52 protein-coding genes and 1 tRNA gene (1 of these 53 running past the window's edge) are annotated in these 57479 nt (G+C 59.7%); 32 read left to right on the top strand and 21 right to left on the bottom strand.

Features of this window, described 5'->3' with window-relative positions; all coding sequences use genetic code 11:
* Positions 1 to 226 precede the first annotated feature (226 nt).
* The 6 genes from MHN28_RS14950 (at position 227) to arcC (ending at position 7611) form a co-directional block, all read left to right on the top strand.
* Positions 227 to 1234, top strand: coding sequence for a helix-turn-helix domain-containing protein (locus MHN28_RS14950; protein WP_239343097.1), 1008 nt, complete (start codon positions 227 to 229; stop codon positions 1232 to 1234).
* Positions 1235 to 1515: 281 nt separating this feature from the next.
* Positions 1516 to 3003, top strand: a complete 1488-nt coding sequence (locus MHN28_RS14955) for a YfcC family protein (RefSeq protein WP_239343099.1) — start codon at positions 1516 to 1518, stop codon at positions 3001 to 3003.
* Positions 3004 to 3012: 9 nt separating this feature from the next.
* Positions 3013 to 4383: an amino acid permease gene (locus MHN28_RS14960; RefSeq protein WP_239343101.1), complete on the top strand. Its 1371-nt coding sequence runs from the start codon at positions 3013 to 3015 to the stop codon at positions 4381 to 4383.
* Positions 4380 to 5606 carry an arginine deiminase gene (locus MHN28_RS14965; protein ID WP_239343103.1) on the top strand — a complete coding sequence of 409 codons (1227 nt, stop codon included), beginning with the start codon at positions 4380 to 4382 and terminating at the stop codon, positions 5604 to 5606. Before MHN28_RS14960 ends, MHN28_RS14965 begins: the two co-directional genes overlap by 4 nt.
* A 55-nt stretch (positions 5607 to 5661) precedes the next feature.
* Entirely contained in the window at positions 5662 to 6660 is a 999-nt protein-coding gene (argF, locus tag MHN28_RS14970) for an ornithine carbamoyltransferase (protein ID WP_239343105.1), read from the top strand.
* Positions 6661 to 6663: 3 nt separating this feature from the next.
* Complete coding sequence (arcC, locus tag MHN28_RS14975) at positions 6664 to 7611, top strand: carbamate kinase (RefSeq protein WP_239343107.1); 948 nt, start codon at positions 6664 to 6666, stop codon at positions 7609 to 7611.
* Between the two features lie 92 nt (positions 7612 to 7703).
* Here arcC and MHN28_RS14980 read toward each other — a convergent pair whose 3' ends face one another.
* Both MHN28_RS14980 and MHN28_RS14985 read right to left on the bottom strand, forming a co-directional pair.
* Complete coding sequence (locus MHN28_RS14980; RefSeq protein WP_239343116.1) at positions 7704 to 9323, bottom strand: adenylate/guanylate cyclase domain-containing protein; 1620 nt, start codon at positions 9321 to 9323, stop codon at positions 7704 to 7706.
* 134 nt (positions 9324 to 9457) lie between these two features.
* A complete protein-coding gene (locus MHN28_RS14985) occupies positions 9458 to 10150 on the bottom strand; it encodes a Crp/Fnr family transcriptional regulator (RefSeq protein ID WP_239343138.1) in 693 nt (230 codons plus the stop codon).
* A gap of 181 nt (positions 10151 to 10331) precedes the next feature.
* Here MHN28_RS14985 and hemA point away from each other — a divergent pair, with 181 nt between their 5' ends.
* The gene (hemA, locus tag MHN28_RS14990) at positions 10332 to 11555 is read left to right on the top strand and encodes a 5-aminolevulinate synthase (RefSeq protein ID WP_239343140.1); all 1224 of its coding nucleotides are present in this window, start codon (positions 10332 to 10334) and stop codon (positions 11553 to 11555) included.
* Positions 11556 to 11612: 57 nt separating this feature from the next.
* On the opposite strand, the gene MHN28_RS14995 is transcribed toward hemA, so the two are convergent.
* From MHN28_RS14995 to MHN28_RS15025, 7 genes are all read right to left on the bottom strand, one after another.
* Positions 11613 to 11900, bottom strand: coding sequence for a cytochrome C oxidase subunit IV family protein (locus MHN28_RS14995; protein WP_239343142.1), 288 nt, complete (start codon positions 11898 to 11900; stop codon positions 11613 to 11615).
* 5 nt (positions 11901 to 11905) lie between these two features.
* On the bottom strand, positions 11906 to 12454 hold the full coding sequence (locus tag MHN28_RS15000; protein ID WP_239343144.1) for a cytochrome c oxidase subunit 3: 549 nt from the start codon (positions 12452 to 12454) through the stop codon (positions 11906 to 11908).
* Positions 12451 to 14373, bottom strand: a complete 1923-nt coding sequence (locus MHN28_RS15005) for a nitric oxide reductase activation protein NorD (protein WP_239343146.1) — start codon at positions 14371 to 14373, stop codon at positions 12451 to 12453. Before MHN28_RS15005 ends, MHN28_RS15000 begins: the two co-directional genes overlap by 4 nt.
* 9 nt (positions 14374 to 14382) lie before the next feature.
* Positions 14383 to 15192 carry a CbbQ/NirQ/NorQ/GpvN family protein gene (locus MHN28_RS15010; RefSeq protein ID WP_239343148.1) on the bottom strand — a complete coding sequence of 270 codons (810 nt, stop codon included), beginning with the start codon at positions 15190 to 15192 and terminating at the stop codon, positions 14383 to 14385.
* A 5-nt stretch (positions 15193 to 15197) separates the two neighbouring features.
* Positions 15198 to 16565 (bottom strand): cbb3-type cytochrome c oxidase subunit I, encoded by a 1368-nt coding sequence (locus MHN28_RS15015; protein ID WP_239343150.1) that lies wholly within the window; start codon positions 16563 to 16565, stop codon positions 15198 to 15200.
* Between the two features lie 15 nt (positions 16566 to 16580).
* Positions 16581 to 17030, bottom strand: coding sequence for a cytochrome c (locus tag MHN28_RS15020; protein WP_239343152.1), 450 nt, complete (start codon positions 17028 to 17030; stop codon positions 16581 to 16583).
* 99 nt (positions 17031 to 17129) lie between these two features.
* Positions 17130 to 18311 (bottom strand): NnrS family protein, encoded by a 1182-nt coding sequence (locus MHN28_RS15025; RefSeq protein WP_239343154.1) that lies wholly within the window; start codon positions 18309 to 18311, stop codon positions 17130 to 17132.
* Positions 18312 to 18546: 235 nt separating this feature from the next.
* Between MHN28_RS15025 and MHN28_RS15030 the strand changes: the two genes are divergently transcribed.
* From MHN28_RS15030 to MHN28_RS15120, 19 genes are all read left to right on the top strand, one after another.
* The gene (locus tag MHN28_RS15030; protein ID WP_239343156.1) at positions 18547 to 20223 is read left to right on the top strand and encodes a cytochrome D1 domain-containing protein; all 1677 of its coding nucleotides are present in this window, start codon (positions 18547 to 18549) and stop codon (positions 20221 to 20223) included.
* A 124-nt stretch (positions 20224 to 20347) separates the two neighbouring features.
* The gene (locus MHN28_RS15035; RefSeq protein WP_239343158.1) at positions 20348 to 22135 is read left to right on the top strand and encodes a NapC/NirT family cytochrome c; all 1788 of its coding nucleotides are present in this window, start codon (positions 20348 to 20350) and stop codon (positions 22133 to 22135) included.
* Positions 22136 to 22189: 54 nt separating this feature from the next.
* Entirely contained in the window at positions 22190 to 22591 is a 402-nt protein-coding gene (locus tag MHN28_RS15040) for a plastocyanin/azurin family copper-binding protein (RefSeq protein ID WP_239343160.1), read from the top strand.
* Positions 22592 to 22796: 205 nt separating this feature from the next.
* Positions 22797 to 23558, top strand: a complete 762-nt coding sequence (cobA, locus tag MHN28_RS15045; protein ID WP_239343162.1) for a uroporphyrinogen-III C-methyltransferase — start codon at positions 22797 to 22799, stop codon at positions 23556 to 23558.
* The gene (locus tag MHN28_RS15050; RefSeq protein WP_239343164.1) at positions 23551 to 23901 is read left to right on the top strand and encodes a cytochrome c; all 351 of its coding nucleotides are present in this window, start codon (positions 23551 to 23553) and stop codon (positions 23899 to 23901) included. The genes cobA and MHN28_RS15050 overlap by 8 nt, the downstream gene beginning before the upstream one ends.
* A complete protein-coding gene (locus MHN28_RS15055) occupies positions 23898 to 25043 on the top strand; it encodes a cytochrome D1 domain-containing protein (RefSeq protein WP_239343166.1) in 1146 nt (381 codons plus the stop codon). Before MHN28_RS15050 ends, MHN28_RS15055 begins: the two co-directional genes overlap by 4 nt.
* A gap of 3 nt (positions 25044 to 25046) precedes the next feature.
* Positions 25047 to 26036: an AsnC family transcriptional regulator gene (locus MHN28_RS15060; RefSeq protein WP_239343168.1), complete on the top strand. Its 990-nt coding sequence runs from the start codon at positions 25047 to 25049 to the stop codon at positions 26034 to 26036.
* Entirely contained in the window at positions 26033 to 26482 is a 450-nt protein-coding gene (locus MHN28_RS15065) for an Lrp/AsnC family transcriptional regulator (RefSeq protein ID WP_239343170.1), read from the top strand. The genes MHN28_RS15060 and MHN28_RS15065 overlap by 4 nt, the downstream gene beginning before the upstream one ends.
* Positions 26479 to 26973 carry an AsnC family transcriptional regulator gene (locus tag MHN28_RS15070; RefSeq protein WP_239343172.1) on the top strand — a complete coding sequence of 165 codons (495 nt, stop codon included), beginning with the start codon at positions 26479 to 26481 and terminating at the stop codon, positions 26971 to 26973. The genes MHN28_RS15065 and MHN28_RS15070 overlap by 4 nt, the downstream gene beginning before the upstream one ends.
* A 3-nt stretch (positions 26974 to 26976) precedes the next feature.
* On the top strand, positions 26977 to 28191 hold the full coding sequence (nirJ, locus tag MHN28_RS15075) for a heme d1 biosynthesis radical SAM protein NirJ (protein WP_239343174.1): 1215 nt from the start codon (positions 26977 to 26979) through the stop codon (positions 28189 to 28191).
* A 76-nt stretch (positions 28192 to 28267) separates the two neighbouring features.
* A complete protein-coding gene (locus MHN28_RS15080) occupies positions 28268 to 29791 on the top strand; it encodes a nitrite reductase (protein WP_239343176.1) in 1524 nt (507 codons plus the stop codon).
* Complete coding sequence (locus MHN28_RS15085) at positions 29748 to 30011, top strand: hypothetical protein (RefSeq protein WP_239343178.1); 264 nt, start codon at positions 29748 to 29750, stop codon at positions 30009 to 30011. Before MHN28_RS15080 ends, MHN28_RS15085 begins: the two co-directional genes overlap by 44 nt.
* A 598-nt stretch (positions 30012 to 30609) precedes the next feature.
* The gene (locus MHN28_RS15090; protein WP_239343504.1) at positions 30610 to 32733 is read left to right on the top strand and encodes a NosR/NirI family protein; all 2124 of its coding nucleotides are present in this window, start codon (positions 30610 to 30612) and stop codon (positions 32731 to 32733) included.
* A 16-nt stretch (positions 32734 to 32749) separates the two neighbouring features.
* Positions 32750 to 34657, top strand: a complete 1908-nt coding sequence (gene nosZ / locus MHN28_RS15095) for a TAT-dependent nitrous-oxide reductase (RefSeq protein WP_239343180.1) — start codon at positions 32750 to 32752, stop codon at positions 34655 to 34657.
* Between the two features lie 3 nt (positions 34658 to 34660).
* Entirely contained in the window at positions 34661 to 35917 is a 1257-nt protein-coding gene (locus MHN28_RS15100) for a nitrous oxide reductase family maturation protein NosD (RefSeq protein WP_239343182.1), read from the top strand.
* Complete coding sequence (locus tag MHN28_RS15105; RefSeq protein WP_239343184.1) at positions 35907 to 36800, top strand: ABC transporter ATP-binding protein; 894 nt, start codon at positions 35907 to 35909, stop codon at positions 36798 to 36800. Before MHN28_RS15100 ends, MHN28_RS15105 begins: the two co-directional genes overlap by 11 nt.
* Complete coding sequence (locus MHN28_RS15110) at positions 36797 to 37618, top strand: ABC transporter permease (protein WP_239343186.1); 822 nt, start codon at positions 36797 to 36799, stop codon at positions 37616 to 37618. Before MHN28_RS15105 ends, MHN28_RS15110 begins: the two co-directional genes overlap by 4 nt.
* Complete coding sequence (locus MHN28_RS15115; protein ID WP_239343188.1) at positions 37615 to 38130, top strand: nitrous oxide reductase accessory protein NosL; 516 nt, start codon at positions 37615 to 37617, stop codon at positions 38128 to 38130. The genes MHN28_RS15110 and MHN28_RS15115 overlap by 4 nt, the downstream gene beginning before the upstream one ends.
* Complete coding sequence (locus MHN28_RS15120) at positions 38127 to 39029, top strand: FAD:protein FMN transferase (protein WP_239343190.1); 903 nt, start codon at positions 38127 to 38129, stop codon at positions 39027 to 39029. Before MHN28_RS15115 ends, MHN28_RS15120 begins: the two co-directional genes overlap by 4 nt.
* Positions 39030 to 39299: 270 nt before the next feature.
* Here the strand turns inward: MHN28_RS15120 and MHN28_RS15125 are convergent.
* The 4 genes from MHN28_RS15125 to MHN28_RS15140 form a co-directional block, all read right to left on the bottom strand.
* A tRNA-Ser gene (locus tag MHN28_RS15125) sits at positions 39300 to 39389 on the bottom strand.
* Positions 39390 to 39592: 203 nt separating this feature from the next.
* On the bottom strand, positions 39593 to 40672 hold the full coding sequence (locus tag MHN28_RS15130; protein ID WP_239343192.1) for a hypothetical protein: 1080 nt from the start codon (positions 40670 to 40672) through the stop codon (positions 39593 to 39595).
* Between the two features lie 152 nt (positions 40673 to 40824).
* Positions 40825 to 41142, bottom strand: coding sequence for a DUF3775 domain-containing protein (locus MHN28_RS15135; RefSeq protein ID WP_239343194.1), 318 nt, complete (start codon positions 41140 to 41142; stop codon positions 40825 to 40827).
* 87 nt (positions 41143 to 41229) lie between these two features.
* On the bottom strand, positions 41230 to 42003 hold the full coding sequence (locus tag MHN28_RS15140; protein WP_239343196.1) for a DUF1365 domain-containing protein: 774 nt from the start codon (positions 42001 to 42003) through the stop codon (positions 41230 to 41232).
* Positions 42004 to 42152: 149 nt separating this feature from the next.
* Here MHN28_RS15140 and MHN28_RS15145 point away from each other — a divergent pair, with 149 nt between their 5' ends.
* The 3 genes from MHN28_RS15145 to MHN28_RS15155 are packed head-to-tail and all read left to right on the top strand — an operon-like array spanning position 42153 to position 43934.
* Positions 42153 to 42809: a sigma-70 family RNA polymerase sigma factor gene (locus tag MHN28_RS15145; protein WP_239343198.1), complete on the top strand. Its 657-nt coding sequence runs from the start codon at positions 42153 to 42155 to the stop codon at positions 42807 to 42809.
* Positions 42810 to 42819: 10 nt separating this feature from the next.
* Positions 42820 to 43470, top strand: a complete 651-nt coding sequence (locus MHN28_RS15150) for a ChrR family anti-sigma-E factor (RefSeq protein WP_239343200.1) — start codon at positions 42820 to 42822, stop codon at positions 43468 to 43470.
* A 59-nt stretch (positions 43471 to 43529) separates the two neighbouring features.
* Positions 43530 to 43934 carry a hypothetical protein gene (locus MHN28_RS15155; RefSeq protein WP_239343202.1) on the top strand — a complete coding sequence of 135 codons (405 nt, stop codon included), beginning with the start codon at positions 43530 to 43532 and terminating at the stop codon, positions 43932 to 43934.
* 3 nt (positions 43935 to 43937) lie between these two features.
* Here the strand turns inward: MHN28_RS15155 and MHN28_RS15160 are convergent, their stop codons facing one another.
* The 6 genes from MHN28_RS15160 to MHN28_RS15185 all read right to left on the bottom strand — a co-directional run bounded on the left by MHN28_RS15160 (position 43938) and on the right by MHN28_RS15185 (position 51248).
* On the bottom strand, positions 43938 to 45167 hold the full coding sequence (locus tag MHN28_RS15160) for a DNA recombination protein RmuC (protein WP_239343204.1): 1230 nt from the start codon (positions 45165 to 45167) through the stop codon (positions 43938 to 43940).
* Positions 45168 to 45219: 52 nt separating this feature from the next.
* Positions 45220 to 47070, bottom strand: coding sequence for a DNA mismatch repair endonuclease MutL (gene mutL / locus MHN28_RS15165; protein WP_239343206.1), 1851 nt, complete (start codon positions 47068 to 47070; stop codon positions 45220 to 45222).
* A 282-nt stretch (positions 47071 to 47352) separates the two neighbouring features.
* Positions 47353 to 48282, bottom strand: coding sequence for a metal ABC transporter permease (locus MHN28_RS15170; RefSeq protein WP_239343208.1), 930 nt, complete (start codon positions 48280 to 48282; stop codon positions 47353 to 47355).
* Positions 48279 to 49484, bottom strand: a complete 1206-nt coding sequence (locus tag MHN28_RS15175; RefSeq protein WP_239343210.1) for a metal ABC transporter permease — start codon at positions 49482 to 49484, stop codon at positions 48279 to 48281. Before MHN28_RS15175 ends, MHN28_RS15170 begins: the two co-directional genes overlap by 4 nt.
* A 3-nt stretch (positions 49485 to 49487) precedes the next feature.
* Entirely contained in the window at positions 49488 to 50291 is an 804-nt protein-coding gene (locus MHN28_RS15180; protein WP_239343506.1) for a metal ABC transporter ATP-binding protein, read from the bottom strand.
* Positions 50292 to 50294: 3 nt separating this feature from the next.
* On the bottom strand, positions 50295 to 51248 hold the full coding sequence (locus MHN28_RS15185; protein ID WP_239343508.1) for a metal ABC transporter solute-binding protein, Zn/Mn family: 954 nt from the start codon (positions 51246 to 51248) through the stop codon (positions 50295 to 50297).
* 198 nt (positions 51249 to 51446) lie between these two features.
* Here MHN28_RS15185 and deoC point away from each other — a divergent pair, with 198 nt between their 5' ends.
* Genes deoC through MHN28_RS15200 form a run of 3 tightly spaced genes read left to right on the top strand, consistent with a single transcriptional unit; the run spans position 51447 to position 55624 of the window.
* Positions 51447 to 52445 carry a deoxyribose-phosphate aldolase gene (gene deoC / locus MHN28_RS15190; RefSeq protein ID WP_239343212.1) on the top strand — a complete coding sequence of 333 codons (999 nt, stop codon included), beginning with the start codon at positions 51447 to 51449 and terminating at the stop codon, positions 52443 to 52445.
* A gap of 11 nt (positions 52446 to 52456) precedes the next feature.
* Complete coding sequence (locus MHN28_RS15195) at positions 52457 to 54790, top strand: aldehyde dehydrogenase family protein (protein WP_239343214.1); 2334 nt, start codon at positions 52457 to 52459, stop codon at positions 54788 to 54790.
* Positions 54791 to 54814: 24 nt separating this feature from the next.
* Positions 54815 to 55624 (top strand): SDR family oxidoreductase, encoded by an 810-nt coding sequence (locus MHN28_RS15200; RefSeq protein ID WP_239343216.1) that lies wholly within the window; start codon positions 54815 to 54817, stop codon positions 55622 to 55624.
* 20 nt (positions 55625 to 55644) lie between these two features.
* Here MHN28_RS15200 and MHN28_RS15205 read toward each other — a convergent pair whose 3' ends face one another.
* Both MHN28_RS15205 and MHN28_RS15210 read right to left on the bottom strand, forming a co-directional pair.
* Entirely contained in the window at positions 55645 to 56955 is a 1311-nt protein-coding gene (locus MHN28_RS15205; RefSeq protein WP_239343217.1) for a pitrilysin family protein, read from the bottom strand.
* A protein-coding gene (locus tag MHN28_RS15210; protein WP_239343219.1) for a pitrilysin family protein crosses the window boundary here: on the bottom strand, positions 56952 to 57479 show its end. Its footprint extends 813 nt past the window's final position; the window shows 528 of its 1341 coding nt (coding positions 814-1341); its start codon lies off the right edge, out of view; the stop codon is at positions 56952 to 56954. Before MHN28_RS15210 ends, MHN28_RS15205 begins: the two co-directional genes overlap by 4 nt.

Here is a 57479-nt window from a genome sequence, read left to right on the forward strand (position 1 = left end):
CCCCCCGGGCTCCATGGGCGTCGACAAATACTGGTCCCCCGTCAACCGCGTCGACAACGCATACGGCGACAGAAACCTAATCTGCACATGCCCGCCAATGGACGCGTATGAGGAAGCCGCCGAGTAAATCGGGAACACAAGAATAGTCCGCCCCAAGCAAGGGGCGGACCCCAGAAATCGACATTGCCCTAATGGGCAACGTCCACATCACTCAGGCGGAGGAACAATGAAACACTACGTCCTCAAGAACGGCCGGGCACGCTGGACCTGCGCGGCCTCACCGTCACCTGAAAGAAAACACTACATCGATGTCATTCTTGCTGGCGCAGACACCGAGGCGTCCGCACAAATTGTCATCGAATTCTTCGACGCCCTGAACAGGCTGGTCGAAAACCATTCTTACATTGTCAATGTCCGTCGATTGGCCGACGAACCGGCCGGAGGGCCGTTGTATTGGTCAAGTCGAACAGCCCTGTTTTGGGGGGATATCAACAAGAACTGGTTGCTGGGTGATTCCGAAAAAGCCTGGATATCTCAGGTCGTGAATCTGGCATCGCGCGCCATTCTTGTGGGCGGAGCGGTTTTGCTGCTGGGCCAAATCGGGCGAGCGGAAAGAGCCGTCGCGGCGGTGCATCCCAACTTTATGGCCGCAGCGCAGGAAGCCGGGCTGATCGACGATGGCAGCGGCATCCACATGTCATTCGACAGTCGATTGCACAGCGCCTCGACCCGGCTAAGCGCGCTTCGCCTTTTGTCCGACTTTGTATCTGTTGATCACGGCGAGCATCTGGCTGACACACTACGCAGCTATATTGGCCTGTCTGAGCCAAAACGAACCGCCAAAAGCCATCTTGCCATCCACCTGATCCAACGCTCCGAAGCCGACCCACAAGTCCGCAAAACCGTCGAAACGATGCTTGAAAACCTGGAAGATCCCCTGCGGATTTCCGATCTGGCGCAAACATTGGGAACGTCCACGCGCCAATTGCAACGCAGGTTTCTCAATAAGACCGGCACAAAACTGCTGGCCACTTACAGAGCGCTGCGTCTTGAACGTGCCGACATCCTGCTTCGCACGACAGATCTTTCCCAGCGCGAAATCTCGGCGGCCACCGGGTTTTCATCTGCGGTTGCATTGGGTCGTGCATTTCGTTCCCATTACAGGACGACGCCCGACGACATTCGCAATCAGCGTTTTGCCGGGCAACTTTCAGCCGTAAACACCGCCGTCTAGGCCGCGGCCCAAGTGCTTTGATTTTGATTTCGGTCCGGATGATCGGACTGAAAACGGTGCCGTTGGCTCGTCCGACGGCCAGGCTTCTATTTTGTCACCCGCCTTCCATTGAGCCGCCAAAACCGGGTGTTGTGAAGCTGCCAACGGGCGGGGGCTTGCCACGTGCGCTCCAACCAGCAAAACTTTGATGACAGAGTGTCATCTTAGTATTAGTTTGCGATTATTAAATTCAAATGTTTGATTGATTGCCCGCTCTGCTAACCCCCAAGCGCGAGTATACTATGTCGAAATTCAAGTTCCCGACTGCCTTTACAATCCTGTTTGTCCTGATCGCCATTGTAGCCGTACTGACCTGGGTCATCCCGGCTGGTGAGTATGAGCGGCAGATGAACGAAGCGCTTGGCGGCGAAGCCCCCGTACCCGGCACTTATCACGAGGTCGAGCCAAACCCGCAGGGGATTACGTCCGTCATCCTTGCCCCGATTGCCGGGATGTACGACCCGGGACTTCTGGGAAGTTCGTCCAGCGCCGCGATCGACGTGGCGTTTTTTGTTCTGATCATCGGCGGGTTCCTGATGGTGGTTACGAAAACCGGCGCGATTGATGCGGGGATCGGGTGGTTGTTGCACAGGCTGGCCGGGCGGGAAATCCTGATGATTCCCATTCTGATGATCGCCTTTGCCTTTGGCGGAACCAGCTATGGCATGGCCGAGGAGTCGCTGGCGTTCTACGCGCTGATCATTCCGGTCTTCATACGGGCTGGATATGACTCTCTGACCGGCGTCGCCGTCATCATGCTGGGCGCGGGGATCGGAACGTTGGGTTCGACCTTCAATGCATTTGCGACGGTCGTTGCATCTCAGGGAGCCGGAATTCCCTTCACCAACGGAATCGTCCTGCGGTTCATCATTCTCGCCTTGTGTCTGGCCGCGGGTATCGCCTTTGTCATGCGATATGCACGACGCGTGAAGGCCGATCCATCCGCGTCTGTGGTCGCGGATCAGGCCGAAGAAAACAGGACGCATTTCCTGAAAGGATCGGACAGCGACGACGCGTTCCCCGAGTTGACCCGAACGCGGTCGATCATCCTGATCCTGTTCGGCCTGACATTTGCCGTGATGATCTATGGCGTAGTCGCGCTGGATTGGTGGATGGCCAGAATGTCGGGCCTGTTTCTTGTCATGTCGATCATCGTCTGGTGGGTCGGGAAACTGGATGAAACGTCCCGGATGGACGAGGCGACCTTTGTCGAAACCTTTGTCGATGGCGCGCGCGACCTGTTGGGAGTCGCACTGATCATCGGTGTGGCGCGCGGCGTGGTTGTCATCATGGATGCGGGCAAGATCACCGACACGATTCTTGCAGGAGCCGAGGGCTTTGTGTCTGGCCTCAGCGAGTTTGCCTTTATCAACGCCATGTTCGGCATCCAGATTCTGATGTCCTTCCTGGTGCCGTCCTCATCGGGTCTGGCGACACTGTCGATGCCGATCATGGCACCGCTGGCGGATTTTGCCGGCGTCGGACGCGATCTGGTGGTGACTGCGTATCAGTCCGCAAATGGGTGGGTGAACCTGTTTAATCCGACCTTTGCGGTGGTCATGGGCGGGTTAGCCATTGGTCGGGTGTCCTATGACCGGTGGCTGCGGTTTGTCTTCCCGCTGTTGGTCATCCTTGCGGTCATTATCTGCGCCGCGCTCACGGTCGGAGCCATCACGGATCCGGGGATCGACGGCCCTGCAGCCGAGACTTCAGACACGACGTCGAACTGAGCCTTCGAAATGGCTGATCGATCCGCTTCAGAAACAACGGGTGCCCTAGGGCTGACAGCCTGTATCGCTTTGGTCGTGGGAAACATGATTGGGTCGGGGGTGTTTCTGTTGCCCGCCTCGCTGGCGCCGTTCGGCCCCATCGCGATAGGCGGATGGATCCTGACATCCGCCGGCGCTCTGGTTCTGGCGATCATCTTCGGACGGTTGTCACGGGTCGTCTCAAAACCCGGTGGCCCTTACGCTTACTCACAAGAGGCGTTCGGTGATTTCGCCGGGTTTATCATTGCCTGGGGGTATTGGATTGCCCTGTGGACTGGGAACGCCGCTGTTGCCGTGGCCTTGGTGGGGTATCTGGGTTTCCTGTTCCCGGTCATTATCGAAGTCCCCATGTACGGCCTTGCGACCGCTCTGGTCGCGATCTGGTCGCTGACGCTGATCAATATTCGCGGTGTGGAAGGGGCCGGTTTGGTTCAGATCGTCACCACCGTGCTCAAACTCGCACCGCTGATTTTGATCGGAACGTTGGGTATCTTCTGGATCAACACGGAAAACTACGTTCCAGTCAACCAAAGCGGCACAACGGCTTTCACGGCGATTTCGGCTGCGGCGGCCCTGACCCTCTGGGCATATCTGGGCCTTGAATCCGCAACGGTTCCGTCCGGCGATGTCATTGAGCCGGAAAAGACCATCCCACGCGCCACCGTGATCGGCGTGATTATCGCCGCAAGCGTCTATATCTCGGTGACTGCCGTTTCGATGGGCGTCATTCCGGCTGAACTTCTTGCTGTATCCGCCGCACCGCTTGCCGCCGTCGGCGACGTCATGTTCGGTCCCATCGGCGGTATCCTCGTGGCCGTGGGGGCTGTGATCTCGACATTCGGCACGCTGAACGGATTTACCTTGCTCAGCGGCCAAGTCCCCTATGGGGCAGCATTGGATCGCGTGTTCCCGGCGGCCCTGGCGCGGAAATCCAAGTTTGGAACACCGGCAAACGCGCTGATCTTGTCGAACGCGCTGGCCTCAGGGCTGATCATCATGAACTACGCCCAAGGCCTGGTCGCTGCGTTCAACTTCGTCATTCTGCTCGCCGTTGTCGCCAGCCTTCTGCCCTATGCCATCTGTTCCGTGGCCGAAATCATGATCCGGTTGAAAGGCGGGCAAGTCCTGCATGGCCCGGAATTGGCCAAGGTCGTCGTGCTGGGCGCACTTGGGTTCATCTATTCCGTCTGGGCTTTCATCGGCTCGGGCGCCGAAACCGTTTTGGTCGGCTCGGTCCTGCTGCTGGCAGGCGTACCGATCCATGTCTGGGTCCGCTGGAATCAGGCCAATGACGTTGAAGACATTAAGAAAACGGATAGTTCGAAAGGAGAGTTGCAATGAAGCTCGGCGTTCATTCCGAGATCGGAAAGCTCAACAAGGTGATCGTCTCGCGCCCGTCGCTGGCGCATGATCGCCTGACACCGCGAAACTGCGAAGAGCTTCTGTTCGATGACGTGATCTGGGTCGAACAGGCCCGCAAGGATCACGCCGAATTCTGCTCGCTCATGCGCGAACGCGGGGTTGAGGTTTATGACATTCAGGATTTGCTGGCCGACGCGATTGCCACGGATCCGGCGGCCCGGACCTTCCTACTGGATCGCCTGATCACGCCGAACATGGTCGGGCTTGGATTTTCCGTCGAAATGCGCGCATGGCTGGATGAGATGGATGCCAAGCTGCTCGCCCGCCACATGCTGGGTGGCATCATCTTCGCGGACCTGCCCAAGGGCATGATTGATGAGCAGTTTGGCGATCTGGTGTCGCTGGGCGATTTCATCCTTCCGGCCATCCCGAATGCTCAATTCCAGCGTGACCCCTCCTGCTGGATATTCAACGGCGTGACGACGAACCCGATGTACTGGCCCGCGCGCAAGCCGGAAACCCTGATCATGCGCACGGTCTATCGGCATCATAAGATGTTCAAGGACGCCGAGTTCGAGTTCTGGTGGGGCGACAGTGACGACGATTTCGGCCTCGCCTCGGTCGAGGGCGGGGACGTCCAGCCAGTAGGTAACGGCACGGTCTTCATAGGTATGGGCGAACGCACCACGCGGCAGGCGGTTGCGCAGGTTGCTGAAGCGCTGTTCAGGAAAGGCGGTGCCGAACGGGTTGTCGCCTGTGCGATGCCAAAAAGCCGCGCGGCCATGCATCTGGACACGGTCTTCACCTGCCTCGACCACGACAAAGTCACTGCGTTCTCGGAAGTCGCAGACCAGATCACCTGTATCTCGATCCGCCCCGGTGATCGTGGAGATTTGGATATCCATGTGGAAAAAGGGCACCTGTTCGACGTCTACAAAGAAGCACTTGGACTGAACTCACTCGAAGTCATCTCGACCGGTGGCAACGAGTTCCAGGCCGAGCGAGAACAATGGGATGATGGGAATAACGTCGTCGCCCTCTCGCCCGGTGTGGTCGTTGGCTACGCACGCAACACGTTTACGAACGGCAAGATGCGCGCCGCAGGCGTCGAGGTGATCGAAATCTCGGGCCAGGAACTTGGGCGCGGTCGCGGTGGTGGTCACTGCATGACCTGCCCGATCGACCGCGACCCCGCCTATTGAATTTACCATGGGCGCACCCCCCTGCGCCTTCCGATTTTTGTTAGGGAGAGACAAAATGGCATTCAATCTCAAAGGCCGCAGCTATCTGAAAATCGCCGATTTCAGCCAGCGCGAAATGTTGTACCTGCTGGATCTGGCCCGCGACCTGAAACGCGCGAAGTATGCCCGCGCCGAGCAACCGTCGCTGACTGGCAAGAACATCTGCCTGATCTTTGAAAAGACTTCCACGCGCACCCGCTGTGCGTTTGAAGTTGCTGCATACGATCAGGGTGCGAATATCACCTATCTCGATCCGTCGGGTTCACAGATCGGGCACAAGGAATCCATGAAAGATACGGCCCGCGTATTAGGTCGCATGTTTGACGGGATCGAATTTCGTGGTGCCGGTCAGGACATGGTGGAAACCCTGTCCGAATACGCGGGCGTCCCGGTCTATAATGGCCTGACGGATGACTGGCACCCGACCCAGATGCTCGCCGATATGCAAACCATGATCGAGCATGCCGGCAAACCCCGCAAGGACATCGTCTATGCCTACTCGGGCGATTGCCGGTCGAACATGGGCAACTCTCTGTTGATGTTGGGCGCAATCATGGGCTGCGATGTGCGGATGATTTCGCCGAAAGATACCCAGCCCCATGACGATGTGCGCGAATTGGCGATGCAGCGGGCTGAAAAGACCGGCGCACGTGTGACCATCACGGACGATACCGCGGCCGTTGAGGGCGCGGACTTTATTCATACAGACGTCTGGGTTTCGATGGGTGAACCAAAAGAGGTTTGGGCCGAGCGTATCAAGTTGCTGAGCCCCTATCAGGTCAACATGGATTTGATGAAAAAAACCGGCAATCCAGCCGTCAAGTTCATGCATTGCCTGCCCGCCTTCCACAATCTGGAAACCAAGGTCGGTCAGGACATTCACGAACAGTTCGGCATCACCGAGATGGAAGTGACCGAGGAAGTATTCGAAAGCGATATGAACATCGCGTTCGAGCAGGCCGAAAACCGGATGCACACCATCAAGGCGATCCTCGTCGCCACACTGGGGTCCTGAACCATGGGACGCGTTGTTGTAGCACTCGGCGGCAACGCGCTTCTCAAACGGGGTGAGGAAATGACGGCGGACAATCAACGCAAGAATGCAAAGATTGCCGCCCAAGCCCTCGCCCCGCTCTGCGAAGCGCACGAAACCGTCATCACTCATGGCAATGGTCCGCAGGTCGGGATGCTGGCCCTGCAAGAGATTATGTATACGGATGTCGAGGAGTACCCGCTGGACGTTTTGGTCGGTGAAACGATGGGCATGATCGGCTACATGATCGAGCAGGAGCTTGGGAACATCCTTCCCTTCGAGCATCACATCGCCACCCTGTTGACCATGATCGAGGTCGACCCGAGCGACCCGGCGTTTGACAACCCGACCAAGTTCATCGGTCAGGTCTATTCCGAAGCGGACGCAAAGAAAGAGGCGGCTGACAAGGGCTGGACAGTGAAACCGGATGGCGAGTACTGGCGACGCGTGGTGCCCTCGCCCCGCCCGAAACGTATCTTTCAGGTCGAACCGATCCGTTGGATTCTGGAAAAAGGCGCCACAGTGATCGCCGCTGGCGGAGGTGGCATCCCGACGATGTACGAGTCAGGCGCCGAACGGAAACTGGTGGGGGTCGAAGCCGTAATCGACAAGGACTTCGCCTCGTGCCTGCTGGCGCAGAACCTTGGCGCGGATTTCTTTGTCATCGCCACGGATACTGAGGCCGTGTTTCTGAATTGGGGAACGCCTGATCAAAAGGGTATTCGGTCGATCACGCCTGATGCGTTGGACGCGTATGACTTCCCGGCCGGATCAATGGGTCCCAAGGTGCAGGCCGCGCAGGACTTTGTGCGATCCTCCGGTGGCCGCGCGATCATCTGCGCGCTCGCAGATGTTCCGGCCGCCGTTCGTGGCGAAAAAGGCACCACAGTTTCGCTGGAGGCCGGTGCGACGCAGTATCACGTGGCGGATTAAATACGTATCGGTTCCTGAAAGCGGCCATCGTTGCCCTGAGCAGCTAATGGCCGCCCCGACAGCACGGCGCGCCGCGTAAAGCTTACTTCCGGTCACATCGGCAACGCACCCTGAGGTTCCGGCGTGTTTGCAAGTTCGAACGCCCCGACACTGGCTCCGATGCCTTTCAGGTCAAACGGGCCTGCCGGAACCATATCGCTCTGTACCTGCCAGGCGGTCGCGCTGGAGACAAGCACCTGACCGTCCTTCGCGATTTCGCACAGACGCGCCGCCAGATTTGGCGCAGGCCCAATGGCCGAATAATCCTGACGCCCTTCAAACCCGATCCGTCCCAGGGTTGCCGCGCCCGTGGCGACCCCGATTCCAAGACCCAGGCCGTGCTCTGCAGAACCTGCCTTGAATAGGGACATTGCCTGCCGGACGTCCACCTGCATTTTTTGAGCCAAATCGACGGCCCGCTGCGCTGCGTCATCCAATGGCACCGGTGCACCGAACAAAACCATCAGACCATCCCCGAGAAACCGCTCCAATGTCCCACCACACGCCTCGACAAGCGGCCCGCAGGTGCCGTGAAAAGAGTTCAGCGCCGCGACGACCTGATCGGGGTTGGCCGCCGCCGCAAAGGCGGTAAACCCACGCAGATCCGCAAACAGAACCGTGATATCCGCCTTGCGAGTCCTCAGGACGTCAGCCTCATCGGTTGCGCCGACAATCATTGCCGCCACCTGTGGCGGAAGGAAACGTTTCAGGCGGTTGGTGCGCTCGATCTCTTCAATCTGTTTGGCCACGCGGGTTTCCAATGCCGCGTTCCAATCAGACAGTTGTGCCTTCTGCAGCTCGACCTGCTCATAAAGCGCACCGAGTTTTTCGCTGGTTTGGTTCACATGACTGGCCAGTTCCCCAAGTTCATCCCGGTTGGGCACAGTGATTCTGGTGTCGAACGTTCCGCGAGATAACTTGCTGAGCGCCGCATGGATACGTTCAATAGGCCACAGTAGTGCGGTTGAAATCGAGTAGCCCAGCAACAGGGCAACCCCGATCGCCACAAATGCTGCGGCAATGATGTTCTGGCGCGAGGTCAGATAAGCCTGCGTTGTTGTTGTTGCGAGGTCGCGCATTTCTTTTTCGATACCTTGCGCGATTGTATAGGCTTCACGTTGCATCGCCTGTAGCGGTTCAAATACCTGGATACCGTAATTCGCGGCCGCCGCCAGTTCACCCGCCCCGCTCAGTCGGCGTAATTCCAAAAGCGCAGGCTCAAGGGCCCGAAGATCAGACCGAAGCCTTGCTATCGCCTTCTCGTCTGGCATACCGGGCTGCCCAAACTTGCGGGCTCCGATGGCCAGGTTGCGCTCCAGTTCCGTCGCAACGTGAAAGATCGACGCCGTTGGTGTTCCGAAAAATCCGCCGCGCTGAGCTAAGTCCAACGAGTTTTGCGGAACGAAAAGCGCCAGAACGTGCCCGTTCAGGTTGGAAATCGTCCCATAAGTGTCGCTAAAGAATGCAATGCGCTCCTGATCGCGCGCCATTACCTCGGTTCTCTGGTTTGCCTGGTGCAGGGCGAAAAGACCAAAAAGCGCCAGACCAACAAGCAGGCAGGTTATTCCCAGAAAGGCGGCAAGCAACTTGACCCGAACCGAAAGAGCGATCCTGGCGACGCTGAGCGCAACAATGGGTGGCCTCTCAAGGCCAATGCTGCGGTCGTGTGTCATGTTCGCAACCCCGCCGAAATGTGCGGTAGTACGGGATTAAGTATACACAAATTCGCATGAAATTGCCAGAAACCGACGCAATTTCATGGCTCGGCAGGCACATATGCAACCCCCGATTGAGGCTTTTGTTTAGACTATTTCTCGGAAGAGTCGCTTTCAGCGTAATCCCGCAATGTTTCGATGTCCGCGATTTCCGCGTGGTTGCGGTTGATTTTCACGCCCACGGCCTTGAGACGGGAAAACGCCCGGCTCAGGCTTTCGGGCTTCATGCCCAGACGCCCGGCAATCAGCATCTTGTCATATGGCAGGTCAACTTCGCATCCGCCAGTTTCTTTATCAGACAGGTTCAGCAGGAACTCGGCCACCCTTTGCGCGCCGGTTTGGGCTTTCAGCTGCTCAAGCTGGGAAACCAGCGAATGCAGATGGGTAAACGTGGACGCCAGGATCGACACGCCGATCTCGGGGTCTTCGCGCATCAATGACAGCAAAATCGGGCTGGGAATATGCATCACTTCGCAGGCCGACACCGCCTCGGCGGAAACAGGGTATGGCACGTTTCGCAGCGCAACCGCCTCGCCGAAACTCTCACCGCGGGTAAAGACGCTGACCACGGCCTCGGCCCCGGTGGGTGCCATGCGAAACAGCTTGACCCAACCGGCCAGAACAACGTGAACCGCCTTGGCTTCTTCCTCTTGAAGAAAGATCGTCTCACCCCGATCATAGCGCCGCCAAATCGCGTGGCTGAGCAGTTTGTCGATATGGTGTTCCGGTAAGCTTTTCAGCAACAGCGACTGTCTGGCGATTGCTTTTTGTGCTTCATGCGCCACGAAGCGTCCCCTTTTTCCCTGGCCGATAGTCCAGCCGGTACATTTGTCACTTTATGCCTATGCCAAACATGATTCCGCTGCACCAGTCTTTTCATGCGCCTCAACTTGACAATTGTCATGTCCCGGACGGGCTCACAGACCTAATCTCGGCCCAAAGCCAGTATTCCCGGGAGTGTTCGAGATGGACTACGAGCGATTTTTCACCCAGAGCCTTGATGATCTGCGGGACGAAGGAAACTATCGCGTTTTCATAGATCTGCAACGGCGCTGCGGAGCGTTCCCGAACGCACGCCAGACCGACGGCGCGCTGCAGCGCGATGTGCGGATCTGGTGTTCCAATGACTATCTGGGCATGGGCCAGCATCCGGACGTGATCGGTGCCATGCATGACGCGTTGGACCGCTGCGGCGCGGGTGCGGGGGGCACGCGCAACATCTCGGGCACGACCCATGATCACGTTTTGCTGGAAAACGAGCTGGCCGATCTGCATGGGAAAGAAGCCGCACTGCTGTTTACCTCGGGTTATGTGTCGAACTGGGCCGCGTTGGGTACGCTGGCATCGAAGATTCCCGGTTTGATCGTTTTCTCTGACGCACTGAACCATGCCTCGATGATCGAAGGCATCCGCCACTCACGGGCTCAGAAGGTCATCTGGAAACACAACGACCTAGAGGACCTCGAGACTAAACTGGCCGCTGCCGATTCCGACGCGCCCAAGATGATCGCGTTTGAATCTGTCTATTCCATGGACGGCGACATCGCTCCAATCAAAGAGATCTGTGATCTGGCCGACAAGTACGGTGCGATGACCTATCTGGACGAGGTCCATGCCGTCGGCCTTTATGGCCCGCGCGGCGGCGGTATCGCCGAACGCGAAGGCCTGATGGACCGGCTCACTGTCATCGAAGGCACGCTGGGCAAGGCATTTGGCGTGGTTGGCGGGTACATCGCCGCCTCAGCCGCGCTGTGCGATTTTGTACGCAGCTTTGCCAGCGGGTTCATCTTTACCACCGCTCTGCCACCCGCGATTGCGGCGGGCGCTGCGGCGTCGATCCGACACCTGAAACAGTCCAACGCCGAACGGGACATGCAAAAAGCCCGCGTGGAGCAGGTTCGCGCCAGATTGGACGCCGAAGGCATTCCGCACCTGCCCAACCCCAGCCACATCATTCCCGTAATGGTGGGCGATCCGGTCAAATGCAAATTCATCTCGGACACGCTGCTGGAAGAGTTCGGCATTTACATCCAGCCGATCAACTACCCCACTGTGCCGAAAGGCACCGAGCGTTTGCGGATCACCCCCTCGCCCGTTCATACCGACGAAGATATCGACCATCTGGTCGGCGCGTTGTCGGCCCTGTGGCAGCGGTGCCAGATCGCCCGGATGCCGATCGCCGCACAGTAACCAAAGCGCCCCTCGCTTGAAAAACTGCCGCCTCACTGAGGCGGCCTTTTTCTTTGGTCAGATCAGATAGAGGGCGAAGATCACCACCGAAAACCCGGTCAGCACCATGGTAAAGCCGCACAGCCATGCGGGGCTTTCGGCAAGGTCGAGATAACGCGCAAGGATCACCCGGGCCTTGATTAGCGCAAGGATCAGAATACCCGCGCCAACAAGCTCCGGAGGTGCGGACAGCAAGGTCAGCAAAGCGGTTGCCAGACTCAGCGCCAACAGGCTCAACCAGGTGCTGGTCAGTGCGTTCGGGAACCTTCGGTTAGAGTATTTGGGAAAAGGTGAAGCGGTGGGCATGGCCATCATCCCAGCAGGTAGATCACAGGGAACAGCATGATCCAGACCAGATCGACCATGTGCCAGAATTGAGCGCCCGCCTCAATGTTTCGAGGGTCGTCCCGCCAGGACACCAACAACAGAATGCCGACACCTGCCAACACATGCGCGGCATGAAAGCCGGTCAGCAGGTAGTAGAACAGGAAAAACGGATGGGTCTCGAAGGTGATCCCTTGCGCGGCTTTGCCCGCATATTCTGCACCTTTGATGATCAGGAATACGACCCCCAGCAGGGCCGCGCCAATCAGTGCCAGCCGCGCCACGCCACGCCGCGCCGCCCTGCGCCAGTGCAGGGCCTGCGCGGCAAGGTAACCCGAGGTGACCAGCACCGCTGTATTGAACGCCGCGCCCGTTCGGTAGAGGTGCGATTGCGCTTCGGCAAAGCCAACCGGGTCGGTCAGGCGAACTGCCATGAAAGCGATCAGGCCGACCCCAAAGACCAGCAGCTCTGAAATGATCAGCACCCACATCAGCAACTCGCCGGGCAGTTCGTCGATAAGGGACGCGTCGCTCATGCCCCGACCAGTTGGCGGTAGATTTGCGGCAGCGCCATGGTCAGGCGGTGCGGGTCAGGAATGACGGCAAAGCCACCCTGACCAAACATGCGCGGGAACCAGCTTTTGCCGGTCTTGTCGATGGTGACGCCAAACACCGACTGCCCGGCCCGACGAGCCTCGCGAACCGCCATGCAGGTATCTTCGATACCGTGACGGCCCTCATAGTGGTCCAGATCGTTCGGTTTGCCATCGGTGATGACCAGCAGCAGGCGACGTTTGCGAGATTGCGCTGCGAGATCGGCCGAGCAATGGCGGATCGCTGCGCCCAGGCGGGTATAATGCCCCGGCCGCAACGAGGCGATACGCTGTTCGACCGTTCCGCCCATCGGCTCATCGAACCGTTTGCAGCGCTGAACATAGACACGCTGGCGTTTCAGCGAACTGAAGGCGTGGATCGCGAAGTCGTCCCCGCAGGCATTCAGACCCCAGGCGAGTGCGGCCAGCGCTTCGCGTTCGATGTCGATCACGGCGCGGCCCGTGACAGCGCTTTCGGTCGAACGGCTGACGTCGAGCAGGATTGAAACCGCAAGGTCGCGCGCTTCGGGACGCGATTGCAGCCAGACGCGTTCGGTGCCTTCGCCATTGGCGCACCGATCGGCCTGAGAACGCACGGCCGCTTCGATATCCAACTGGTCGCCGTCCAGATGGCCGCGGGTCATGACCCGACCGGGGCGCAGCGCCTCGAACTGGCGTTTCACGGCACGAATGCGACGGGCGGTGGCGGCGTCTTTGCCAAACTCGGCGGCGTCTTCGCGAATATCCGCGTCTGACAACAGAACGTTGACGTGATCGGGCAGGTACTTACCGGTGCGCACGTCCCATTCGGGGTACAGGATTCGACCTGAAAGGCGTTCGCGGTTCACGTCCTCGGGTGCGAGGTCCAGATGCAGCTTCAACCGGGTCGGGGGTGCCTTGGAGATTTGTCCAAGCCCGATCTCTTCCTGATCGTCGGCAGCCTTCTTGGCGTTGTCCGGATCATCGTCATCGATACGACGGTTGATGTTCAGGAACTCTGCCCAGCTGAGGATCGCCTCAAACTTGTGCAATATGAAACTGTCGCTGCGCGACGCCTGATCCGATTTGCGGCGACGGGCGCGGTGGGTTTTCTCGCCCGATTCCTCGGGTGGACCTTCGGTGTCGGGGTTTTCGACCTCGTTATGTTCGGAAAAGCCAACGGCGCGCAACTCCGGCCACAGGGGGATCGGGCGAAAACGTTGATACCCGCGCGGGGCGATCAGTTCATCGTCCAGCGCCAACAGGTCTTCGGCTTGCGGTGACAGCGGTGCAGAATCGCCCAGCATGTGGCGGGCCAGTTCCTCGACCGCAGCCTCGATGGGCGGCAGATCGGGCACGTCGCGCTGATGCAGCACCCCTTTGCAAAGCTCTGTGTAGAGCGGTCGCAAACCCGGTGCGTCTTCCAATGTCGACTCGACCATGTCCTGCGCGGCGGTCAGGGCGCGCAGGTCAGCGCGCAGCGGGTCATCTTCGTCAATTCGTGTGCCGGCATGGGCCGCAGCAGCGGCAAGCCAGACATAGAGCGCGCCGTTTGCCTCACGTGCGGGAAACACAGCCAGCCGATCCGGCAGGCGCAAAACCTCGCCGTCGAACGACGCACGCGGCATTAGTTCTACCTCGGTCGCCAAACGACGACGCCAACCTAGTCGGTGGCGCGAAACCTCGGGTGAGACCGGGCGCAATTCAACGCCCGGACTACCCCCAAGCCCTCGAAAGAGGACTGCCAGCCGCCCCGCGACCTCAGAGAGGTCGACCGCGGCTCCAACATGCACCTCAGGTGCATCGAGGCGGCTGGCAAGGGTGTGCCACAGTTTCCCGATCGTTTCTTCGGGTTCCCATGGCTCAAAATCGATCTTGACCATCGGCCGGCCTCACCCAAAGACAGCCGTGACAAGATCGAGGAGCCCGCGTTTGATATCCTCGTCATCAGTCAGAGGTTCGATCATTGCGGCAAGGATGGCGCGGTCGGTCGACATGCCCTGTGCGATCAGCGTCGCGGCATAGACAACCAGACGGGTGGAAACGCCTTCCTCTAGATCCTGACCCTTGAGCCCGCGCAGCTTGCCCGCAAGGCGCACCAGCGGTTTGCAGCGTTCCAGCGGCAGACCGCTTTCCTGCGAGACGACTTCGGCCTCCATCTCGGGCGATGGGAAGTCGAATTCCAGCGAGATGAAACGCTGTCGGGTCGAGGGTTTCAGGGTTTTCAGAATGTTCTGGTAACCGGGGTTGTAAGAGGCCACCAGCATGAAACCGGGTGCGGCCTCAAGCTCTTCGCCGGTGCGGTCGATGGGCAGGATGCGCCGGTCGTCGGTCAGCGGGTGCAACACGACGGTCACGTCCTTGCGGGCTTCGACCACCTCATCAAGGTAGCAGATCGCGCCTTCGCGCACTGCGCGGGTCAGGGGGCCATCGACCCAGACGGTTTCGCCGCCTTTCAGCAGGTAGCGCCCGATCAGGTCAGCGGCGGCCAGGTCGTCGTGGCAGGCCACGGTGTAAAGCGGGCGGCCAAGGCTGGCGGCCATATGGGCCACAAAGCGGGTCTTGCCGCATCCGGTCGGTCCTTTCAGCAGGACCGGAAGGTTGTTGGTATAGGCGGCGGCGAACACATCGCATTCGTCGCCCTGGGGCAGGTAGAAGGGGGCGTCAGCCGCCCCCGTTCCCATTTGTATGGAGCCGTCCATATCCATTACTCCGCAGGTGTTTCAGCTACGCCGGGTTCAATGATCTCTTTCCGGGGAACCCAGATCGAGTAGATGAACAGCAGCGCACCAAGGACCACGACCAGACCAGAACCAAGACGCATCCAGTAGAAGATCGCGATCTGATCCTGCACATCCATGAAGTAGTCACCGACCACCCGCTGCATGTGAGTCTGAACAGTACCGGCAAAGGTCAGCACGAAGGTCATGAAGACCATGCCGCTGGTCATCAGCCAGAAGGACGCCATGTTGAGTACCTGATTGTAGGGATCACGGTTCTTAAGGATCGGCATGGCATAGCTGAAGATCGCCAGGTTGAGGCAGACATAGGCACCGTAGAAGGCCAGGTGTCCGTGAGCCGCAGTGATCTGAGTGCCGTGAGTGTAGTAGTTCACCCCGTGCAACGTGTGCAGGAAGCCCCAGACACCGGCACCGAAAAACGCCAGCGTGGCACAGCCCAGCGACCACAGCAGCGCGGCCTTGTTGGGGTGGTCACGACGGCCCTTCCAGACCATGACAAAGGCAAAGGCCATCATCGCGAAGAACGGGATCACCTCGAGGCTCGAGAAGATCGAACCGATCCACTGCCAGTACGCAGGCGTACCGATCCAGTAATAGTGGTGGCCGGTGCCGAGAATGCCCGAGAACAGGGCGGCGGCAACGATGACATAGAGCCATTTCTCGACGATCTCACGGTCAACGCCGGTCAGCTTAAGCATCAGATAGGCCAGAATCGAGGCCATGATCAGTTCCCACACACCTTCGACCCACAGGTGTACAACGTACCACCAGTATTGTTTGTCCAGGGACAGGTTGCCCGGGTTGTAGAAGGCAAACAGGAACAGCAGCGCCAGACCCCAGAGGCCCAGAAGCAGGATGTTCGAAATTGCGGTCTTCTTGCCCTTCAGCACCGTCATCGAGATGTTGTAGAGGAAGATCAGCGCGGCAACGACGATGCCCGCCTTGACCCATTTGGGCTGTTCAAGGAACTCGCGCCCTTCTTTGCCCAGCAGCCAGTTGCCTTCGAACAGGTTGAAGACATAGGTCACGACCACGCCCAGTGTACCGACCACAAGGATGATCAGCTGCAGATAGGCCAGTTTGGTCGAATGGATTTCCCGCTCGGTCTCTTCCGGGATCAGGAAATAGGCCGCGCCGAAGAAGCCCAGGATCAACCAGACGATCAGCGAGTTAGTGTGCAGCATCCGCACAATGTTGAACGGCAGAAGCTCGCTCAGGAAGTTGGGGGATACATAGATCAGACCAGCCAGCAGGCCGCCGATCACCTGTATCGCGAACAGGCCCATGGCTACCGCGAAGTAGGCGTAGGCAATTTTTTGGGATTCGTACTTCATTTCTCCGTTCCCTTCTCAGCCCGCATCATTCGGGGGCCAGTCCTGAGCGTCGATATTGTCCGTCCAGATCAGGAAGTTCGCCAGATCACGGATCTCTTCGTCGCTGAGGTTGAAATTGGGCATCTGCCGGCGTCCCTCGATGCCCGTAGGCTGAGACTCCATCCAACCTTTGAGAACCTCAAAGGCCTGATCAGGATCGTCCAGAACATCCCACCGGGTCATCACATTGGCGACCTCGGGGGCAAAATAGGCACCTTCACCCATTATCGAGTGACAGTTGATACAGGCGTGTTTTTCCCAGACGTGCTTGCCCCGAACCACACTATCATTGAGCTTCGCCGAATTCTCGGAGTTCACGATATACCAGTGGGAATGGGCCGACAGGGCCAGAAAGATAAGAATAAAGAACAGTGACCCGCCATAGAATATATTGCGGGCCATGCTCTTGGTCATGACTTCTCGCATCGCGCTCTCCTTTGCGCCGATTAGCTAGTGAAGCCAGAATGGCGACCGGGCCATAGGACCGCCTTAACGAAAGTCAAGACACGCGAAAGGAATTCAAATTCAGGCCGCACGATCCGCCCGGGGTTTCGTCAAAGCGGGCCACATGGCGAACAAATACAACGCAAATGCGGTGATCCACAGGCCGTCCGACAGCAGCATCGCAACCATATAGCCCGCATTCAGCTCTGCGCCGACCCAGCGGGACAGAGCGGCCACGGCCATCAGACCATAAGCCACGACCATCGGTCCGGGCGCGATCAGTGCGCGGCCGCTATGCCCCAGCGCGGCACGGCTCATGACCGCCAGGGTCATACCGCCAACGCAGCCGATGCCCAGTACATGCAGGGCCGCAACCTCGTCACCTACACCCAGCACCGCCAACCCCCAAAGGATCAGGCCCAGTGCCAGCATGCCCAACCCCAAATGCAACGCGAGCAGGATCGGTTGCCGCGCAGCCCATTTGGTCCTCCAGCGCGCCATGCGCAGGATTTGCACAGCCCCCAACACCAGCGCCAGAGCACCGGCTGCGGGTGCCGCCCCAAACACCAGAACGCCCAGCGGCAAAATCAGGGCCAGAATCATGCCCGCCTTGTCCAAGCGCGCGACGGAAACCGGCCAGTCAGCTTCGGGCGCACCGGCGCGTTTCATGGCGTTTCGGGTAAAGGCCGGCGTGATCCGCCCGCCCAGAATCGCGATCATGGCGCACAGGGTCATCAAACCTGCCCGCAGGCCGGTTTGCAGCGTATCATCCGTGATCCCCATCCATTCCAGATGGGTCAGCAGGTCCGCGATCCAGATAAAGCTGAGCAACAGCAGGAAAATCATGTTCTGCGGTTTCGGGCGGCGGATCAGTTGTGTGGCAATCTTGGCGGCCAAAATCGGCACGAATGCCAGATCGACAACCGCCACCAGAACCGGGGACAGCATGCCCGAGAACCACATCGCCATACGACCGGCCAGCCACAATCCGGCTGCCAGAGTTATAAACCGCGCGCGCGCGTCAGGCGCACCTGTCCAGTTCGGCACCGCCGTCAGAAAGAACCCGCCCAGCGCCGCGGTAGCATAGCCAAAGATCATCTCGTGCGCGTGCCACATCGGCGGGGTCATGCCGTAATCCGGTGCCATGTAGGGTACTGTCAGCCATAAGCCCCAGACCAGACCGACAAACAGCCCGTACAGCCCGGCGGACAGAAAGAATACTCGGAACCCCTCACCAAGAATACGGGTGATGACTGCGGGCATGACTGCTCTCCTTGGTCGTTTGCCCAAGCTCTAGCAGTCGGCCGATCCGCTTCACTTAACCAAAATCAAAACCCGCGCAAAACATGTTCCTAAAACACAGATTTTCCGATGGTTTTTTGACAGTTTTTTCGCACCAGACACCCGGATTGCACCCCCGGTGTTGACTTTCGTCAAGGATCACAATCCCGCGATGTTCCACCCTTGGACCCGCCTCACCAGCAAATGGAGAGTGATCATGTCACTTGGAATCAGCTACAACAAAACTGGCCGCGCCTTTGGGGTCGGTTTGGCGATGCTTCTTGGCAGCGTCGCCGCGCCAGCCTTTGCCGAAGAGCCAACATTAAGCGACGAAGCGTTTGAATCGTCCAAGCAGCTCTATTTTGAACAATGCGCAGGCTGTCACGGCGTTCTGCGCAAAGGCGCCACCGGCAAAAGCCTTGAACCACATTGGAAGAAAACCGCAGCCGACGGCACTGTGACCGAAGGCGGCACCCTGCAACTGGGCCAGGAACGTCTGGAAAAGATTATCGCCTGGGGCACCGAAGGCGGTATGAACAACTTCTCGGACATCATGACCGAGCAGGAAATCAAGGATATGGCGACGTACATCCAGATGGAGGCACCCAAGCCGCCAGAGATGTCGCTGGAACAGATGAAAGCCACCCGCAAGGTCTATGTCGAAGAAGCCGACTATCCGACCGAGCCACTGCATGGCCGCAACTGGGAAAACTTCTTCGTCGTCATCGAGCGTGACGTAGGTAAGGTGGCTGTTATCGACGGCGACACCAAAGAAGTGCTGACACACATCCCGACCGGTTATGCCGTGCACGTTCTGAAGGCGTCCGAGCACCACTCGATCACTGAACCAGAACATCCCGGCCGTTTCTGGTACACAATGGGCCGCGACGGCAAGATGACCAAGATCGACCTCTGGCAGAAGCCTGAGAACATGTTGGTTTCGGAAGTCAAGATCGCCTATGACGCCCGTGACGTGGCCGTTTCCGGCGACGGCAAATACGTCATCGGTGGTGGTTACTGGCCGCCGCACTTCGCAATCGTTGATGCCCAGACAATGGAACCGGTCAAGGTTGTATCGACCCGCGGTGTGAACGTGGACGGCGACTATGTGGAAGAGGCCCGCGTGGCCGCGATCTACACTACGCCGAACGAGCCGACCTGGATTGTCGCCATCAAAGAACTGGGTCAGCTGTGGCAGGTCGACTATACCGATCTGGACAACCTGCGGATCGACAAGATCGACAGCGCCAAGTTCCTGCATGACGGGTTCTTCGACCCGACAGGCCGCTATTTCCAGATCGCCGCAAACGCGTCGAACAAGATGGTGGTTGTCGATACCGAAACCCACAAGCTTGAGGCGATGATCGACACAGCCGCGCTGCCGCACCCTGGTCCGGGCGCCAACTGGGTTGACCCGAATTGCGGCCCGGTCGCCGGTACAACCCACCTTGGTGTTGGCACCGTAACCGTCTGGGGTAACGACCCGGAAGGTCATCCGGATCAGGCCTGGAAAACCTGCTACGAAGTGGAAACCGACGGCCCCGGCCTGTTTGTCCGTACTCACCCGAATTCGGACTACATCTGGGCTGACCAGACCAAGCACCCCGAACCGGAAGTGCAGCAATCGGTTCAGGTCATCTCGAAAGAGACCGGCGAGATCGTGAAAACCATCCAGATCACCGAAGACGAAGGCAGCGCCGCTGTTCACTTTGAATTCAACGCGGATGGGACCGAGGTCTGGGTTTCCAAGTGGAACCTGTCGGACTCGCTGGAGCCCAACGGTCAGATCGTGATCTTCGACGCCAAGACGCTGGAAGAAATCGGCCGCATCGAAGGGCTCTTTGCCCCAACCGGCAAGTTCAACGTCTACAACCGTTCGAACCACGTTACCTGACGGGTTCGCAGCAAAAACCGGAAAGGGCGGGCCCCTCGCCCGCCCTTTCCTCGTTTGACCAATCAGCCAAACTCACCGGCCTGCCACCCAGGGCCAGACAAGACAGCCAAAACGGAGCCCGGATATGACCTCCGAACCGGATAAGAAACCACCGATCTGGCGCCGGTATTTCCTGTGGGGAATGCCCGTGGCCGGTATTGCCGCGGCCTTTGCCGGCGGCATCATCTTCTGGGGCGGGTTCAACACCGCCATGGAAGCCACCAACACCAAAGACTTCTGCATCTCGTGCCACGAGATGCGCGATTTCGTTTACGAGGAATACACCGGCACGATCCATGACGTGAACCGGTCCGGCGTGGGCGCAGTCTGTTCCGACTGCCACGTGCCCAAGGACTGGACCCACAAGATGATCCGCAAGATCAAAGCGTCCAAAGAGTTGTATGGCAAGGTCGTCGGCACCATCAACACGCGTGAGAAATTCGAGGCCAAGCGTGTGCATCTGGCCATGAATGAATGGGAGCGGATGAAAGCCACCGACTCGCGCGAATGCCGCAACTGCCACGATTTCGAATCGATGATGCCCGAGTTCCAGAAACCCCGTGCGCGTCAGCAGCACCTGAATGCGATGGAGATCGGCCAGACCTGTATCGACTGTCACAAGGGGATTGCCCACTCGGATGCCCGTGACCGGGCCGACGAGGAGTATCTGGAAGAGCTGGAAGCACCGAACCCGGACTTTATTCGTCCGATCCCGCCGGAATATCTGGCCAGCCTTGCAAAGATCGAAGCCAAGGAAGCTGCCGAAGCCGAAGCTGAAAAAGCCGCCAAAGCAGCGCAGCACGAGGCCGTACAGGCCCAGATCGCAGCCGCCGTTGACGCAGCCGTTGCCGAAGAGCGTTCAAAAGCAAACGGAGAAGAAGCCGCAGCCCCCGCAGGTGGTGGTGGCAGCGATGTCGGTGGCGACGTCAACTGGAATGCCGTTGCAAGCGCGGACCTGAAACTGTTCTACCCCGGTCAGGCCTCGTTCGAATGGGTGCAGAACGGCAAGTTCCACGGCGGTGCCCGTCCGTTGACCAAAGGTGGCGATCAATGCACGACCTGCCACGCCAAGGAACTGGACACGATCGGCAACAAGATCGTCGCCGGCGGTGAGCTGGAACCAACGCCGATCCCTGGCAAGCGCGGTGTGATCGACGCAACCGTTCAGGCAACTCATGACGATGAAAACCTGTACATCCGCCTGCAATGGCCGGATGCGGGCCACAACCCGGCACCGTTCGTGGATGGCGGCAAGATGGACCCGGACAACCAGATCAAGGTCGCCATGATGATCACCGGCACCGGAATCGAGTTGGGTGAGCAGGTGGGTTGCTGGGCCTCGTGCCACGCTGACAACACCTATATGCCCTTTGATCCCGGCTCGGATGCGATTGCCGCCAATGGTGATTTCACAAGCCGTATGAGCACTCAGGATACGGTGAGCAAATACATCAGCGAAAGCCGCACCAAGGTCGAAGTCAAAGGCCGGCGTGGCAAGCCGCTGGGCGGCTGGGACCAGCTGGAGGCCGAAGCGCAGATCGAGCAATACCTGGACGATGGCACCTATCTGGACCTGATGCGTGTCTACGCCGACGGTAGCGCAACGAACGGCTATCTGCTGGAACAGCGCGTGGTCAATGACGGTGAAATCGCCGCCTCGGCCAACCTGTCCGGTGGCATGTGGACTGTCGTCTTCTCGCGGCCGCTGAATTCCGGCGCACCGGGCGATGTCCCGCTTGAGCCGGGTCAGACCTACACGGTCGGCTTTGCGATCCACGACGACTTTGCCGCCGCCCGTTTCCACCATGTGACGCTGAACACCAGCCTCGCACTGGATGATGATGCTGCAGCAATCAACGTGGTGAAACAGTGACAGTAGGGGCCGGGTAATCCGGCCCCTATCCTTTTCGGAAAGGAGACATGGACGATGAAACCCCACCGCCTTCTTCCTGCGCTGCTGCTTCTGGCCGCGCCTGCATTCGCGGACGAGGCCGCCACGATCTGTGCTGAGGCCGAAGAACGCTATGCCGAGCTGTTCGGCCAACCCTCATCGGCGGTTGAGGACGCCGAAGTGGTCCTGATGTACAAATACAATTTCTGTCCCGCCGAACTGACCGTCAAACCGGGCACCACGGTGCGCTGGGTGAACGTGGACAAACGCACCAGCCACTCGGTCCTGCTGAAGGATGGCAGTGAGCCCGAAAGCGACCGCTTGTTCCCCGAGGAAACAGTTGATCTGACCTTCCTCACGCCCGGCCCGCAGGAATACCTGTGCGGCCCGCATTGGGAAACACAAAATATGATCGGAATGGTCACCGTCGAACCCTGAGCCGAGGCAGAATAAAAACAGGCATGAAGAAAGGAGCGCGGGCGCAAATCCCGCGCTCCTTAACTTATGTCAAGGAGGTTGGTTTGGGATTGCGCCAGTCTGCCGTCATGACACGCCCGGCTCACCCAGCAACGTCCCACAAGCGCGCATGGAAACGGCAGGAAATCCCGGGTTCCGAAGACATTCAGAACAAGCGAGTTTGCACATGAGCGGTAAGGTTTTTCTGATAGGCGCTGGCCCTGGCGACCCCGAACTGATGACCCTGCGCGCATTGCGTATGCTGCAAGAAGCCGATGTGGTTGTTTATGACCGTCTTGTCTCGGCCGACATCCTCGCCATGCACGCCGAAAACGCGCGGCTGATCCCTGTGGGCAAGGCCCCCAAATGCCACACCGTCCCCCAGGATCGCATCAATGCCATTCTGGTCGAGGAAGCCCGCGCAGGCCACACCGTTGCCCGCCTCAAGGGCGGCGATCCGATGATCTTTGGCCGCGGCTCGGAAGAGGCCGCCTATCTGATGGCCCACGGTATCGCAGTCGAATACGCGCCGGGTATCACGGCGGCGCAGGGGGCATCCTGTTCGACCGGTGTACCGCTGACCCATCGCGGATTGGCGACCTCGGTCCAGTACATCACCGGCCACCGGCAGGCGGACAAGGTGCTGGATCTCGACTGGAAACGCCTGGCTGATCCCGCAACCACTCTGGTGATCTATATGGGGGTCGCCAATATCGGCCAGATTGCCATGGGGCTGATGACTGAAAACCTGCCCGGCTCGACCCCTGTTCTGGCCGTTGGCAAAGCGACCACGCCAGACGAACGCCGCCTTGTGTCGCGCCTCGATCAGCTCGCTGCAGATGTGCGGGATGCCGACCTGAAGGCCCCGACGCTGTTTATCATCGGACAGGTGGTTTCACTGTACGCGGATCGCCCCGTGGCTGACCTGTTGGAGCAAGCCCATGGATAGCGTTGCCCATATGATCGGCGGGCTTCCGGCCTGGACCTCGCGCGCGGTTCTCACCACGGCAGTGCTGATCGCAACGTCGGCCCTTGCCGCTGACGTGATTGACCCCAACGCCCTGAAACGCCTTGTCCACCAGGATTGCGGTTCCTGCCATGGGCTGAGCCTCAAAGGTGGCCTTGGTCCGGATCTGCGATCGGAAACTCTGGAGCATTATGACGCGGACGTTCTGACCGGCGTCATCCTCGACGGCATCCCTGATACGGCAATGCCCCCATGGCGGCCTCTGATCAGCGAGGAAGAGGCCGAATGGATCGCCCGTTACCTTCTGGAATCGGAGGCACAATGAAACACCTCATCCTTAGCCTTGCGGCCGCTCTGATGATGACAACGGCGCAAGCGGAACCCACCGCCACCGGAGACCTGGGGCTGGTGATCGAACGCGCCAAGGGTTCGGTTCTGCTGGTTGATCAATCTGACCGGGCGGCTTTGGCCCGGATCGAAGGGCTGGGCGATCTGTCCCATGCCTCGCTGGTTTATTCACCGGATGAGCGCTTTGCCTATGTGTTCGGGCGCGATGGCGGGCTGACAAAGGTCGATATCGTCACCCGTCAGATCGTGAACCGTGTCGTGCAGGCCGGCAACGCCATTGGCGGCGCGATCTCGGACGACGGCCAATTGGTGGCAGTATCGAATTACGAACCCGGCGGCGTGCGCGTTTTTGATGCGGACACGCTGGAAATGGTTGCCGACATCCCCACGGACAGCAAAACCATCGGTCTTGTCGATGCACCCGGTCGCCGGTTCGTCTTCACCATGTGGGACACGGGCGAGACATGGATTGCCGATTTCGCCAAGGGCGACCCCGAGATCATCAAGATCCCCGACATGGGCAAAAACCCCTATGACGCGCTGATCACCGCCAATGGCCGCACCTATATCACCGGCCTGTTCGGTGAGGATGGTCTGACCGCGCTGGACCTCTGGGCCGACAACCCCGAACCGATCCGCGTGTTGCCCGATTATGGGCGCGGACAGGAAGAGATGCCGGTCTACAAGATGCCCCACCTCGAAGGCTGGGCGCTGACCGGGCGCGAATTCGTCCTGCCCGCCGTTGGCCATCACGAGGTTTTGTGGATCGACTCTGACACTCTGACCGAAACCGGGCGCACCAAGACGCACGGCCAGCCGGTCTTTGCCATGGCGCGCCCCGACGGGCGTCAGGTCTGGGTGAATTTCGCGCATCCGCTGAATGACACGATTCAGGTGATCGACAGCGTCAGCAAAGAGATCATCCACGAGTTCAAACCGGGTCCGGCGGTGCTGCACATGGAGTTCACTCCGCGCGGGCATGAGGTTTGGATCAGCGTGCGCGATGCCAACAAGGTCATGGTCTACGACACCCAGACCTTTAAAAAACTGCGCGAGATCGATGCCGACAGCCCCTCGGGCATCTTCTTCACCGCCCGTGCGCACAGAACGGGGTTGTAAGCGATGGAACATATCACCGACCCGATCGATCGCCGCCTGCTGGACGAGTTTCAGCGCGACTTTCCCGTAACCGAGCGCCCTTTTCAGGTGTTGGCTTTCACGCTTGGACTGGACGAGACCGAGGTCCTTGACCGTCTGACCCGGATGCGGGCAACAGGTAGGATAACACGGGTGGGCGCAACAATCGCTCCGGGGGCGGTTTCAGCCAGCACTCTGGCCGCTGTCGCCGCGCCGAGCGAGCGGTTGGAAGAGGTCGCCGCTCTGATCGATGCCGAACCGGGCGTAAACCACAACTACCAGCGCGAAGATGACTGGAACCTTTGGTTCGTGGCCACTGGCCCGGATCGCGCGCATGTCGACGACACGCTGGCGCGGATCGCACAGCGCACCGGGCTGCTGGTTCTGGACCTGCGACTTGTGCGCCCGTTCAACGTGGATCTGGGTTTTCGCATGTCTGGCGAGGTCCGCAATGTGCCCGGACCACGGCAGGTTGATTGCTCGGCCCTGCAAGTGGGCGACCGGGCCTTGTTGCAGGCCCTCAGTTCCGGGCTGCCTGTGGTTGCTGAACCCTATACCGAATTGGCCCGGTCACTGGACCGCGAAACAGCAGAAGTGATGGCGCGGATCGAGGCGCTGCACAGTGCCGGCATAATCTCACGCCTTGGGGTGATTGTGCGCCATCGTGCGCTTGGCTGGTCGGCCAATGCGATGGTCGTCTGGGATTTGCCCGCCGAACAGATCGACACTGCCGGGCCCGCCCTTGCAGCCCACCCCGGCGTGACGCTGTGCTATGAGCGGCGCCCAATCGAAGGTGTCTGGCCTTACCGCCTCTATTCCATGATCCACGCCCGTTCGCGCAGCGAAGCGCTTGAGGTATTGGCCCGCGCACGTGCCCTGCCGGAACTGTTCGGCGCGCAGCATAAAGTGCTGTTCTCGACCCGCTGTTTCAAACAAACCGGCGCGCTGATCCAGACAAAGGAGGCCGCGGCATGACGCTTGACGCCACCGACCGGGCAATTCTGAACCGGATGCAGGACGATCTGCCGCTGATTTCGCACCCCTATGCCGCGGTAGCCGAAGAACTGGGTTTGTCGGAATATGACCTGCTGGCACGTCTGGCGCGCATGAAAGAAGACCGCGTGATCACCCGCTTTGGTCCCTTCTTCGACGCCGCCGCAATGGGGGGCGCGTTTTGCCTGTGCGCAATGGCGGTTCCGGCCGAGAAATTCGAAACCGTCCTGACCAAAGTCAATGCGCACCCCGAGGTTGCCCATAATTATGAGCGTACGCACCGGCTGAACATGTGGTTCGTGCTGGCCACCGAAACGCCCGAGGGGATCGAGGCCGCCGCCGATGCAATCGAACGGGAAACGGGGACCCAGGTTCTCCGTTTCCCCAAACTGCAGGAATTCTTCATCGGCTTCCGGGTGGCGGCATGATCGACGCAAAAGACAGAGAGATTATCGAGGCGCTGCAAGGTGGCCTGCCCCTGGTGCCCGCACCCTATGCGCAGGTGGCGGACAGGCTTGGCATCGACGAGGACGCGCTGCTGCACCGTCTGGCCGAACTGAAATCTCGCGGTGTGATCCGTCGCATCGCCGCCGCGCCCAACCACTACAAGCTGGGCATGACCTCAAACGGCATGACCGTCTGGGATGTCGAAGACGCCCGCATCACCGACTTGGGTGCCCAAATCGGTGCGCTGCCATTTGTCACCCATTGCTATGAACGCCCCCGCGCCCTACCCGACTGGCCCTATAACCTGTTCGCTATGGTCCACGGAAAAGACCGCGATGAGGTCGAAGAAAAACGGGCCGAGATCACGGCAATTCTGGGCGATACCTGCCGAGCCAAAGATATCCTCTATTCCACGCGCATCCTGAAAAAGACCGGATTGCGCCTGAAATCCAAAGAGCAAGCGAAAGGCTGAGACATGTTCCGCCTGACCGAATATATGCACCAACTGGTCAAACCGACCCCGGTGCGCAAACGCCGCCCCGGACCAGTGAAACCAGTGGTGATCTGGAACCTGACGCGGCGTTGCAATCTGAAATGCCGCCATTGCTACACCGTCTCGGCGGATGTGGCGTTCCCCGGTGAGCTCAGCCATGAGCAAGCCATGGTAACCCTTGAGGATCTGGGCCAATTTCGCGTTCCTGCCCTGATCCTCTCGGGTGGGGAGCCGCTGGACCGGTTCGATTTCTTTAATATTGCCAAGCGCGCCCGTGAACTGGTGCCGATGCTGGCGCTGTCGACCAACGGCACGCGGATCTACGACGAAACCGCCGACATGATCGCCGATGTGGGGTTCAACTATGTCGGCATTTCCCTGGATGGGATCGGGGCCACGAATGACTGGTTCCGCGGTGTCGACGGCGCCTTTGCCGACGCTCTGCGTGGCGTGCGCGAATGCAAGAAGCGCGGCATCAAGGTCGGCCTGCGGTTCTGCCTGACCGAGGGCACCCAGCATCATTTGCCCGACCTGTTGCAACTGTGCGACGACGAGGGTGTCGACAAGTTCTACCTGTCTCACCTTGTCTACGCCGGTCGTGGCGACAAGAACCGGGGCGAAGACGCCGAACACCTGCGCACCCGCAAGGGCCTCGACCTGCTGCTGGACCGCGCGTGGGAGGCCGTTTCGGGCGGGCGCCCGCTGGACATCGTGACAGGCAACAACGACGCCGATGCGGGGTATTTCCTGAATTGGATTCGCACGCATTTCGATGCCGAAAAAGTGGCGCATGTCCGCGAACATCTGGCCGCATGGGGGGGCAACTCCAGCGGTCTGGGCGTGGCGAATATCGACAATCTGGGCCGCGTGCATCCCGACACCTATTGGTCCGACTACACGGTCGGCAATGTGAAAACCCGGTCGTTTTCCGAACTCTGGACCAGCGACGACCAGATGTTGGCCATGCTGCGCACCCGCCCGCGCCCGTTGAAAGGGCGCTGCGGGGCCTGTCAACTCAAGGACGTCTGTGGCGGCAACACCCGCATCCGGGCCTTGCAGGTGACCGGCGATCCCTGGGCCGAAGATCCGGCCTGCTATCTATCAAACGAAGAAATTGGCGTGGATGCCGAAGGTGAACGCCTGCAGGTCACGCCATTCCGGGGGAAACGTCATGATCCGGCGCATCAGTTCTTTTGACACTGCTCACTCTGATCCTTCTAACGATGCGCGGGCGGTGCCTGCGGGAGCCTCCGGCGGGAGTATTTTGAGAAAGATGAAGGTCGGACTGCTGTTTTCGGCCCTGAGCGTCGGCGCAGCCTGGGCGGACGCGCCTTCGGACTATGCTGAACACTGCGCCTCGTGTCACGGTGTGAACCGTCTGGGCGGCGTGGGCCCGGCCCTGATCCCCGAGACGTTGAAGCGCATGCGCGGGCCGCGTGTGGCCGCCGTGATTGCCGAAGGTCGTACTGCCACGCAGATGCCTGCATTTTCGCACGAACTGGATGCACTGCAGATCGAGGAACTGGCGGGCTGGCTGAAATCCCCACTGGAAAATGATCCAGAATGGGACGAGGCCGATATCATGGCCAGCCGGTCACTAGACGAGGACTATGTCCCGGTTGACGCCCCGGTCTGGGACAGCGACCCGATGAACATCACGTTGGCAGTTGAGACCGGTGACCACCATGTCAGCGTTCTGGATGGCGACACGTTCGAGGTTCTGGACCGGTTCGAAACCCCCTTCGCCGTCCATGGCGGCCCAAAGTTCAGCCCCGACGGGCGGTATGTCTTCATCATGTCCCGCGATGGCTGGGTACAGAAATACGACATCTGGGCGTTGAAACAGGTGGGCCGCGTGCGCGCGGGTCTCAACAGCCGCAACATCGCCATGTCGGGTGATGGCAAATGGGTTGCCGTGGCGAACTACCTGCCGAACAGCCTGACTCTGCTGTCGACCGAAGACCTCTCGGTCGCCAAAGTTATCGATATCAAAAGCAAGAAGGGCAAACCCAGCCGCGTCTCGGCAGTTTATCAGGCCCCTCCGCGGGAAAGCTTTGTTCTGGCCCTCAAGGATGTGCCCGAGATATGGGAAGTCTTTTATGGCGACAATCCCCCACAGTTCGGCATCGGCCACGATTTCCGCATCGAAGGGCAGTTCAAGAACCCTAACCCCTTTCCAGTCCGCAAGATCACAACGCCCGACTATCTGGACGATTTCTTTTTTGACCAGAGTTATGAATATGTGATGGGCGCATCCCGCGACGGCAAGGGCGGACAGGTGATCGATCTGGTCATCGGCCAGAAAGTAGCCGATCTGGACCTGCCGGGGATGCCGCATCTGGGCTCGGGCATCACTTGGCGGCACGGCGATACCACCGTGATGGCCACGCCGCACCTGACCGATGGCACGGTGTCCGTGATCGACATGGAAACCTGGGAAACGGTCAAACGGATCAAGACAGAAGGGCCGGGATTCTTCATGCGCAGCCATGAAAACTCGCCCTACGTCTGGGCCGATGTGTTCTTTGGACCGAACAAGGACGCGATGCATGTGATCGACAAGCAAAGCCTTGAGATCGTGAAGACTCTGCGCCCCGCGCCGGGCAAGACCGTGGCCCATGTCGAGTTCACAAAGGATGGGCGCCACGCGCTTGTTTCGATCTGGGAAGATGATGGCGCAGTGATCGTTTACGACGCGCAGACACTGGAAGAAGTCCGCCGCCTGCCGATGCGCAAACCTTCGGGGAAGTATAATGTCTGGAACAAAATCACCTTCTCGGAAGGCACCAGCCACTGAAGGCAAATGGCCGGTTTGGAAACTGGCCATTCTGCTTTATCCGGCCACGGCACTGACCGTGGCCATCAACCTGTTTCTGGCGGGACTGATCGCCAACAGCGCGGGCTTTGGCGTAATCGCACCCGTCACCGCAATCCTGTGGTCGATCCCTTTGGGCGTCCCGGCATCGTGGCTGGCGGGTCGCTGGGTACGCGGGTTGATGGACGAAGCTGACGGATAAATGAGAATTTCCAGCGACCTGACCTAAGTCAAGTATCGGAGCGGGAGAATCCCCTAGGACTCAGGAAAGAACGCCGAGTTGGATTCTCCATGCCCACCCTTAACCCTCTGCACAATCTCCCTGATCGCGCCCTGCGTGCGACATGTGCGTTGGTGGGCATCCTCCTGCTGTTGTTGCAAATGCTTGGCCCGGCGCTGGCGAGTCCCGGCACAAGCATGTGGGTGGAGATCTGCTCGGAGGCAGGGGCGGTCTGGGTAGAGGTTGACCTTGAGGAGGAAGATCGCGACCCAACCGCGCCCTGTCCCAAATGTGCCGACTGCGCCTTGTGCGCGATAACGGCAGTAGCGCCGGTACCAGATCTGCCGCAACTTGATCGGGTAGGATTTGTCGAAATCGCGCAACGCGGCATACGTTCCCTGTGCGAACCCTACAGTTCAGCCTGGCTGTGGCCCGAAACCCGAGGACCCCCGGCTGCGCCCAAAAATAACACCGAACGCGCCCCGCGCGCGTCCATAGCGTCAATCCAAGTATCCGGAGGTGCGCTGTGGTCGTAAGTCGCGCAATCCATTTCCTGCTGGCCCTTACCCTGTCCTGCCTGATGGCGATCAGCGCCCGTGCCGACAGCCTCGCCAGCTTCCTGCCCGATATCACGCCCGCCGATCTGGTTCCCGGTGCCGATACCTTTGGCCCCGTGCGCGACGACGTGCCCGTTGCCCCGGTTATGAAAGGCGGTGACACCGTCGCCTGGGCCTTCCTGACCTCGGACTTCGTCGGTACCACCGGATATTCCGGAAAGCCCATCCACGTTGTTGCTGCGATCGACGGCGATGCGGTTCTAACCGGTGTGAAACTGGTCAAGCACTCGGAACCCATTGTTCTGATCGGTATCCCCAACTCGCGCATGGTCGAGTTGACCGAAGGCTATGCCGGGCTTGACCTGAAGGTCGAAGCCGAGACAGGCGGCGAGGGGCACGACCTCGACATTATCTCGGGCGCGACGGTCACGATCATGGTGATTGATGACAGCCTTGTGCGCGGCGGCATCAAAGTGGCCCGCGCGCTGGGTCTGGGCGGCCTGTCTCCGCTGCAGGCCGATGGCCCGAAACGCGAAGTCGATATGGCGCAGGACGCCACCTATGACTGGACCACTCTGTCCGGCAACGGCTCAATCCGGCGACTGACGCTGGATGTTGGCCAGGTCAACGCGGCCTTTGAGGCCACCGGTGATCAGCGTGCCATCGCGCGTCCCGAACCCGGCGAGGCCGATGACACGTTCATCGACATGCATCTGGCGCTGGTCTCGGTCCCGTCGATCGGCAAGTCCCTGTTGGGCGAGGCCGAGTATCAGAACCTGACCCAGTGGCTGGACGAAGGCGAACAGGCCATTCTGGTGCTGGGTCGCGGGGCCTACAGCTTCAAGGGCTCAGGCTATGTCCGCGGCGGCATCTTCGACCGCATTCAGCTGATCCAGGGCGACAATTCAGTACGGTTCTTCGACAAGCAGCAAGAGCGCCTGGGCAAGGTCGCCGCTTCGGATGCGCCCAGCTTCACCGAGCTGGACATTTTCAAAATTCCCGCCGAGGCGGAGTTTGACCCCGCCGAGCCGTTCCGCATGCAATTGCTGGTGCAACGGGCCGTGGGTGCCGTTGAAAAGACGTTCCTGACCTTCGATTTGGGCTACAAGCTGCCGGAACAGTACCTTCTGCCGGTTGCGGCCCCTGCTGTCGTCGATGACGCCACCGGTGAAGCTGCCGCCAAAGCCGCCCTTTGGAAACGCATCTGGAAGGACCGCACCGTCGAAATCGGCATTCTGGGCGTCATGCTGCTGGTCCTAACGGCGACCTTCTTCTTCCAATTCCACGCGACGATGAACGCGCGGGTCTTCTACTGGTTCCGCATCGGCTATTTGACCATGACCCTGTTCTTCATCGGTTGGTACGCCAACGCGCAGCTGAGCGTCGTGAACCTGATGGCACTGGCCGGAAGCCTGCGAACAGGATTCAGCTGGGATGCCTTCCTGCTTGACCCGCTGGTCTTCATCCAATGGTTCGCTGTCGCTGCCGCGCTGCTGTTCTGGGGGCGTGGAGCCTATTGCGGGTGGCTGTGCCCATTCGGTGCGCTGCAGGAATTGACCAACAAGATCGCCCGCGCGTTGAAGGTGCCGCAGTGGACGCTGCCCTGGGGTGTGAACGAACGCCTGTGGCCCGCAAAGTACATGATCTTCCTGGGTCTCTTCGGCCTTAGCTTCGTCTCGATCCCGTTGGCCGAGACCTATGCCGAGATCGAACCCTTCAAGACCGCAATCATCCTGAAATTCATGCGCGACTGGCCGTTTGTGGTCTTTGCGCTGACCTTGCTGGGGATCGGGCTGTTCATTGAACGGTTCTACTGCCGCTACCTCTGCCCGCTGGGCGGAGCGCTGGCGATCCCTGCCCGAATTCGCATGTTCGACTGGCTGCGCCGCTACAAGGATTGCGGCACCCCCTGTCAGACCTGCGCCAACGAATGCCCCGTTCAGGCGATCCACCCCACCGGTGAGATCAACCCGAACGAGTGCGTCACCTGCCTGCATTGTCAGGTGCTCTACCAGTCCGAGGACAAATGTCCCGTCGTTATCCGCCAACTGAAACGGCGGGCCAAGACAGGGTCGGTCCAGATGAAGACCCCACTCGGACAACCACCGGCGAACCATCCGAACGCCAAACCGCAATCCGTTTCCTAAAAAAGGAGGAACGATCATGTCGGACAATGAAAACAAACTGAACATCACACGCCGTGGGATGCTGGGTGCAACCGCAACCGGCGCTGTGCTGGCCGGGACCGGTCTGGGTTCGACCCTGATGACCGCGAAACAGGCCAGCGCTGCGGCCAATGCCAATCTGCAGCCCGGTGAGCTGGACGAATATTACGGCTTCTGGTCCTCGGGTCAGACCGGCGAACTGCGCATCCTGGGCTTCCCGTCCATGCGCGAGCTGATGCGGGTGCCGGTGTTCAACCGCTGCTCGGCCACCGGCTGGGGTCAGACCAATGAATCGCTGAAGATCATGACCGACGGCCTGCTGCCGGAGACCAAAGAGTTTCTCGCCAAGCGCGGCCTGAAAACCTATGACAACGGCGACCTGCACCACCCGCATATGTCGTTCACTGATGGTACCTATGACGGCCGTTACCTGTTCATGAACGACAAGGCCAACACCCGCGTCGCTCGTGTGCGCTGCGATGTGATGAAATGCGACAAGATCACCGAGATCCCGAACGCCAAGGCGATCCACGGTCTGCGTCCGCAGAAATTCCCGCGCACCGGCTATGTCTTTGCCAATGGTGAGGATGAAACGCCGCTGGTCAATGACGGCACCGTGCTGGACGATCCGTCGCAATACGTGAACATCTTCACCGCGCTGGACGGCGACACCATGGAAGTGGCGTGGCAGGTGATCGTGTCGGGTAACCTCGACAACACCGACTGCGACTATCAGGGTAAATACGCCTATTCGACCTCGTACAACTCGGAAATGGGTATGAACCTGGCCGAGATGACCGAGAACGAGCTGGACCACGTCGTTGTCTTCAACCTTGCTGAAATCGAAAAAGGTATCGAAGCCGGTGACTATCAGGAGCTGAAGGGCGTCAAGGTTCTGGACGGCCGTAAAGGTCAGAACAAGAACTACACCCGCTACATCCCGATCCCGAACTCGCCGCACGGCATCAACACCGCACCTGACGGCAAGCACGTCTGCATCAACGGTAAGCTGTCGCCGACCGTTTCGATCATGGACGTCACCAAGCTGGACGCCCTGTTCGAAAGCGATGCCGATCCGCGGTCCTGCATCGTGGGTGAGCCGCAGCTGGGTCTTGGCCCTCTTCACACTGCTTATGACGGTCAGGGCAACGCGTTCACCACGCTGTTCCTGGACAGCCAGATCGTGAAGTGGAACATCGACAGGGCAATCGAGGCTTACGGCGGTGCCGATGTGGACCCGATCATCTCGAAGGTCGATGTGCATTATCAGCCGGGTCACAACTCGACATCTATGGGTGAAACCAAGGATGCCGACGGTAAGTGGCTGATTTCGATGAACAAGTTCTCGAAAGACCGGTTCCTGAATGTCGGCCCGCTGAAGCCTGAGAACGAGCAGCTGATCGACATCTCGTCCAACGAGATGAAGGTGGTTCACGACGGTCCAACCTTTGCCGAGCCGCATGACTCGATCATCGTGCGCAGCGACATCGTCAACCCGGTCAACGTCTGGGACCGCGCCGATGTCACTTGGGAGGACGCCCGCAAACAGGCCGAAGCCGATGGCATCGATCTGGAAGAAGGCGCCGAAGAACCCATCCGGGACGGCAACAAGGTGCGGGTCTATATGACCTCGCAGGCACCGACCTTTAGCCTTGAGAAGTTCACCGTCAAACAAGGTGACGAGGTGACTGTTTATATCACCAACCTGGATGACGTGGACGACGTGACCCACGGCTTCTGCCTGGGTAACTACGGCATCGCGATGGAAGTCGCACCGATGGCGACCGCCTCGGTCACCTTCACCGCCGACCGTCCGGGCGTGCACTGGTTCTATTGCCAATGGTTCTGCCACGCGCTGCACATGGAAATGCGCGGCCGGATGCTGGTCGAGCCGCAGGGAGCATAACCCATGCGTTGGTCCCTGCTCATACCGCTCCTGCTCGGCTCGCCCCTTTGGGCGGCGGACTGGGATGTGCCCAACCGGGCGGGGGCCATCAATGAAACACTGGCGCAGGCGGCGGATGGGGACACCCTTCGCCTGAGCCCCGGCGTTTACACCGAAACGCTGGTTCTGGACCGGCCCATTACTATCGACGGGCTGGGTCAGGCCACCATCGACGGACAAGGCAACGGCAGTGTCATAACCGTGACCGGGCCGGGCGTAACCGTGCGCGGGCTGACAGTGATCGGTTCGGGCTCAAGCCATGACGGGATCGACAGTGGCATCCAGTTGACCAAAACGGCCAAAGCGCCGGTGGTCGAGGACAACGTGCTGCTGGGCAATCTCTATGGCGTCGACATTCACGGGGCCAAGGACAGCATCGTGCGTGGCAACCGGATCGAAGGACGTTTGGACCAGCGGATGAATGACCGTGGCAATGGTGTCTATGTCTGGAACGCGCCGGGTGCGCGGGTCGAGAACAACGAAATCCGGTATGGGCGCGACGGGGTTTTTGTGAACTCGTCAAAAAAGAACACCTTCACCGGCAACCTGTTCCGCGATCTGCGTTTCGCGGTGCATTACATGTATGCCGACAATTCGGTCGTCAGCGACAACGTCTCGATCGGCAATGATCTGGGCTATGCGGTGATGTTCACGACCAATGTGACCGTTGCCAACAATGTCTCGATCGGTGACCGCGAACATGGCGTGATGCTGAACTACGCCAACAAGAGCGTCATCACCGGCAATGTAGTGATAGGTGCCAAGGAAAAATGCACTTTCCTCTATAACTCGAACAAGAACGAATTCACCGACAACTGGTTCCAGGGATGCGGCATCGGCATCCACTTTACCGCCGGCAGCGAGCGAAACCGCATCGTTGGCAACTCTTTCGTCGGTAACCGGACACAGGTGAAATACGTCTCGACCAAGTGGGTCGAGTGGTCCGAGGAAGGGCGCGGCAATTACTGGTCCGATTTTGCCGCCTATGACGTGGACGGCAACGGCATCGCTGATGCCCCCTATCGCCCCAATGACAGTATGGACCATGTGCTGTGGACCCAACCCGCAGCCAAATTGCTGCTCGGCTCGCCAGCCGTGCAGTTGGTGCGCTGGTCGCAATCTGCTTTCCCGGCCCTGCTGCCGGGCGGCGTGATGGACAGCAATCCATTGATGCAAGCCCCTGAACCCCCAGCAATGAAAAAGGTGCCTCATGACGGATAAGGCCCTGTCTATCGACCATGTCAGCAAGGACCGAGGGAAAACCCGCGTTCTTGACGATATCAACTTGTCACTTGCCCCCGGCCAGCGCGTGGCGCTTTTGGGCCATAACGGCGCGGGCAAGTCGACCCTGATCAAATCCATCCTTGGCCTGACGCCGATCCATGGTGGCGCCATCCAGATCGGAGACGCCACCCCCGGCAGCGCAAAGGCGCGGCGCGAGACGGCGTATCTGCCCGAGGCGGTTTCGTTCCACCCGGCCCTGACCGGGCGCGAACAGTTGACCCTGTTTGCACAACTGTCCGGGACAAAAGCTGATGTGCCCGCCCTGCTGGACCGTGTTGGCCTCAGCGACGCATTGGACCGCCGTATCGGAGCCTATTCCAAGGGGATGCGGCAACGTCTGGGTCTGGCGCAGGTTCTGCTGGGGCAACCGAAAGTGGCCTTGTTAGATGAACCCACAAGCGGGCTGGACCCGATTTCTCGGCAAGACCTTTATGCCATCATCGACGAACTGGCTGCCCAAGGCACCGCCGTCCTGATCGCGTCTCATGCGCTGACCGAGGTCGAGGCCCGAACCGACCGCATTGCCATCATGCGCAAAGGTCGGATGGTGGCTGATGACACGCTGAGCAACCTGTCCGCGCTGGCGGGTCTACCGATCCGCCTGCGGGTCCGCGCCAGCGACAACCCCGACATCCTGGCCGCTGAACTTGGAGGCAACCGGACCAACGGCGCGTCGGTTGAACTGCTCTGCTCTCCGGATGACAAGATGGAGGCCCTGCGCCGCATCGCCGGACTGGGCGATGCCGTGGCGGATGTGGAAATGACCCCGCCCAAGCTGGAAGACCTTTATCGCCACTACGCACAGGAGGATTTGCAATGACCCGCTTCCTCGCCATCACCCGCACTGAAATGCTGATCCTGCGCCGCAACCGCTGGCTGTTGATGGCCACGTTGATCATGGTGCTGTTTGCATTGGCCTTGACCTTTGCCGGCAGCGCGCCAACCGGCACGCTGGGCGTCGACATGCTGACCGTCTCGGTCGCCTCGATGACCACGCTCTCGGTCTACCTCGCCCCACTTCTGGCGCTGATGATTTCCTTCGACGCCATCGCAGGTGATGTGGACCGGGGCAGTCTGTCGCTGCTGCTGTCCTACCCTGCGGGACGCGGAGAAATCCTATTGGGCAAGTTCACCGCACACCTCGCCGCATTGGCCTTTGCCATGACAGTCGGCTTTGGCACCGCCGGCGCGGTTGCCGCGTGGTTCGGCGGCGCGGGGCCGGAAAGCCTGCTGGCTCTGGTCCGGCTCATCCTCACATCCATCCTGCTGGGCGCCGTGTTTCTGGCGCTGGGATACCTGCTGTCTGCTCTGGCAAGGGGCGCTACGGCGGCGGCAGGTCTGTCGGCCGGGCTCTGGCTGGTCTTTGTCGTCCTCTATGATCTGGGCTTGTTGGGAGCCGTCGTCATGGATGAGGGCGGCACATTCACCCAATCCGTCTTTCCGTGGGTGATGGTTGCCAACCCGGCCGACGCATTCCGTCTGTGGAACATTGCCGCGACCGAGGGCGTCGCGATGGCGTCCGGCATGACCGGCGCCGCACAGGCCCTGCCCGTCTGGGCTGCGCCAGCATCGCTGCTGATCTGGCCGGTGCTGGGATTTGCTCTTGCGCGCCTGGCCTTCCGGAGGGTTGAGCCATGAAACGCCTGTGCCTGATCACGCTGATCGCGTTGAGCGCCTGTAAGGAAGAAGTCGCCAAGGCGCCTGATCCGGTCGATCTGACGCCCGATGCGTTGAGCTTTTTCTGCCAGATGAATATCGCCGAACACGGCGGACCAAAGGGACAGATCCATCTGGAAGGCTACCCTGCCCCGCTGTTTTTCGCACAGGTGCGTGACATGGTGGCCTACTTGAAAAGCCCCGAACGGGATGCCGAAATCACCGCTGTTTATGTCAGCGACATGAGCGTCGCGCCCAACTGGCGTCAGCCCGGCATCTCGAATTGGATCGACGCCGACAGCGCGACATTTGTTGTCGGCTCCAACGTCGCAGGCGGCATGGGCGCGCGTGAGGTTGTGCCGTTTTCAAGCCCTGATGACGCCAACGCCTTCATTGACCAATACGGCGGGTCAGCGCTGCCGCTGTCCGACATTCCCGATTCCGAGGTACTGGGCCCGGTCGATTTGGACCTTCCACTGGAGACTCCCGCATGACACTTCTGTCCCGCCGCCGGTTTCTGGCAATCTCGGCCGCAAGCGCTGCCTGCCCCGCGGTCGCCGCCCCCGCACCGACGGCCCGGTGGCATGGGTCCGCCCTGGGTGCGTCGGCAACCATGCAGTTGGCCGGCCTGACCGATGCGCAGGCGCACCCGATCTTTGCTGCGGTCGAAGCTGAAGTAACGCGGCTCGAGAATATCTTCAGCCTGTACCGCCCAGATTCCCAGCTCTCGCGCCTGAACCGAGACGGTCAGCTGTCGAACCCGGCGCCAGAGTTGTTGAGCCTGTTCAGCCTGTGCTCGGCTCTACACGAGAATTCGGATGGGGTTTTTGATCCCACAATCCAACCTCTCTGGGTCGCATTGGCCAATAACGCAAGCGCGGCAGACATCGCATCCGCCAAGGCAACAATCGGATGGCACAACGTCACTGTGGAAAGCGACGCGGTTCGCCTGCCTTATCCGGGTCAATCAGCACTGACACTGAACGGAATAGCCCAGGGCGCGATTACAGATCGTATTGCCGCGCTGCTGAGGTCAAAGGGGCTGAGAAATGTGCTGGTCGATATGGGAGAGATCGCGGCCCTTGGATATCGCAACGATGGTCAGCCGTGGCAAGTTGGTCTTGCAGGACCAGAGCGAACCGTCAAAAAACGTATCGCGCTGAGTGACCGGGCCGTTGCGACCTCGGATTCCTCCAGTTTGATGCTGACCGGTGTTCACGGCCATATCCTGAGCCCGACAGGTCAAATGCCGAACCATCAGGTTCTTTCGGTCTCTGCAAAGACAGCGGCGCTTGCGGATGGCCTGTCAACCGCCCTGTGCGCCCTGTCGGATCGCCAGATTGCAAATGCGTTGCAGCGGTTCCCTGATGCCAGGCTTGAGATGAAGATCTAATCCCCTCAGAGGGTACCCAAAAAAACCGGGCACAACGCTTCGAAAATCTGTTGCCAGAACGAATGGCAGCGGCTCCGGATTTTGACTTTGTGGTTCTGCTGCTTAGTTCGCGCACGCGTCGGACATCGAAAATGCTACCCTCGCACCTCGAAGGGAAGACACCCCTTTCGCAGGTAAAGAAGTCAACAAAAGAACTGTTGCCACGCGCCGCGTTGATCGGTCAACGACGTACACAAAGCGCCACACATTGCACAAAATGAAAATGGTGGGTGGCGGAGACGAAGGGATTCGAACCCTCGAGACCCTTCCGGGCCTACTCCCTTAGCAGGGGAGCGCCTTCGACCACTCGGCCACGTCTCCGCTGGCCGGTATATCCTTGCCTGTTGACCAGATACAAGGCGATTTTGTTCAACGATGCTATTTTTCTGAAATCAAACACACAGGTGGCATTTTGGCTGCAATGGAAGCCCAAATGAATGGTAAACCGACAATAGGGCGGCATGCGTTCTGCGAGTTTTGTTTGAACGTAACTCCACACCAACTGAAAAATGCTCCGCACAGGTTTATCCTGGTTCGCCGCCCTCAAGTGTGATGCGAATAAGGAACAGGGTTGCCGGGTCCACTGCCTCGCTGGTCAAGACGGCCTCGAATGCGGGATTCAATACTGTGGTATTCCAGGCTTTGACCGCGAGCGCTATCCAGATCGCAAGGGCGCTGCCGTTCTCTAGTTCACGCTTGTAGATGTCTAATATCTGCGGCTGCAACTCCGGGTGGGCCGTACCGCTCTCCGCCAGAACGCGAATCAGAATCTGTTTTTCTTCAGCCGGACGGTCAGCCTGTGCCAGCGCCTTTTCGATTCCGCTGACCGCCAGGGCACCGTCAACTTCGATACCCGCCAATCCCCAGTCGTACAAATTGAGGCCCCCGTTGCGAACGACGCGTTGATAGCGCTGTCTGACGAACTCTTTTGCCTTGGTATCGGACCGAAGTCCCAGCAGCCGAATATATGTAGGCGCGTAAGCAAGACGGTTCGGATTGCGCATCTCTTGCAACAACTGCTCTGTGGGCATGGCGTCGGTCAAATGCGACACCAGAGTGTAAGGTGCGCGATGGATTTCAATCAGCGCCGCATTGCGCAACATACGATCTTCGTGCGTGAGATAGTCATCGAAATAGTCGACACGTGCCGCTCGGTCCGTCGCACCGCTGGCCCACCCCTCTCCTTGGGCACGCAGGGTCTCTACGAACTGCGCGCGTTCTGCTGTCATCAAGAAGCCCTTGCTCCACCCGTTTGAAAGGCTGCGACCAGCCTTGTCCCGGTACCCTGCCCCGTAAATCATCAATACGGTTCTGTCGGGATCAGCACGAAATGCAGACCGCGTAACGCTGTCCACCAGAAAGGGAATCTCGGGCAGTGCAGTGACCTGTTCGGGCGTGCCTTTCAAGACTGACACAGAGGTGTATTTGAACGGGTTGTCTTGCGCCGGGGCCGCTAACACAATCACGCGGGCCGAAAGAAGGCGATCCGCCAAAGAGTATTCCGGAAGTGCGACGCACACACCACAGGCAAGCGCCGGACCCGGGGCCAGTCCGCTGCCAAAGCTCAATGCCAGAACTGCAATCATATGCGAGACGCGCCGCATGGGTCATGCTCCGTTACCTACGCCCCAACCAGAACGGGGTCGCGTTAGGGTTTCACAAGCAGGTTATCCCAAAATCAGAAAATCCGCGAATTCTTTGCCCGATTTGCGGCAGGCCCAGCGGCAAGCGTCTTTCGCTCGGCCCGCCATAGAGTTCACATCAAGTCGTTTTCCACGTCCTCGGCCGAGATACCCAGCGCGTCCAGACCGTTTTCGAGGTGATCCGACAAGTGCGGTGTACCGATCAGATAGTCGGCGCAGGGGGTCGATGCCTCGGACTTGGCGGTTGCGACGGCTTCGGCAAGATCTTCGGCGAAAAAGCTTTCACGCCCGACCCACATGACGGCAACCAGTTCGGCCTGTTCGTCCTCGCTCATCCGGTCGATAAAAGCGCGCAATTCGCCTTCGGCGCGCCCCAGTTCGCGGCCCATCATGGCGACCTGAGCGATTTTCCTTGCCGAAATTTCCAACATGACCCAACTCCTCGTGTTCGCGGTTTCCATAGTAGCACAACCATGGGGATCGGGCTGAGTCTTTGATCTTGAGCAAAAAGATCGCGCCTAGGGTCTGCGACTGCGGGAAATGGGGTGATCCGGAACTGGGGCGGTGCGAAACGGGACGAAGCGAGCCTTTTTGACCTTAAGCTTCAGCGCCTGCCAAAGGATCAGGAAAAAGGCGCGCCGCGCGCCGAACGGGCGCCGCAGCAACGACCACAGGATACCCCGGTTGGTCAGCGGAGCCCGTGGTCCGGTCAGTGTGGCGATCAAACCGCCACTCTCACGACCATAGTCAATCCACACCCCAACCCGCTCAAGCCGGTAGTCGAACCGGAATGTGTACGCTCCTTCGATTTTCTGAAAAGGCGAGACATGCATCATCTTGTTCGCAACTATGCGATCCGACGGCTGGATCGGCGCAAAATCGTCGTTGTGGCACAGATAGCTGTGGCGCGTGCCATAGGTATTTGTGACCTCGGCCACCACCGCGTAGAGCTGATCTTCGTTGTCGAAACAGAACCAGAAGCTGACCGGATTGAAGACATGTCCCAGCACTCTCGGCTGTGTCAGAAGGGCGATCCTCATCGGTTGCGCCACGCCCAGTTCATCGAACTTGTCTCGTAGCCACAAGGCACCGCGCCCCTCGCCGGGCTCACCCCCATGATCGCGGCCTCGCCAGTTCATCACGTTGGCGCGGTTCATCGAGAAAAGCGTTGGCGTGTCCGGCTGGTTTTCGGGGTCCAACAGTATGTAATCGATGGAATAGCGGAACGCATTCTCGATCACGCCTTTGCGTCCGTGATACGTATGGCCTGAAATATGGTCGATCTGGTTCATACCGGGCGATGTTCCATTCTGCCTGCAAACTGTTCAAACGGCGTCGATTTCATAGTTGTTTATCTACAATCGATACGAAACCTAGCGCGGTTTGGATTTAAATAATCACACAAAGTGATCCGGCTTGGGCCACACCACGTATTGTTGTTATGTTTACCGAGATCGATACCGCGACCTTGGATGAACCGGTGGCCGACAGGCCCTCAGCGAAGCCTTGGCGCGCGAAGAAACGCAGCAGAGGCAGACCGGTGAACCGAGCGGAAGAGTGTCAGAACGCCAGAGCTGAGTGGGTGGACCACGTCAGGCGAATTCGTGACGCGCAGGATCAGGCAGCGTTTGCCGAACTGTTTCAGCATTTTGCGCCCCGCATAAAGGCGTTCCTGATAAAGTCTGGCTCTGACGCCGCACTGGCGGAAGAGTGCGCGCAAGAGGTGATGGCCACGCTCTGGCACAAGGCCCATCTGTTTGATCCGACACGGGCAACCGTGGCCACATGGGTATTCACAATTGCCCGGAACAAGCGCATCGACGTCCTGCGCAAGCAGCGCCGCCCCGAACCCGAGGACCTGGGATGGGGGCCAGAGGCGGAACCTGAACAGGAGAACGTTATCGCGCTGCAACAGGAAACCGCGCAGCTGCGTGACGCTCTGACCGCGTTGCCCGAAGCGCAAAGACAACTGATCGAGAAAGCCTACTTCGGCGATCTGAGCCATCGAGAAATCGCATCTCAGACCGGATTGCCACTGGGGACGATCAAATCACGGATACGGCTGGCGCTGGACCGCTTGCGCCATGCGATGAATTGAGATGACAAGTATGAGCAACAAGATCAAACATCACCTGACAGACGACCTGCTGATGGCATATGCAGCGGGTGCGCTGCCCGAGGCCTTTGACCTGATGGTCGCCACGCACCTGTCATTGTGCGATCATTGCCGGGCGCGCGCGGAAAGCTTCGACGCGGTTGGCGGCTATGTTCTGGAACAGCAGGACGAAACCGTTGCGATGAATGACAAGGCGCTTGCCGAAACCATGGCTTTGATTGCAAACGGTGCTCCAATTGCCAAACCCAAGCGCCCGAGTTGTTCTGTCCTGCCAACCCCGCTGCAGGACTATGTCGGCGGCGACGTGAATGATATCCGCTGGCGACCCATCGGCATGGGCGTCAAACAAGCGATCCTGCCGACGACCGGCGAAGCGACCGCCCGATTGCTGTTCATTCCGGCGGGGACGGCAGTGCCAGACCACAGCCACAATGGCATTGAGTTGACCATGGTTCTGCAAGGCGCGTTTTCGGACGAGGTTGACCACTTCGCCCGCGGCGATGTCGAGATCGCAGATGAAGACCTGCATCACACGCCGACCGCTGATATCACAGAAGACTGCATTTGCCTGGCTGTGACCGATGCTCCGCTTAAATTCAAAAAGTTGATGCCGCGCTTGTTCCAGCCGTTCCTGCGTATCTGATCTGCTCGGTGAATGCGTGATACACTCTCCCGGAAAACCGATTGGTGGAGACGTATACTATGATGAGATTTTTGATCCTGTCATGTGTCCTTTTGGGCTTTGCATCATTCGCATCGGCTCAACGGGTTGCGCACGTCAAATTTGAACCCGGCAATTTCGGGACGATGGTCAATGGCACTGTCACAGGCAACGAATACTTCGACTACAAGCTGGGCGCCAAGGCTGGTCAGGAGATGTTTGCCGAGCTGAAGGTCAGCGACACCAACGGCAACGGCGTAATCTACTTCAACATTTTGCCGCCGGACAGTGACGGGGTCGCCATCTACAATGGCTCAATCAACGGGAATATTGCCCGCATCGCACTGCCCAAGGACGGAGATTACACGATCCGGGTCTACCTCATGGGCAACGACCGCGATACCGGCAAGACCGTCGGCTACAATCTCGACCTTTCGATTCAGTAACGGTCAGCCTTCGGATTTACCAAGCGGAACCACGTTGGTGTGATCTTCGGGGGCAAGTTCTTCGAAATCGAAGTTATCCAGCCGCTGGGCCCGACGGCCCGCTTTTTCAGCGCTGATCTTGATTTCCGAGATATCTTTGGCCGCCTGTCCAAAATGGCGGTCCAGATTGGAAACACGGTCGCCCAGACGATCGACGTCCTTGTGCAGCATCCCCAGTTCTTTGCGGATGGCCCCCGCCTGTTCCCGCATCCGAGCGTCTTTCAGGATCGCTCGCATCGTATTCAGCGTTGCCATGCAGGTGGTCGGAGAAACGATCCAGACACGTTTCGAAAAACTCTCCTGCACCAGTTCCGGAAACTTTGCGTGCAACTCGGCGTAAACCGCTTCGGACGGTAGGAACATCAGCGCTCCATCGGCGGTTTCGCCGTCCAGAATGTACTTCTCCGAGATATCCGTGATGTGCTTGCGCACCGTGCTGCGGAACATCTGCACCGCCGCTTTCAGCTCCATATCATTGGTCGAGCCAATCAGCGCCTCATAAGCCTCCAACGGGAACTTGCTGTCGATCACAATCGGCCCGGGAGGGTTCGGCAGGTGGATCAGGCAATCCGCCCGCCGCCCGTTCGACAGCGTCGCCTGCAGTTGAAAACTGTCCGAAGGCAGCGCCTTGGAGACGATGTCGTTCAGCTGAATCTCTCCGAACGCGCCGCGGGTCTGTTTGTTCGACAATATGTCCTGCAGTGACAGCACATCCCCCGACAGTTTGGTGATGTTGTCCTGCGCCTTATCGATGGCCGCCAGACGTTCCTGCAACTGGGTCAGCGAAGTCGCGGTCTGTTTCGAGGACCCGTGCAGGGATTCTTTCATTCGCTCCTGCATCTCGGCCAACGCACGCGCCGATTTCATCGCGTTGTCTGCCAGCCGGTCGTTCATCTGCTGCTGGACCGAGGACAGGCGGGATTCGACCGTCTGGATCACCTGCACCTGCGCGTTGGCCTGCGTGTCCGAGACATGCTGCAAGCCCCCTCGCAGTTGTTCCTGCCCCTGCCCCAGCTGCTGCACGTGCTGGCCCAGATGCGCCATCTGCCGCGCCAGTGGTTCCGCCATGCGGGCGGAGCGGTTAGCTGCACGCAGCGAAAGGAACAGCAACAGCAGGATCAGCAGAACAACCCCGCCGCCAATCATCAAAACCGGGTCATTCAATGCATATTGGGTGCCTGCAATCTCGATCATCTCAACTCGCGTGTTCTTGTTTTATTCTTCATAGCCCCGCCGGGCCTTGGGATCAACTGCGGCCGAACAATCGCTCGATATCGCTCAGCTTCAGTTCTACGTAAGTTGGCCGCCCGTGGTTGCATTGACCGGAATGGGGCGTCGCCTCCATCTCGCGCAGCAGGGCGTTCATTTCCTCGGCCCGCATACGCCGACCGGACCGGACCGAGCCATGGCAAGCCACCCGACTGAGGATCGCCTCAATCCGCGCCTGCACGGTTTGGCTTTCACCCTGATCGGCCAGTTCGTCTAGGATATCGAGGATCATTGCCTTTGCGTCCACCTCGCCCAGAATGGCAGGTGTTTCACGCACAGCGACGGCCCCGCCGCCGAAAGGCTCAATCGTCAGCCCCAGCTTTGTCAGGTCATCCGCAACCTGCATCAAACGCGCGCAATCCCCTTCAGACAGCTCGACGATTTCCGGGATCAGCAACGCCTGCGCAGCGACGCCGTTCTCAGCCATCTGATTTTTGAGCTTTTCATAGACCAGCCGCTCATGCGCGGCATGCTGGTCGACAATCACCATGCCATCGGCGGTCTGGGCGATGATGTAGTTCTCGTGCACTTGACCGCGCGCGGCACCCAGAGGCAGGTCTTCGACCGGAGCCTCAACGACCGGCGCCGGGGCCGGCTCGACCACGCTGCCGCTGTAATCCCGAGACAACTCGGCAAATCCTGGTGCCTGAGCCTGATACGCCATTTGCCGCGCGGCGGGTGATGGACGATCCATCTGGTAGACACGTGCGGGTGCCGGCTGTGCCGGTTCTGGCCGCATCGCACCCAAGGTCGCATTTGCCACCGTGGTTGAGGCCCGGTGCCCGGCCTCGGCCAGCGCATGCCGCAGGGCCGAAACTATCAGACCGCGCGCCACGCCTGGATCGCGAAAGCGTACTTCGGATTTCGCGGGGTGCACATTCACGTCCACCAGCGTTGGTTCACAGTCGATGAATAGTGCTGCCGCCGGGTGGCGATCCCGGCTAAGGAAATCGAAATAAGCCGCCCGCAGTGCACCCGTCAGCATCTTGTCCCGCACGGGCCGCCCGTTCACAAACAGGTACTGCGCCACCGCAGCACCCCGCGAATAGGTTGGCAAGGCAGCGTAACCATACAATCTGATCCCATCGCGGGCGGCATCGATCTGCAGGGCGTTCTCGGCAAACTCGCGGCCGATCACGCGGGCCAGACGGGCATGCAACGCATCGAACAAATCGCCATTCTCGCGGTCGGCGCGGAAGGTCACGCGCCCCTCGCCGCCCCCGGACACGTCCCGCAAGGTGAAGGTGACGGACGGTTCCGCCATGGCCAGACGCTTGACGGTGTCCGTAATCGCCTGGGCCTCAGCCCTGTCGGTGCGCATGAATTTCAAACGCGCTGGTGTCGCAAAAAAGAGATCGCGCAACTCAACCACCGTGCCCGCGCGCAGGGCGGCAGGCTTCACCGTCTCCATCCGACCGCCTGCAACGTGGATTGAGGCCGCCTCACCTCCGGGAACACGGCTAGTGATGGTCAGACGCCCAACTGCGCCCAGCGACGGCAGCGCTTCGCCACGAAAGCCAAATGTGTGGATGTTGAGCAGGTCGGAGCCGTCGATTTTCGAGGTCGCGTGGCGGGATAAAGCCAAGGGCAAATCGTCAGCCGCGATCCCGCATCCATCATCGGTGACGCGAATCAGCGTCTTCCCCCCGTCGGCAATATCTATAGCGATGCGGGTTGCCCCAGCGTCGATAGCGTTTTCCACCAGCTCTTTAACGGCCGAGGCCGGACGCTCGACAACCTCGCCCGCCGCGATACGGTTGATCGCCGCATCGTCCAGTTGCCGAATTACGGGTCGGTTTTCGCTGATATTGGGGTTTGCCTGCTCCATACCACCAGACCTAGCACAGACGTGCGCGATTCTGCCACCGGTTTGGCACACTAGTCTTGAGGAAGAGGGGGGCGTTCGAACAACCGCGCTGTACCCGCCAGACAAACAGGCAGTCTGGTCGCGATTGTTCGAACGATCCGGGTGAGTGGTGGTCATTCAGTAATCAATGGACAAGTTTCTACCACGAATCCGACCACCAGAGTTGAAGACTCTCCCTACCACGATTTCGGCGGCGAAGTTTGGCCGATGACCCGCGGTCAACGGTGGCGGGAAGACGCCGTGTCAAGCCGTACTCGGCGCGCCAGCCCGGGTCCGGCACGGGCCCCAGATGGCCGTACAAGCCAGGATCAGACCGGACATTGTTGCGATCATACCCGCCGCGCTGACTGCATCCGCCGCACCCAGCCACAAAGGTCCGTACCCGGCCAGAACGTACCCGCTCACCGCTGATACGATTGCGAAAACAACGCTCCAGGTAATCTGCGTTTCAAGCCGGTTGGTCATCATGCGCGCGGCCGCAGGGGGGCAGATGAACATCGCGATCACGATGATCGACCCTACCGCATCAAACGCCGCGACCGCTGCGATAGCGGCAATTATCACCAGGGCGAATCCCAAAGCTCCGGTGCGAACGCCAATCGTTCGCGCGAACCCCTCGTCGAAGGTGGAAATCTTAAGAGGCCGCCAAAACAGCCACATGAACAGGCTGACGACGAGCAACGTCAGCGCGATCCGCGGCAGTTCCGGCGGCAGCCCCGCCAGCGCTTCGGGATCGAATAGCGAGGACCAGCCGGTCGCATCCAACCAGATCAGGCTTTCCAGATTACCATAAAGCGCATGCTCCACATCCAGATGCACGGTCGAGGTATCGGTCTGCTCCAACAGCAAAACCCCTGCCGCGAACATGGTCGTGAAGACAACGCCCATCGCGGCGCCCGGTTCGATCTGGCCCAAGCGTCGGACCGCCTCGATCATCACCACCGCAACCACGGACGCACCAGCCGCGCCCAGCATCATGGGCCAGGTCGAAATCGCTCCGGTCAGCAGAAAGGCCACAACGATGCCGGGCAGCACCACATGGCTGATCGCATCCCCGATCAGGGCCTGCTTGCGTAGCACCAGAAAGTTCCCCGGGAGCGCGCAAGCGATGGCAGCGAAGGTGCCAATCAGCAAGGGGGTCAAAGACAGGGGGACGAATTCTTCACCGCTCATGCCGGAACCTCCTGCGGGCCACCAATCTGGCGGTCGATCTCAACGATCTGGTCTTGGGTCAGTACAGTTTCGATGTCCCGCAGCCCATCATAAAGGGCCGCCGTCGCTTCATGCGCCTGATCGGCCCGGACAATCTCCCAGCGTTTCTCATCGCGCAGCGCCTTGGCAGCGCGGGCTTTACCCGTTTCAGTCGCAACGCCATCGGCACGGGCCAAACCAGCGCGCCTTAGCAGGCGGAGGGTCAGCGGTTCGTAGATTTTTTGCCCTTGGGCAAGCGCCAGCAGGCCCTGCCGAATGTGGACTCGGCGCTGGAACCGCAGATGTCGCAGAACGGCGGCCAGAACACCCCGGACGGGCGCAAGGAACAAGGACAGGGCAAAGAAACCAAAGCTGACCAGCACAATGATCGGGCCGGTCGGCAGGTTCGGGGCCGAAGCCGACAGCGCTGCACCCAGATAGCCCGCCAACCCTCCGGCCAGACCGGCCAGCAGTACAACGCGGTCCGAACGTTCGCTCCAAAACCGCGCGGTGACGGGGGGTATGATCAGCAGCGCCACGATCAGGATCAACCCGACAATCTTCAGCCCTACCACAGTAACTGCCATCACCAGACCCATCATCGCCAGATCAATACGGTGCACCGGCAGCCCTCGTGCAGCGGCGTACTCGGGGTCAAAGGCCACCATGGTCATCGGGCGGCGAATAATCATCACCAGCAACAGCGTCGCTGCACCGCCGATCGCAATGATCAGCGCGTCCGCCCGAAGCATCCCGGCGGTAGACCCCAACAAAAACCCTTCAAGACCGGCCTGACGGCCCACGCCCATTGTCTGGATTACAGTCAAAAGCACGATGCCAAAACCAAAGAACACTGAAAGGACAGCCCCGATGGCGGCATCTTCGGCCAACCGTGTATGTCGGGTCAGCCAGTTCATGCACAGCAAGCCAACCCATGCAGATATCGCCGAACCCGCCAGAAGGCCGATCAGATTGCGCCCATCGCCACCCAAGGCGACCAGCACCATGAACCCAAGGCAGACACCGGGAAGCGTCGCGTGGCTGATTGCGTCGCTGACCAGCGCGCGTTTACGCAAGAACAGAAACGTACCGGTCACGCCCGCAGACACACCAAGCAACGTCGCACCAATAGCGACCAGCGTGGCGTTATAGCCAAGCTGCAGCATCAGAGCATCCCAAAGCATGATTTACCCCAGCGCGCGAGATATCTGGTCGATCTGGGCAGTGGCCAGACGTCCGCCATAGGCGGATTGCAGAGTCTCGGCTGTAAACGCCTCGGCAACCGGCCCTTCGGCCACTTTGCGCGTGTTGATCAGGAACACATGGTCGAAGTAATCGGTGACAGTGGCCAGATCATGATGAACGGCAACCACGGTCTTGCCCGCCTCTTTCAACGATTTGAGCACGGCGATGATCGCCTTTTCGGTCGCCGCATCGACGCCGGCAAAGGGTTCATCCAACAGGTACAGATCGGCGTCCTGCGCCAGAGCGCGGGCCAGAAAGACCCGCTGTTGCTGGCCTCCGGAAAGCTGACCGATCTGACGATCCGCGAAATCGCGCATCCCGACCCGGTTGAGACAGTCCATGGCTCGGGACATGTGGCGAGCACGCACGCGACCCAGCAATCCCAGCTCCCGCGACAGGCCCATGAGTACCACGTCGATCACGCGCGTCGGGAAATCCCAGTCCACGCTTGCGCGTTGCGGTACATAGGCGATCCGGGCGCGTTGTTTCTCCAACGGTTCGCCAAAGACGGACACCTGCCCGGACAAGGGTGAGACAATGCCCAGCGCCGCTTTCAGGAGTGTCGATTTACCGGCACCGTTTGGCCCGATGATCGCCGTCATCGCACCCGGCTCCACGGTCATGTCCACCGAAAATACCGCTGGCTTCTGGCCGTAGGACACGGTCAAACCGCGAATGGCCAGAGGGCTGCTCTCGATGCCTATCTCGGCAACCGATACACCCTGATTAGCGGCCAGCTCCAACATCACTCAAAACCCCGCCGACAGCTTGCCGTTCATGCCACGGTCGGGCACATCGGCACCCAGCGCGCCTGCGATCACAGTGATGTTGTGGTCCAGCATGCCGATATAGGTGCCTTCATAGGTGCCCGGTTCTCCCATAGCGTCGGAATACAGTTCTCCACCGATGCCGACATCATGACCTTTGGCCGCAGCGCCCTCGATCAGCGCACGCATCGACCGGTCAGAAACCGAGCTTTCCACGAACACGGCCGTCAATTCCTGATCTACCAGCGTATCGACCAATTCCCCGATCCGGTTCAAACCGGCCTCGGACTGGGTCGAAATGCCCTGAATACCAAGCACTTCATAGCCATAATCCGCACCGAAATAGCCAAAGGCGTCATGAGCGGTTACCAGCACCCGATTGCTTTCAGGTACAGCTGCAAGCGCCTCTTTACCATAAGCCTCAAGCTGGTCTATTTCAGCCAAAAACGCTGCGGTGTTGGCCTGAAACGCATCTGCAGCTTCGGGGCGCGCCTCAGTCAGGGCCTTCTGGACCTCAACCGCCACATCGCGCCACAGAGCGGGGCTCATCCACACATGCGGGTCGTATTTGTCGGCATAGTCGTCATGGGCGCGCAGCCTGGACTTATCCACCCCTTCGGCAACGGCCACGACGGGCCGTTTACGCTCGAGGTCGTGGAAGAACTCTTCCATCTGCGCCTCAAGGTAGAGACCATGCCACAGGATCAGGTCCGCGCGGGTCATGGCCACGATATCGCTACGGGTCTGGCGATAGGCGTGCGGGTCGACGCCGGGGCCCATAAGACCCTTCACCTCAACCTGATCGCCACCGATCTGACGCGCCGTGTCGGCGATCATTCCCGTGGTAGCAACGACTTTGAGCGGCGCTTCAGCCCAAGCTGCCACCGGCAGCGCGGCGGCAATTGCCAAAGCCGCAAGAAAACTACGACGAATCATTGCTGACTCCATTTTGGTATCCTGTTGAGAATGAATATGCGAACCATTCGCAACTAAGTCAACGCTATTGCGAATTATTCGCAAGAAAACACGAATTTTGTCCATTTGGTCAAAAAAATTGCACGGGCAGGGCTGGTATGCCTTCCATTCAGTCGCAAGCCATGCGAATTTGTCGGAAACCTCCCAAAGGATGTGAAGATGGATACGCAGAGCTCAGAAAGCCCCGTGCGCACAGCGCATCTGCCGCAAGTGACCGAGCCCAGAAACCCCGGCATGGATCTGGATCTGGACTGGGTGCGCGCCGTGCAAGCCAACACCTCGGCCATCGAGCGCCGTGCCGCGACCTTGCCCGGTCGGCGGTCCGTGAAAAAGGACTATCAGGCTGCGTGGCTGCTGAAGGCAATCACGATGATCGACCTGACCACCCTGTCGGGTGACGACACGGTTGGCCGTGTCCGTCGCCTGTGCGCCAAGGCTCGACAGCCGGTTGCGCCTTCGGTTCTGCAGGCGCTGGACATGCCACCGATTACCACAGGCGCTGTCTGCGTCTATCACGACATGATCGAAACCGCCGTGGACGCGCTGCACGGCACCGGCATTCCGGTTGCCGCTGTGTCCACCGGTTTCCCGGCTGGCCTTTCCCCCTTCCACCTGCGTGTGGCAGAGATCGAAGAAAGCGTGAAGGCCGGAGCCGAAGAGATCGACATCGTCATCTCGCGTCGTCATGTCCTGTCGGGCGATTGGCAGGCGCTGTACGAGGAAATGAAAGCCTTCCGCGTGGCCTGCGGCGATGCCCATGTCAAAGCCATCCTCGCCACCGGAGAGTTGGGCAGCTTGCGCAACGTCGCCCGCGCCTCACTTGTTTGCATGATGGCGGGCGCCGATTTCATCAAGACCTCGACCGGTAAGGAAAGCGTCAACGCCACCCTGCCCGTTTCGCTGGTGATGATCCGCGCGATCCGCGACTACTATGACCGCACCGGTTATCGCGTTGGCTACAAGCCTGCAGGCGGGATTTCCAAAGCCAAGGACGCGCTGGTGTACCTGTCGCTGATCAAGGACGAGTTGGGCGACCGCTGGCTGGAGCAGGACCTGTTCCGCTTTGGCGCTTCGTCGCTGCTGGGTGATATTGAGCGACAGTTGGAACACTATGTCACTGGCGCGTATTCCGCCGGTCACCGTCACTCCATGGGCTGAGGATAAGAACAATGACAGTCAAAGAGATTTTCGAAACCATGGATTACGGCCCTGCTCCCGAAAGCGCTGCCGAGGCTCTGGCCTGGCTGGTCGATCAGGGTGACAAGTTCGGTCAATACGTCGACGGTACCTTCACGAAACCCGGCAAAGGCTTCGAAAGCCGCAACCCTGCGACCGGTGAGGTGCTGGCCAAGCTGACGCAGGCGAAACAGGCCGATGTGGATGCCGCCGTTTCTGCCGCGCGCAAGGCGCAACCGAAATGGGAGAAACTGGGCGGCGCAGGCCGAGCGCGGTACCTCTATGCCATCGCGCGCCTGTTGCAAAAGCACTCGCGCCTGTTTGCCGTGCTGGAAAGCCTCGACAACGGCAAACCGATCCGCGAGTCGCGTGACATCGACATCCCGCTGGTGCAACGGCACTTCTACTATCACGCGGGCATGGCGCAGCTGATGGAAAGCGAACTGCCTGACGCTGAGGCTCTGGGTGTGTGCGGGCAGATTATCCCGTGGAACTTCCCGCTGCTGATGCTGGCGTGGAAAATCGCCCCGGCGATTGCGATGGGCAACACAGTGGTTCTGAAACCAGCCGAGTACACCTCGCTGACCGCGCTACTGTTCGCCGATATCTGCTCGCAGGCCGGGTTGCCGAAAGGTGTAGTCAACATCGTCACAGGCGACGGTGCTGTGGGTGAGATGATCGTGTCCTCAGATGTCGACAAGATCGCCTTTACCGGCTCGACCGTTGTCGGTCGTCGCATCCGTGAGGCGACCGCTGGCTCGGGCAAGGAACTGACGTTGGAGCTGGGTGGCAAGTCCGCCTACATCGTCTTTGACGACGCCGATATTGATTCAGCCATCGAAGGTCTGGTCGACGCAATCTGGTTCAACCAGGGTCAGGTTTGCTGTGCGGGTTCGCGCCTGTTGGTGCAGGAAGGCATCACCGACCGGTTCCACGAGAAACTGCGCGCCCGCATGGACAAGCTGCGCATTGGCGATCCGCTGGACAAATGCATAGACGTGGGTGCCGTTGTGGATCCGGTTCAGTTGCAGACCATCAAGGGCTTGGTCGAAAGCAACACGGTTGGTCACGTGCATCAGGCGGCTTGCGATCTGCCTGCGAACGGCTGTTATTACCCGCCGACGCTGATCTCAGGCCTTGAGACATCAGATCCGCTGATGCAGGAAGAGATCTTCGGTCCGGTGTTGGTGTCGTCCACCTTCCGCACACCGGAAGAGGCGGTCGAACTGGCCAACAACACACGTTACGGGCTGGCCGCGACTGTATGGACCGAGAATGTGAACCTCGCGCTGGATATCGCGCCAAAGCTGGTTGCAGGCGTGGTCTGGGTGAATGCCACCAACCTGTTCGACGCAGCCGCTGGGTTCGGCGGCGTGCGCGAAAGCGGTTTTGGCCGCGAAGGCGGTTGGGAAGGTCTTGCGGCCTACACCAAGCCCAAAGGTAAAGCTAAGCCGCTGGCGAAAGTTGAAGCGGTGATGGGCGAAGGGGCTCCGGTCGACCCGATTGACCGTACCGCCAAGATGTATGTCGGCGGCAAGCAGGCGCGGCCCGACGGCGGCTATTCCAAACCCGTCTGGGGCAAGTCCGGCCTGCTGGGCCATGTTGGGCTCGCCAACCGTAAGGACGTGCGCAACGCGGTTGAGGCCGCGGCAGGTGCGAAAGGCTGGTCCATGACCACCGGCCACCTGCGCGCGCAGATTCTGTATTACATCGGTGAAAACCTCTCGGCGCGTGCCGATGAGTTCGCCGCACGCATCGACTCCATGACCGGCAGGAAGGACGGCGCGAAAGAGGTCGAAGCCTCGATCCAGCGCCTGTTCACCGCTGCTGCCTGGGCCGACAAGTATGACGGTCAGGTACACGGCGTTCCGATCCGCGGCGTGGCGATTGCCATGAAAGAGTCCGTTGGTGTCATCGGTGCGCTGTGCGCCGACGAAGCACCCCTTCTGGGTCTTGTGTCTGCGATGGCTCCGGCGATTGCGATGGGCAACCGAACGGTTCTGGTGGCCTCGGAGCCCTATCCGCTGGCAGCGACCGATTTCTACCAGATTCTCGAAACCTCAGACGTGCCCGCTGGCGTGGTCAACATCCTGACCGGCAGCCACGCGGAGTTGGCGAAACCGCTGGCTTCACACCTGAACGTCGATGCGGTCTGGTCGTTCTCGTCCACCGACCTGTCGAAAGAGATCGAGGTCGTCTCGGCCGGGAACCTGAAACGGACCTGGGTCAATAACGCGACGGCATTTGATTGGGGCGTGGACCAATCTCGCCGCTTCCTGCAGGCTGCGACCGAAGTCAAAAACATCTGGGTGCCCTACGGAGAGTAGGGCTCCCCTCCAAGGGAGGCCTACATGGATTTTTCAGGAAAAACCGTCATCGTCATTGGCGGAACCAGCGGTATCAATCGTGGCATTGCCGAGGCCTTTGCGGCCTCGGGTGCCAAACTGGCCGTCGCCAGCCGCTCACAGGAAAAGGTCGATGACACCGTTGCCGCACTGAAAGAAGCGGGCGCACAGGATGCCATCGGTACGGCGTTTGACGTGCGTGACCCTGAGGCGGTGGCCGAAGGCCTGAAGGAATTCCATGACGCATTCGGTGACTTCGACGTTTTGGTGTCAGGCGCGGCAGGTAATTTCCCGGCACTGGCGGCGGAAATGTCGGTCAATGCGTTCAAGACCGTGATCGATATCGACCTGATGGGTACGATCCACGTGATGAAAGGGGCCTACTCCTACCTCAGACGTCCGGGTGCCAGCATCATCAACATCTCCGCCCCACAATCGTATCTGCCGTACGAAGGCCAGGCCCATGTCTGCGCCGCCAAGGCAGGCGTGGACCAGATCACCCGAACGCTGTCGATGGAATGGGGTGTCGAGGGCATCCGTGTGAACTCGGTCGTGCCGGGCTTCATCGAAGGCACCGAAGGAGCGAAACGTCTGGCCCCGACTCCGGATGCGGGAGAAGCCTTGCGCAAGGACGTTCCCTTGGGTCGCTGGGGTCAACCACAGGACGTGGCAAACGCCTGCCTGTTCCTCAGCTCTGATCTGGCCAGCTATATCAGCGGTACGGTCTTGGCGGTGGACGGCGCGCTCTATCAGCGCGGGTCGGGCAAGTTCGGCCAGATGATGGGGCAGATGCTGCGCAGCATGAAAAAGGGCTGAGCAGCGCTCAGCCCCTATTCTCAGTTGGTGGTTTCCAAACCCACAGGTTTGCCGACCACTGTGAAATGCAGCCCATCCGGGTCGAGCAGTTCTGCGGCGACCCGGTTCACCTCTTCCAACGTGACTGCGTTCACCTTGTCATTACGGGTGGCGATATAGTCGATGGGCAGGTCTTCCATCTGCATCCCGACCATGATCCCTGCAATCTGCCCGTTGCCGTCAAATCGCAATGGGTAAGCGCCGGTTAGATAGGTCTTGGCGTCGTCCAGCTCCTTCTGGGTCACGCCTTCGGTCGCGGCACGTGCCCATTCATCACGGATCACTTCAACAGCGTCAGCGATGCGATCATTTCCCGACGACACCGATCCCAGATAGACCGAGGCCAGATCCTTGGGCACCAGATAGGTCGCGATGCCATAGGTCAAACCGCGTTTTTCGCGCACTTCCTGCATCAGGCGGCTTTCAAAACCACCGCCACCAAGGATGTGGTTCAGGATATAGGCCGGAAAGAAATCGGGATCGTCACGGTCAATGCCCGCATGGCCGAACAGGGCCACCGATTGCGGCGTGTCAAACTCGACCACGCTGACGCCGCCGGGGATATTTACATCGGCACGACCGGGGATCGGTTTACCGGTTTCCGGCAGGTCGGCCAGCAGCTTGTCCAGCAACGCTCCCAATTCTTCGGGGGTGATGTCACCCACCGCGCCGACAAAAATCCGGTCTTTGGCAAAAACGCCCTGATAGGCAGTGACAACATCGTCCCGCGTCAAGGCCGTCACGCTTTCTATCGTGCCCTTGCCTTCCGTGCCATACGGGTGATCACCATAGGCCATCTGCGCAAAGCTGCGTCCGGCAATGTCGTTTGGATCGGTCTGGTCCGACATGAGACCGGACAGCACCTGCGCCCGGACACGATCCACGGCATCCTGATCAAATCGCGGTTCGTGTATCGTGGTGCGCAGCAGGTCAATTACATCATCGCGGTTCTCGGTCAGGAACTGCGCGGAAATCGAAACCGTGTCATCGGTTGCGTTGTACCTGAACGACGCAGCCAGCGACTCCAGCTCGCGGGCATAGGTGCGGGCATCCATGTCGCCTGCGCCTTCTTCGATCAGGCCGCTCATAAGGTAAACAGCCCCACGCTTGTCCGGGTCATCCAGAGAGGTTCCGCCGCGAAAACGCAGTTCCAGTGCGGTGAAGGGGATCGAGTGATCCTCGACCAGCCAGGCTTTGATGCCGCTGGGCGAGGTGACTTCCTCGATTGCAATCTCGGCCCATGCGGGCAGAGCGATTACAAAGACGATCAGGGTTGCGAAGATCCGTTTCATTGCGTCACCTCCTCGTCTTTCATCAGCCAACCGGTAACTGACGCTTCAGGCTGCAAAACTTCGCGCGCGGCGGCGATGATCTCATCCCCGGTCACCGCCTGCAGGATATCAGGCCAAGCCTGCACATCTTCGACGGTCAAGCCGCTGGTCAGGGCACGGCCATAGCGGTTTCCGATCCCATCTACGTTGTCGCGCGCATAGGTTTGCGCCGCACGCAGCTGCATTTTGATCCGGTCGAGATCTTCTTCGTTCACACCTTCGGCTATGAAGTCGGCAACGGCCTGATCCATTGCATCCTCGGCCTCTTGCAAAGAGACACCTGCAGCCGGCACAACGATCAGATCAAAGGTCGTGTCGTCCAACGAAACACCACGATAGAACGCGCCGGTGTAGACTGCCTTTTGCTGATCGAATTGCAGTTTCTCGTTCAGGTATGATGTCGTGCTGCCGCCCAATAGTTCGGCCAACAGGAACAGCGCGGCTGCTTTTTCCTGTTCGCCGGGATCACGTTCTGGCGCCAGATA

It is taken from the genome of Ruegeria sp. Ofav3-42 (assembly GCF_022347725.1).
Taxonomy (GTDB): domain Bacteria; phylum Pseudomonadota; class Alphaproteobacteria; order Rhodobacterales; family Rhodobacteraceae; genus Ruegeria.

Bases quoted from the DNA above. Each gene is read 5' to 3' on its own strand.
- deoC (WP_239343212.1), top strand. From the start codon at position 51,447: ATGGATACGCAGAGCTCAGAAAGCCCCGTGCGCACAGCGCATCTGCCG.
- MHN28_RS15080 (WP_239343176.1), top strand. From the start codon at position 28,268: ATGAAGGTCGGACTGCTGTTTTCGGCCCTGAGCGTCGGCGCAGCCTGG.
- nosZ (WP_239343180.1), top strand. From the start codon at position 32,750: ATGTCGGACAATGAAAACAAACTGAACATCACACGCCGTGGGATGCTG.
- MHN28_RS15035 (WP_239343158.1), top strand. From the start codon at position 20,348: ATGACCTCCGAACCGGATAAGAAACCACCGATCTGGCGCCGGTATTTC.
- MHN28_RS15055 (WP_239343166.1), top strand. From the start codon at position 23,898: ATGAAACACCTCATCCTTAGCCTTGCGGCCGCTCTGATGATGACAACG.
- MHN28_RS15170 (WP_239343208.1), bottom strand. From the start codon at position 48,282: ATGAGCGGTGAAGAATTCGTCCCCCTGTCTTTGACCCCCTTGCTGATT.
- MHN28_RS15175 (WP_239343210.1), bottom strand. From the start codon at position 49,484: ATGCTTTGGGATGCTCTGATGCTGCAGCTTGGCTATAACGCCACGCTG.
- MHN28_RS15130 (WP_239343192.1), bottom strand. From the start codon at position 40,672: ATGCGGCGCGTCTCGCATATGATTGCAGTTCTGGCATTGAGCTTTGGC.
- MHN28_RS15050 (WP_239343164.1), top strand. From the start codon at position 23,551: ATGGATAGCGTTGCCCATATGATCGGCGGGCTTCCGGCCTGGACCTCG.
- MHN28_RS15000 (WP_239343144.1), bottom strand. From the start codon at position 12,454: ATGAGCGACGCGTCCCTTATCGACGAACTGCCCGGCGAGTTGCTGATG.
- nirJ (WP_239343174.1), top strand. From the start codon at position 26,977: ATGTTCCGCCTGACCGAATATATGCACCAACTGGTCAAACCGACCCCG.
- MHN28_RS15145 (WP_239343198.1), top strand. From the start codon at position 42,153: ATGTTTACCGAGATCGATACCGCGACCTTGGATGAACCGGTGGCCGAC.
- MHN28_RS14955 (WP_239343099.1), top strand. From the start codon at position 1,516: ATGTCGAAATTCAAGTTCCCGACTGCCTTTACAATCCTGTTTGTCCTG.
- MHN28_RS14995 (WP_239343142.1), bottom strand. From the start codon at position 11,900: ATGCCCACCGCTTCACCTTTTCCCAAATACTCTAACCGAAGGTTCCCG.
- MHN28_RS14980 (WP_239343116.1), bottom strand. From the start codon at position 9,323: ATGACACACGACCGCAGCATTGGCCTTGAGAGGCCACCCATTGTTGCG.
- cobA (WP_239343162.1), top strand. From the start codon at position 22,797: ATGAGCGGTAAGGTTTTTCTGATAGGCGCTGGCCCTGGCGACCCCGAA.
- MHN28_RS15090 (WP_239343504.1), top strand. From the start codon at position 30,610: ATGGCGATCAGCGCCCGTGCCGACAGCCTCGCCAGCTTCCTGCCCGAT.
- hemA (WP_239343140.1), top strand. From the start codon at position 10,332: ATGGACTACGAGCGATTTTTCACCCAGAGCCTTGATGATCTGCGGGAC.
- MHN28_RS15020 (WP_239343152.1), bottom strand. From the start codon at position 17,030: ATGCGAGAAGTCATGACCAAGAGCATGGCCCGCAATATATTCTATGGC.
- argF (WP_239343105.1), top strand. From the start codon at position 5,662: ATGGCATTCAATCTCAAAGGCCGCAGCTATCTGAAAATCGCCGATTTC.
- MHN28_RS15120 (WP_239343190.1), top strand. From the start codon at position 38,127: ATGACACTTCTGTCCCGCCGCCGGTTTCTGGCAATCTCGGCCGCAAGC.
- MHN28_RS15195 (WP_239343214.1), top strand. From the start codon at position 52,457: ATGACAGTCAAAGAGATTTTCGAAACCATGGATTACGGCCCTGCTCCC.
- MHN28_RS15040 (WP_239343160.1), top strand. From the start codon at position 22,190: ATGAAACCCCACCGCCTTCTTCCTGCGCTGCTGCTTCTGGCCGCGCCT.
- MHN28_RS15025 (WP_239343154.1), bottom strand. From the start codon at position 18,311: ATGCCCGCAGTCATCACCCGTATTCTTGGTGAGGGGTTCCGAGTATTC.
- MHN28_RS15200 (WP_239343216.1), top strand. From the start codon at position 54,815: ATGGATTTTTCAGGAAAAACCGTCATCGTCATTGGCGGAACCAGCGGT.
- MHN28_RS15070 (WP_239343172.1), top strand. From the start codon at position 26,479: ATGATCGACGCAAAAGACAGAGAGATTATCGAGGCGCTGCAAGGTGGC.
- MHN28_RS15160 (WP_239343204.1), bottom strand. From the start codon at position 45,167: ATGATCGAGATTGCAGGCACCCAATATGCATTGAATGACCCGGTTTTG.
- MHN28_RS15100 (WP_239343182.1), top strand. From the start codon at position 34,661: ATGCGTTGGTCCCTGCTCATACCGCTCCTGCTCGGCTCGCCCCTTTGG.
- MHN28_RS15205 (WP_239343217.1), bottom strand. From the start codon at position 56,955: ATGAAACGGATCTTCGCAACCCTGATCGTCTTTGTAATCGCTCTGCCC.
- MHN28_RS15135 (WP_239343194.1), bottom strand. From the start codon at position 41,142: ATGTTGGAAATTTCGGCAAGGAAAATCGCTCAGGTCGCCATGATGGGC.
- MHN28_RS15085 (WP_239343178.1), top strand. From the start codon at position 29,748: ATGTCTGGAACAAAATCACCTTCTCGGAAGGCACCAGCCACTGAAGGC.
- MHN28_RS15010 (WP_239343148.1), bottom strand. From the start codon at position 15,192: ATGGACGGCTCCATACAAATGGGAACGGGGGCGGCTGACGCCCCCTTC.
- MHN28_RS15180 (WP_239343506.1), bottom strand. From the start codon at position 50,291: ATGTTGGAGCTGGCCGCTAATCAGGGTGTATCGGTTGCCGAGATAGGC.
- MHN28_RS15060 (WP_239343168.1), top strand. From the start codon at position 25,047: ATGGAACATATCACCGACCCGATCGATCGCCGCCTGCTGGACGAGTTT.
- MHN28_RS15030 (WP_239343156.1), top strand. From the start codon at position 18,547: ATGTCACTTGGAATCAGCTACAACAAAACTGGCCGCGCCTTTGGGGTC.
- MHN28_RS15155 (WP_239343202.1), top strand. From the start codon at position 43,530: ATGATGAGATTTTTGATCCTGTCATGTGTCCTTTTGGGCTTTGCATCA.
- MHN28_RS15105 (WP_239343184.1), top strand. From the start codon at position 35,907: ATGACGGATAAGGCCCTGTCTATCGACCATGTCAGCAAGGACCGAGGG.
- MHN28_RS15015 (WP_239343150.1), bottom strand. From the start codon at position 16,565: ATGAAGTACGAATCCCAAAAAATTGCCTACGCCTACTTCGCGGTAGCC.
- mutL (WP_239343206.1), bottom strand. From the start codon at position 47,070: ATGGAGCAGGCAAACCCCAATATCAGCGAAAACCGACCCGTAATTCGG.
- MHN28_RS14965 (WP_239343103.1), top strand. From the start codon at position 4,380: ATGAAGCTCGGCGTTCATTCCGAGATCGGAAAGCTCAACAAGGTGATC.
- MHN28_RS15005 (WP_239343146.1), bottom strand. From the start codon at position 14,373: ATGGTCAAGATCGATTTTGAGCCATGGGAACCCGAAGAAACGATCGGG.
- MHN28_RS15140 (WP_239343196.1), bottom strand. From the start codon at position 42,003: ATGAACCAGATCGACCATATTTCAGGCCATACGTATCACGGACGCAAA.
- MHN28_RS15185 (WP_239343508.1), bottom strand. From the start codon at position 51,248: ATGATTCGTCGTAGTTTTCTTGCGGCTTTGGCAATTGCCGCCGCGCTG.
- arcC (WP_239343107.1), top strand. From the start codon at position 6,664: ATGGGACGCGTTGTTGTAGCACTCGGCGGCAACGCGCTTCTCAAACGG.
- MHN28_RS14960 (WP_239343101.1), top strand. From the start codon at position 3,013: ATGGCTGATCGATCCGCTTCAGAAACAACGGGTGCCCTAGGGCTGACA.
- MHN28_RS15150 (WP_239343200.1), top strand. From the start codon at position 42,820: ATGAGCAACAAGATCAAACATCACCTGACAGACGACCTGCTGATGGCA.
- MHN28_RS15065 (WP_239343170.1), top strand. From the start codon at position 26,033: ATGACGCTTGACGCCACCGACCGGGCAATTCTGAACCGGATGCAGGAC.
- MHN28_RS15115 (WP_239343188.1), top strand. From the start codon at position 37,615: ATGAAACGCCTGTGCCTGATCACGCTGATCGCGTTGAGCGCCTGTAAG.
- MHN28_RS15110 (WP_239343186.1), top strand. From the start codon at position 36,797: ATGACCCGCTTCCTCGCCATCACCCGCACTGAAATGCTGATCCTGCGC.
- MHN28_RS14950 (WP_239343097.1), top strand. From the start codon at position 227: ATGAAACACTACGTCCTCAAGAACGGCCGGGCACGCTGGACCTGCGCG.